At 72.0% G+C, this 55170-nt stretch carries 53 protein-coding genes and 5 tRNA genes (1 of these 58 running past the window's edge); 23 read left to right on the top strand and 35 right to left on the bottom strand.

Features of this window, described 5'->3' with window-relative positions; all coding sequences use genetic code 11:
• Window positions 1-4: 4 nt before the first annotated feature.
• Complete coding sequence (locus ACZ42A_RS30435) at window positions 5-418, top strand: SsgA family sporulation/cell division regulator (RefSeq protein WP_004002642.1); 414 nt, start codon at window positions 5-7, stop codon at window positions 416-418.
• A 416-nt stretch (window positions 419-834) separates the two neighbouring features.
• Window positions 835-1395: a CGNR zinc finger domain-containing protein gene (locus ACZ42A_RS30440; RefSeq protein WP_468530499.1), complete on the top strand. Its 561-nt coding sequence runs from the start codon at window positions 835-837 to the stop codon at window positions 1393-1395.
• 102 nt (window positions 1396-1497) lie between these two features.
• Here the strand turns inward: ACZ42A_RS30440 and ACZ42A_RS30445 are convergent, their stop codons facing one another.
• Both ACZ42A_RS30445 and ACZ42A_RS30450 read right to left on the bottom strand, forming a co-directional pair.
• Window positions 1498-1650 (bottom strand): hypothetical protein, encoded by a 153-nt coding sequence (locus ACZ42A_RS30445; RefSeq protein ID WP_164873000.1) that lies wholly within the window; start codon window positions 1648-1650, stop codon window positions 1498-1500.
• 163 nt (window positions 1651-1813) lie between these two features.
• Window positions 1814-2242, bottom strand: a complete 429-nt coding sequence (locus tag ACZ42A_RS30450; RefSeq protein WP_468530500.1) for a hypothetical protein — start codon at window positions 2240-2242, stop codon at window positions 1814-1816.
• A 187-nt stretch (window positions 2243-2429) separates the two neighbouring features.
• On the opposite strand from ACZ42A_RS30450, the gene ACZ42A_RS30455 reads away from it, so the two are divergent.
• Complete coding sequence (locus ACZ42A_RS30455) at window positions 2430-2951, top strand: DsbA family protein (protein ID WP_468530501.1); 522 nt, start codon at window positions 2430-2432, stop codon at window positions 2949-2951.
• Between the two features lie 3 nt (window positions 2952-2954).
• Here the strand turns inward: ACZ42A_RS30455 and ACZ42A_RS30460 are convergent, their stop codons facing one another.
• The 3 genes from ACZ42A_RS30460 to ACZ42A_RS30470 all read right to left on the bottom strand — a co-directional run bounded on the left by ACZ42A_RS30460 (window position 2955) and on the right by ACZ42A_RS30470 (window position 5797).
• Window positions 2955-3779, bottom strand: a complete 825-nt coding sequence (locus ACZ42A_RS30460) for a GNAT family N-acetyltransferase (RefSeq protein WP_468530502.1) — start codon at window positions 3777-3779, stop codon at window positions 2955-2957.
• A 66-nt stretch (window positions 3780-3845) separates the two neighbouring features.
• Complete coding sequence (locus ACZ42A_RS30465) at window positions 3846-4667, bottom strand: aminotransferase class IV (protein WP_468530503.1); 822 nt, start codon at window positions 4665-4667, stop codon at window positions 3846-3848.
• Window positions 4664-5797 (bottom strand): chorismate-binding protein, encoded by a 1134-nt coding sequence (locus tag ACZ42A_RS30470; protein WP_468530504.1) that lies wholly within the window; start codon window positions 5795-5797, stop codon window positions 4664-4666. The genes ACZ42A_RS30465 and ACZ42A_RS30470 overlap by 4 nt, the downstream gene beginning before the upstream one ends.
• Before the next feature lie 178 nt (window positions 5798-5975).
• On the opposite strand from ACZ42A_RS30470, the gene ACZ42A_RS30475 reads away from it, so the two are divergent.
• The 5 genes from ACZ42A_RS30475 to ACZ42A_RS30495 all read left to right on the top strand — a co-directional run bounded on the left by ACZ42A_RS30475 (window position 5976) and on the right by ACZ42A_RS30495 (window position 6472).
• Window positions 5976-6048 (top strand) — tRNA-Gly (locus ACZ42A_RS30475).
• Window positions 6049-6087: 39 nt separating this feature from the next.
• A tRNA-Cys gene (locus tag ACZ42A_RS30480) sits at window positions 6088-6161 on the top strand.
• Window position 6162: 1 nt separating this feature from the next.
• A tRNA-Val gene (locus ACZ42A_RS30485) sits at window positions 6163-6234 on the top strand.
• 40 nt (window positions 6235-6274) lie between these two features.
• Window positions 6275-6346, top strand: a tRNA-Val gene (locus tag ACZ42A_RS30490).
• Between the two features lie 54 nt (window positions 6347-6400).
• Window positions 6401-6472 (top strand) — tRNA-Val (locus ACZ42A_RS30495).
• A 56-nt stretch (window positions 6473-6528) separates the two neighbouring features.
• Here ACZ42A_RS30495 and ACZ42A_RS30500 read toward each other — a convergent pair.
• Window positions 6529-6834, bottom strand: coding sequence for a TFIIB-type zinc ribbon-containing protein (locus ACZ42A_RS30500; RefSeq protein WP_468530505.1), 306 nt, complete (start codon window positions 6832-6834; stop codon window positions 6529-6531).
• A gap of 80 nt (window positions 6835-6914) precedes the next feature.
• Window positions 6915-7859, bottom strand: a complete 945-nt coding sequence (locus ACZ42A_RS30505; RefSeq protein WP_468530506.1) for a phosphotransferase enzyme family protein — start codon at window positions 7857-7859, stop codon at window positions 6915-6917.
• A 356-nt stretch (window positions 7860-8215) separates the two neighbouring features.
• Here ACZ42A_RS30505 and ACZ42A_RS30510 point away from each other — a divergent pair, with 356 nt between their 5' ends.
• Together ACZ42A_RS30510 and ACZ42A_RS30515 are read left to right on the top strand one after the other, a co-directional pair.
• Entirely contained in the window at window positions 8216-8425 is a 210-nt protein-coding gene (locus ACZ42A_RS30510; protein WP_468530507.1) for a hypothetical protein, read from the top strand.
• Window positions 8426-8938: 513 nt separating this feature from the next.
• Window positions 8939-10486 (top strand): serine/threonine-protein kinase, encoded by a 1548-nt coding sequence (locus tag ACZ42A_RS30515; RefSeq protein WP_468530607.1) that lies wholly within the window; start codon window positions 8939-8941, stop codon window positions 10484-10486.
• Window positions 10487-10552: 66 nt separating this feature from the next.
• Here ACZ42A_RS30515 and ACZ42A_RS30520 read toward each other — a convergent pair whose 3' ends face one another.
• The 9 genes from ACZ42A_RS30520 to ACZ42A_RS30560 all read right to left on the bottom strand — a co-directional run bounded on the left by ACZ42A_RS30520 (window position 10553) and on the right by ACZ42A_RS30560 (window position 23078).
• Window positions 10553-11371 (bottom strand): TrmH family RNA methyltransferase, encoded by an 819-nt coding sequence (locus ACZ42A_RS30520; RefSeq protein WP_468530508.1) that lies wholly within the window; start codon window positions 11369-11371, stop codon window positions 10553-10555.
• A gap of 108 nt (window positions 11372-11479) precedes the next feature.
• Window positions 11480-12712: a uroporphyrinogen-III C-methyltransferase gene (gene cobA, locus ACZ42A_RS30525; protein ID WP_468530509.1), complete on the bottom strand. Its 1233-nt coding sequence runs from the start codon at window positions 12710-12712 to the stop codon at window positions 11480-11482.
• A gap of 139 nt (window positions 12713-12851) precedes the next feature.
• Window positions 12852-17132: a nicotinate-nucleotide--dimethylbenzimidazole phosphoribosyltransferase gene (gene cobT / locus ACZ42A_RS30530; protein WP_468530510.1), complete on the bottom strand. Its 4281-nt coding sequence runs from the start codon at window positions 17130-17132 to the stop codon at window positions 12852-12854.
• 344 nt (window positions 17133-17476) lie between these two features.
• On the bottom strand, window positions 17477-18688 hold the full coding sequence (cbiE, locus tag ACZ42A_RS30535; protein ID WP_468530511.1) for a precorrin-6y C5,15-methyltransferase (decarboxylating) subunit CbiE: 1212 nt from the start codon (window positions 18686-18688) through the stop codon (window positions 17477-17479).
• 100 nt (window positions 18689-18788) lie between these two features.
• Window positions 18789-19427: a GNAT family N-acetyltransferase gene (locus tag ACZ42A_RS30540; protein WP_468530512.1), complete on the bottom strand. Its 639-nt coding sequence runs from the start codon at window positions 19425-19427 to the stop codon at window positions 18789-18791.
• A 127-nt stretch (window positions 19428-19554) separates the two neighbouring features.
• Window positions 19555-20370 carry a MetQ/NlpA family ABC transporter substrate-binding protein gene (locus tag ACZ42A_RS30545; protein ID WP_468530513.1) on the bottom strand — a complete coding sequence of 272 codons (816 nt, stop codon included), beginning with the start codon at window positions 20368-20370 and terminating at the stop codon, window positions 19555-19557.
• Window positions 20371-20391: 21 nt separating this feature from the next.
• The gene (locus tag ACZ42A_RS30550; protein ID WP_468530514.1) at window positions 20392-21222 is read right to left on the bottom strand and encodes a MetQ/NlpA family ABC transporter substrate-binding protein; all 831 of its coding nucleotides are present in this window, start codon (window positions 21220-21222) and stop codon (window positions 20392-20394) included.
• Window positions 21223-21300: 78 nt separating this feature from the next.
• On the bottom strand, window positions 21301-22038 hold the full coding sequence (locus ACZ42A_RS30555) for a methionine ABC transporter permease (protein WP_468530515.1): 738 nt from the start codon (window positions 22036-22038) through the stop codon (window positions 21301-21303).
• Window positions 22035-23078: a methionine ABC transporter ATP-binding protein gene (locus ACZ42A_RS30560; protein WP_468530516.1), complete on the bottom strand. Its 1044-nt coding sequence runs from the start codon at window positions 23076-23078 to the stop codon at window positions 22035-22037. Before ACZ42A_RS30560 ends, ACZ42A_RS30555 begins: the two co-directional genes overlap by 4 nt.
• Window positions 23079-23542: 464 nt before the next feature.
• Between ACZ42A_RS30560 and ACZ42A_RS30565 the strand changes: the two genes are divergently transcribed.
• Both ACZ42A_RS30565 and ACZ42A_RS30570 read left to right on the top strand, forming a co-directional pair.
• Window positions 23543-23902: a hypothetical protein gene (locus tag ACZ42A_RS30565; protein ID WP_468530517.1), complete on the top strand. Its 360-nt coding sequence runs from the start codon at window positions 23543-23545 to the stop codon at window positions 23900-23902.
• 1 nt (window position 23903) lies between these two features.
• On the top strand, window positions 23904-24320 hold the full coding sequence (locus ACZ42A_RS30570; protein WP_468530518.1) for a hypothetical protein: 417 nt from the start codon (window positions 23904-23906) through the stop codon (window positions 24318-24320).
• An 11-nt stretch (window positions 24321-24331) separates the two neighbouring features.
• On the opposite strand, the gene ACZ42A_RS30575 is transcribed toward ACZ42A_RS30570, so the two are convergent.
• The 3 genes from ACZ42A_RS30575 to ACZ42A_RS30585 form a co-directional block, all read right to left on the bottom strand.
• The gene (locus ACZ42A_RS30575) at window positions 24332-24829 is read right to left on the bottom strand and encodes a GNAT family N-acetyltransferase (RefSeq protein ID WP_468530519.1); all 498 of its coding nucleotides are present in this window, start codon (window positions 24827-24829) and stop codon (window positions 24332-24334) included.
• Window positions 24830-24873: 44 nt separating this feature from the next.
• A complete protein-coding gene (locus ACZ42A_RS30580; RefSeq protein WP_468530520.1) occupies window positions 24874-25377 on the bottom strand; it encodes an RNA polymerase sigma factor in 504 nt (167 codons plus the stop codon).
• A gap of 73 nt (window positions 25378-25450) precedes the next feature.
• Window positions 25451-26614, bottom strand: a complete 1164-nt coding sequence (locus ACZ42A_RS30585) for a glycerophosphodiester phosphodiesterase (protein ID WP_468530521.1) — start codon at window positions 26612-26614, stop codon at window positions 25451-25453.
• Window positions 26615-28058: 1444 nt separating this feature from the next.
• Between ACZ42A_RS30585 and ACZ42A_RS30590 the strand changes: the two genes are divergently transcribed.
• A complete protein-coding gene (locus ACZ42A_RS30590; RefSeq protein ID WP_468530522.1) occupies window positions 28059-28730 on the top strand; it encodes a lysophospholipid acyltransferase family protein in 672 nt (223 codons plus the stop codon).
• Between the two features lie 98 nt (window positions 28731-28828).
• Window positions 28829-30469 (top strand): multicopper oxidase family protein, encoded by a 1641-nt coding sequence (locus ACZ42A_RS30595; RefSeq protein WP_468530523.1) that lies wholly within the window; start codon window positions 28829-28831, stop codon window positions 30467-30469.
• Between the two features lie 94 nt (window positions 30470-30563).
• On the opposite strand, the gene ACZ42A_RS30600 is transcribed toward ACZ42A_RS30595, so the two are convergent.
• The 5 genes from ACZ42A_RS30600 to ACZ42A_RS30620 form a co-directional block, all read right to left on the bottom strand.
• Complete coding sequence (locus ACZ42A_RS30600; protein WP_468530524.1) at window positions 30564-32102, bottom strand: MFS transporter; 1539 nt, start codon at window positions 32100-32102, stop codon at window positions 30564-30566.
• Window positions 32099-32650, bottom strand: coding sequence for a TetR/AcrR family transcriptional regulator (locus ACZ42A_RS30605; protein WP_468530525.1), 552 nt, complete (start codon window positions 32648-32650; stop codon window positions 32099-32101). Before ACZ42A_RS30605 ends, ACZ42A_RS30600 begins: the two co-directional genes overlap by 4 nt.
• 95 nt (window positions 32651-32745) lie before the next feature.
• Window positions 32746-33717, bottom strand: a complete 972-nt coding sequence (locus ACZ42A_RS30610; RefSeq protein ID WP_468530526.1) for an aldo/keto reductase — start codon at window positions 33715-33717, stop codon at window positions 32746-32748.
• 56 nt (window positions 33718-33773) lie between these two features.
• Window positions 33774-35201, bottom strand: coding sequence for an argininosuccinate lyase (gene argH / locus ACZ42A_RS30615; RefSeq protein ID WP_468530527.1), 1428 nt, complete (start codon window positions 35199-35201; stop codon window positions 33774-33776).
• A 62-nt stretch (window positions 35202-35263) separates the two neighbouring features.
• Entirely contained in the window at window positions 35264-36460 is a 1197-nt protein-coding gene (locus ACZ42A_RS30620) for an argininosuccinate synthase (RefSeq protein ID WP_468530528.1), read from the bottom strand.
• Between the two features lie 189 nt (window positions 36461-36649).
• On the opposite strand from ACZ42A_RS30620, the gene ACZ42A_RS30625 reads away from it, so the two are divergent.
• The 6 genes from ACZ42A_RS30625 (at window position 36650) to ACZ42A_RS30650 (ending at window position 42003) form a co-directional block, all read left to right on the top strand.
• Window positions 36650-37447, top strand: a complete 798-nt coding sequence (locus ACZ42A_RS30625) for a hypothetical protein (protein ID WP_468530529.1) — start codon at window positions 36650-36652, stop codon at window positions 37445-37447.
• A 114-nt stretch (window positions 37448-37561) separates the two neighbouring features.
• A complete protein-coding gene (locus ACZ42A_RS30630; RefSeq protein WP_468530530.1) occupies window positions 37562-38155 on the top strand; it encodes a pyridoxamine 5'-phosphate oxidase family protein in 594 nt (197 codons plus the stop codon).
• 132 nt (window positions 38156-38287) lie between these two features.
• The gene (locus ACZ42A_RS30635; protein WP_468530531.1) at window positions 38288-38989 is read left to right on the top strand and encodes a L,D-transpeptidase family protein; all 702 of its coding nucleotides are present in this window, start codon (window positions 38288-38290) and stop codon (window positions 38987-38989) included.
• 76 nt (window positions 38990-39065) lie between these two features.
• A complete protein-coding gene (locus ACZ42A_RS30640; RefSeq protein WP_468530532.1) occupies window positions 39066-40448 on the top strand; it encodes a ferredoxin reductase family protein in 1383 nt (460 codons plus the stop codon).
• Between the two features lie 30 nt (window positions 40449-40478).
• Window positions 40479-41222 (top strand): FMN-binding protein, encoded by a 744-nt coding sequence (locus ACZ42A_RS30645; RefSeq protein WP_468530533.1) that lies wholly within the window; start codon window positions 40479-40481, stop codon window positions 41220-41222.
• Window positions 41223-41265: 43 nt separating this feature from the next.
• On the top strand, window positions 41266-42003 hold the full coding sequence (locus tag ACZ42A_RS30650) for an FAD:protein FMN transferase (RefSeq protein ID WP_468530534.1): 738 nt from the start codon (window positions 41266-41268) through the stop codon (window positions 42001-42003).
• Window positions 42004-42096: 93 nt separating this feature from the next.
• Here the strand turns inward: ACZ42A_RS30650 and ACZ42A_RS30655 are convergent, their stop codons facing one another.
• The 7 genes from ACZ42A_RS30655 to ACZ42A_RS30685 all read right to left on the bottom strand — a co-directional run bounded on the left by ACZ42A_RS30655 (window position 42097) and on the right by ACZ42A_RS30685 (window position 48564).
• Complete coding sequence (locus ACZ42A_RS30655) at window positions 42097-42642, bottom strand: arginine repressor (RefSeq protein WP_468530535.1); 546 nt, start codon at window positions 42640-42642, stop codon at window positions 42097-42099.
• A 7-nt stretch (window positions 42643-42649) separates the two neighbouring features.
• Window positions 42650-43849: an acetylornithine transaminase gene (locus tag ACZ42A_RS30660; RefSeq protein ID WP_468530536.1), complete on the bottom strand. Its 1200-nt coding sequence runs from the start codon at window positions 43847-43849 to the stop codon at window positions 42650-42652.
• Window positions 43846-44751, bottom strand: coding sequence for an acetylglutamate kinase (gene argB / locus ACZ42A_RS30665; RefSeq protein WP_468530537.1), 906 nt, complete (start codon window positions 44749-44751; stop codon window positions 43846-43848). Before argB ends, ACZ42A_RS30660 begins: the two co-directional genes overlap by 4 nt.
• Window positions 44748-45899, bottom strand: coding sequence for a bifunctional glutamate N-acetyltransferase/amino-acid acetyltransferase ArgJ (gene argJ / locus ACZ42A_RS30670; protein WP_468530538.1), 1152 nt, complete (start codon window positions 45897-45899; stop codon window positions 44748-44750). Before argJ ends, argB begins: the two co-directional genes overlap by 4 nt.
• Before the next feature lie 88 nt (window positions 45900-45987).
• Window positions 45988-47028, bottom strand: coding sequence for an N-acetyl-gamma-glutamyl-phosphate reductase (gene argC, locus ACZ42A_RS30675; protein WP_468530539.1), 1041 nt, complete (start codon window positions 47026-47028; stop codon window positions 45988-45990).
• Between the two features lie 83 nt (window positions 47029-47111).
• On the bottom strand, window positions 47112-47828 hold the full coding sequence (locus ACZ42A_RS30680) for a DUF4232 domain-containing protein (RefSeq protein ID WP_468530540.1): 717 nt from the start codon (window positions 47826-47828) through the stop codon (window positions 47112-47114).
• A gap of 148 nt (window positions 47829-47976) precedes the next feature.
• Window positions 47977-48564 (bottom strand): ABATE domain-containing protein, encoded by a 588-nt coding sequence (locus tag ACZ42A_RS30685; RefSeq protein WP_468530541.1) that lies wholly within the window; start codon window positions 48562-48564, stop codon window positions 47977-47979.
• A gap of 99 nt (window positions 48565-48663) precedes the next feature.
• Here ACZ42A_RS30685 and ACZ42A_RS30690 point away from each other — a divergent pair, with 99 nt between their 5' ends.
• The gene (locus tag ACZ42A_RS30690; RefSeq protein WP_468530542.1) at window positions 48664-49896 is read left to right on the top strand and encodes a cysteine desulfurase; all 1233 of its coding nucleotides are present in this window, start codon (window positions 48664-48666) and stop codon (window positions 49894-49896) included.
• Between the two features lie 18 nt (window positions 49897-49914).
• On the opposite strand, the gene ACZ42A_RS30695 is transcribed toward ACZ42A_RS30690, so the two are convergent.
• Window positions 49915-52404: an alpha-L-arabinofuranosidase C-terminal domain-containing protein gene (locus tag ACZ42A_RS30695; RefSeq protein WP_468530543.1), complete on the bottom strand. Its 2490-nt coding sequence runs from the start codon at window positions 52402-52404 to the stop codon at window positions 49915-49917.
• Between the two features lie 155 nt (window positions 52405-52559).
• On the opposite strand from ACZ42A_RS30695, the gene ACZ42A_RS30700 reads away from it, so the two are divergent.
• Window positions 52560-53003, top strand: coding sequence for a DUF6314 family protein (locus ACZ42A_RS30700; protein ID WP_468530544.1), 444 nt, complete (start codon window positions 52560-52562; stop codon window positions 53001-53003).
• Here the strand turns inward: ACZ42A_RS30700 and ACZ42A_RS30705 are convergent.
• The gene (locus ACZ42A_RS30705; RefSeq protein ID WP_468530545.1) at window positions 52985-53578 is read right to left on the bottom strand and encodes a histidine phosphatase family protein; all 594 of its coding nucleotides are present in this window, start codon (window positions 53576-53578) and stop codon (window positions 52985-52987) included. The genes ACZ42A_RS30700 and ACZ42A_RS30705 overlap by 19 nt on opposite strands.
• Before the next feature lie 73 nt (window positions 53579-53651).
• Window positions 53652-54092: a GNAT family N-acetyltransferase gene (locus ACZ42A_RS30710; RefSeq protein WP_468530546.1), complete on the bottom strand. Its 441-nt coding sequence runs from the start codon at window positions 54090-54092 to the stop codon at window positions 53652-53654.
• Between the two features lie 90 nt (window positions 54093-54182).
• On the opposite strand from ACZ42A_RS30710, the gene ACZ42A_RS30715 reads away from it, so the two are divergent.
• Entirely contained in the window at window positions 54183-54803 is a 621-nt protein-coding gene (locus ACZ42A_RS30715) for a DUF6461 domain-containing protein (RefSeq protein ID WP_468530547.1), read from the top strand.
• On the opposite strand, the gene ACZ42A_RS30720 is transcribed toward ACZ42A_RS30715, so the two are convergent.
• Window positions 54800-55170, bottom strand: the 3' end of a protein-coding gene (locus ACZ42A_RS30720; RefSeq protein ID WP_468530548.1) for an aminotransferase-like domain-containing protein. 1072 nt of this gene lie beyond the right edge of the window; the window shows 371 of its 1443 coding nt (coding positions 1073-1443); its start codon lies beyond the right edge, outside the window; it ends in the stop codon at window positions 54800-54802. The two genes, ACZ42A_RS30715 and ACZ42A_RS30720, sit on opposite strands and share 4 nt — an antisense overlap.

Consider the following 55170-nt stretch of genomic DNA (forward strand, 5'->3'; position numbering starts at 1 on the left):
GCTTATGAACACCACGGTCAGCTGCGAGCTGCACCTGCGCCTCGTTGTGTCGAGCGAGTCCTCCCTGCCTGTTCCGGCAGGCCTGCGGTACGACACGGCCGACCCCTACGCCGTGCACGCCACCTTCCACACCGGAGCCGAGGAGACCGTCGAGTGGGTGTTCGCCCGCGACCTCCTCGCCGAGGGGCTTCACCGGCCCACAGGTACCGGCGACGTCCGCGTCTGGCCGTCGCGCAGCCATGGTCAGGGCGTGGTGTGCATCGCCCTGAGCTCCCCGGAGGGGGAGGCACTGCTCGAGGCCCCGGCGCGGGCCCTGGAATCGTTCCTGAAGCGGACGGACGCCGCCGTGCCCCCGGGCACGGAGCACCGGCACTTCGATCTGGATCAGGAGCTCTCGCACATCCTGGCGGAGAGCTAGGCGAACCCCACAAGCCGCCCGGCGCCGTCCACTCGGGGAGACGGCTCGGGCCAAGACAACCGCATACGGGACAGCACGGCGCCGCCCTGGCACACATCCTGCGGGGCGGCGCCGATGTGCGTGCGTGGGGGCCCCTGGGCGGTGACGCTGCGTGACACCTGGCGCGACGGGGACCCGGTGTGTGAGTCCGTACTCACACTGCGTGCGCGGCCGATCAACGTGGGTGCGTCTCGCACCGGACTGGCGTCGAGCGTGGCTCAGGCCGTGAAAATCCCGTACTGCCGGGAACACCGCAGGTGGGAGCCCCGTTGTACGGGCAACCGCGGGCAGGGGCAGGCCGGCGGCTGTCGGTGAGCCGTTACCATCGGCCAGCATCGGCGGGCGTCCGCCCGACCCCCCAGGCCAGGGAGCGAATCGTGCTGATCACCCACGACACCCGGTGCGCGCTCGACACCGTGGTGGATCTGGTGAACACCGCACCGGAGGACGACACGTCACCGGACGGGCTGCCGGATGTCGCGGCCCTCGACGAGTTCGTACGCGCGCACAAGATCAGCGATGTCGGGGTGCTCTCGGAGTTCGACCTCTCCGCGGTGCGCAAGGTCCGCGGCCGGTTCGCCGGGATCTTCGCGGCCCCCGACGCCCGGATCGCCGCCAGCATGATCAACGAGCTGGTCGCAGCCGCGGGCACCACCCCCCGCCTCACCGACCACGACGGCTACGACTGGCATGTCCACTACTTCGCCCCCGGCGCCTCCGTTGCCGACCACCTGGCGGCCGACTGCGGGATGGCGCTGGCGTTCTTCGTGGTGGCCGGGGAGCAGGAGCGGCTGCGGCGCTGTGAGGCGCCCGACTGCCGACGCGCCTTCGTCGATCTCTCCCGGAACCGGTCCCGGCGCTACTGCGACAGTCGCACCTGCGGCAACCGCCTGCACGTGGCCGCCTATCGCGCCCGGCGCAAGGAGGCGGCGGGCTGACGTGACGGCCGGGCGGCCGGACACCGCTGCCGTCGGCCGGGCGGCCGGACATCACTGCCGTCGCGGGCCCCGGCGGGTGGCGCCGGGGACCACGGGTACGGCTCACAGCAGCAGCAGATCGTGCAGCGCAGCCGTGAGCAGCAGACACCCGATCACCGCAAGGAAGATCATCAGCGGTGGCTGGGAAAGGGCGAAGAGGCACCCGCGCGGCTCGTCCTGAGGCGGCGCGGCATCGCTCTGTGTCGTGTCCAGCATCTCGCGGCGATGATGGCGCAATCGCACACTTGACACGCCCAGCATGCCCGCCGAATGGGGGACTTCGCCGGATCATGGGAGCCGGTCGACCCGGCGTTCACTAAGCTGCGCGGCCACCGTCGCCGAGGGGCCTCTGGGACGTTTCAGCCCGCCCCGGCGGGACTCATATGCCGTGCTTCTTCAGGATGGCCTCGATGTCGCTGAAGTCGTCCGCGGAGTCGGCCCGGGAGGCGGTGTTCTGGCGGGCCGCCGGGCGGGAGGCCTGGCCCAGGGAGGGCGCCGCCGCCTGCGGGGCCACCGCTTCCGGCCGACCCGCAGCGGCCGCCGCCTTGCGGCCCCGTCGGCGTTCCACGGCGCGCGTGCCGGTGAACAGCAGCCAGGCGCCGCCGAGCACACCGAAGCCCGCCCAGGCCATGGGGCTGAAGGCGGTGCCGGCGAGCCAGTCGACGACTCCGGTCATGACCAGGCCGAGCGGGACGAGGGAGTAGGCGGCGATCCGCGCGGCCATGAGGAAACGCCTGCGGTACGCCGTGACCGCCGCGATGCCCAGGCCCGCCGCGGAGACGGCGGAGCAGACGGTCTCGGCAATCATCCGGTCCTCCAGCTGGGCTCGGTCGTGCGGGAGCGCTTCGTCCCCTTCCATCCTGCACCGCCCGAACCCCGCCAGGCCATGCTCCGGCCGGACATCAGGGACATCTCCGGGTCGGCTCCTCCGCAGGGCCGGGGGGTGTCAGTGGCCCGGTTGGGTGGGGCGGGGGCGGGCTGGGAGACTGGGGCACATGAGCGACACCTCCCCCGCCCGTCCGGCTCCCGTTCTCGACGTCTGGTGCGAACTCCAGTGCCCGGACTGCCGTAGTGCCCTGGACGACCTGCGCGCCCTGCGCGCCCGCTACGGCGACCGGCTGGAGCTGCGGCTGCGGCACTTCCCGCTGGAGAAGCACAAGCACTCCTTCGCCGCCGCCCAGGCCGCCGAGGAGGCACTGGAGCAGGGGAAGGGCTGGCCGTACGTCGAGGCGGTGCTGGGCCGGGTCGAGGAGCTGGACCGTAAGGGTGAGCCCTTCCTGGTCGAGGTCGCCCGTGAACTCGGCCTGGACGCGGAGGAGTTCGACACCGCGCTGATCGACGGCCGGCACATCCTGATCGTGGATGCCGACCAGGCCGAGGGCAAGGCGATCGGGGTGACCGGCACCCCGACGTACGTCATCGGCGGCGAGCGCCTCGACGGCGGCAAGAGCCAGGAGGGCCTGCGCGAGCGTATCGAGGAGATCGCGGACCGGCTGCTCGCCGAGCAGCAGGCCTGACGGCTACAGCAGCGGCTTGTGCAGGACGTGGTGCGTCGTCTCGTAGCCGAGTGACGCGTAGAGCCGCTCGGCCGGGGTGTTCCCGGCGAACACGTTCAGACCGAGGACGCGCCGGCCGGCGGAGACGGCCTGGATCTCCGCCAGGAGCATGAGCGTGCGGCCGTGTCCCCGGCCGCGATGGGCCGGATCGGCCTCCACCTTGAAGACGAACGCGTCGTCCTCGCGCAGGGCCAGCCACAGGACGCCCACCCGGGTGCCCTCGTGTTCCAGGACGCTGAACCGCATGTTCTCGGTGGCCAGGCCCTGCGGCAGCAGCTGCTCCCGGTCGCGCCGTGCCTTGGCGTACGCCGCGGTCTCGGGCACCCCGCGCTCGATCCAGGTGCGCGCGTACCCCTCCCATTCCGCCTCGTTCCACGGCTCGAACTCGGCCTCGGTCATGGCGCGGGCCCGGCTGCCGGCGGGCAGGGCGGGCGGGGTGCCGCCGAGCCGCTTCGTCATGCCGCGGTTGCGGACGACGTAGCCGAGTGTCTGGACGAGCCGCAGGGCCGGCTCGGCGTCGGCGGGGACGGTCGTCTCGATGCGGGTGCAGCCCCAGCCGCGCGCCACCTCCTCCGCGGCGAGCAGGGCGACCGTGCCCCGGCCGCGTCTGCGGTCGGGCTCCTCGATGCGCAGATGGTGCACGCGGGCCACCGAGTCGCCGAAGGCGGGAGAGGTGCCGAGGTGTATGGCGCCGACGGGGCGGCTGTTCACGCACACCTGGTAGTGGCGTGAGCGCGTCCCGTCGGCGTGCTGCCGGAGCGGCCCGGACGGCCGTAGGGTCGTGGTCATCACGGGTGTTCTACCCGCGCCCGGGCCCCGTTTCAGCCGAATATCGCGACCGTCACAGTGCGACCGTCACGGGTCGAGGTCTTCCCCGGAGCGCTCCTCGAAGATCCGCATGGCCTTGGCGGTCACCGGCCCCGCCGCGCCGGGCAGTTCCCGGTCGTCGACGCGGTGCACGGCCTGGACGTCCCGCAGGGTGGAGGTGAGGAAGATCTCCTCGGCGCGCTCCAGGACGTCCAGCGGCAGGTCGGTCTCCTTGGCGCCGGTCCATTCGACCGTCAGCGCGCGCGTGATGCCCGCGAGGCAGCCGGAGGCGAGCGGCGGGGTGTGGATCTCGCCGTCGAGGACGACGAAGACGTTCGACCCGGTGCCCTCGCAGAGCTGCCCGACGGTGTTGCCGAACAGCGCCTCGGAGGCGCCGTGTTCGTGGGCGCGGGCCAGGGCGACGACGTTCTCGGCGTACGAGGTGGTCTTCAGGCCGGTGAGCGCGCCGCGCTCGTTGCGGGTCCACGGCACGGTGATCACGGCCGTGGAGTCGGGCCGGCGGGTGGTCTCGCCGAGGGCGACGACCAGGGTCGGGCCGTGCTCGCCGCGGTCGGAGCCGAGCGGGCCGTGGCCGCCGGTGTAGGTGATGCGCAGCCGGCCCAGCGGCATCGGGTTGGCCTCCAGGACGGCGGCGCAGGCGCGGCGCACCTCGTCGTGGTCGGGGTCGGGCAGTCCGAGGCCGCGGGCGGAGCGGGTCAGCCGGTCGAGGTGGCGGGTGAGCGCGAAGGGCCGGCCGTCCACCGCCTTCACGGTCTCGAAGATGCCGTCGCCCACGGTCAGCCCGTGGTCGAAGACGGAGACACGGGCGGACTCGATGTCCTGCAGCCCGCCGTCGAGCCAAACCTTCACTGGTCTCTACCTCGCAATGTCCTGCCGGGCACTTCGCTTCGGCCGGGGGTCCGGGGGTTGTCCCCCGGGTGAGCACAGCACGTCAGTGCCTCTCCACTCACCTCGTACCTCCCCGACGCTACCGCGAGCAGCCGGGACGCCTTCAGCTCGGTCTCCCGCCACTCCCCCTCGGGGTCCGAACCCCAGGTGATGCCCGCGCCGGTGCCGAACCGCAGCAGGGGTGTGGCTTCGCCGGTCCGGTCGATCCAGAAGGTGCGGATGCCGACGGCCAGCTCGCCCACGCCCCGGTCGGCGTCGACCCAGCCGATGCCGCCGCAGTAGGGGCCGCGCGGGGCCGTCTCCAGGGCGTCGATGATCCGCAGGGCGCTCGACTTGGGGGCGCCGGTGACCGAGCCGGGCGGGAAGGCGGCGGCCAGCAGCTCCGGCCAGCCGGTGCCATCGCGCAGCTCGCCCCGCACGGTCGAGACCAGGTGGACCAGGCCAGGGTGCTTCTCCACGACGCACAGGTCGGGCACGGTGACGCTGCCGGTGGCGCAGACACGCCCGATGTCGTTGCGGACCAGGTCCACGATCATCACGTTCTCGGCGTAGTCCTTCTCCAGGAGGTCCGCCTCGGTGCGGCCGGTGCCCTTGATCGGCCCGGACTCGACGATCCGCCCCTCCCGGCGCAGGAACAGCTCCGGGGAGGCGGTGGCTATCTCCACGCCGTGTCCCGGCAGGCGGATCGTTCCTGCGTACGGCGCCGGGTTGCCGCGGGCGAGCAGCGCCGTGAGGGCGTCCACGTCGGCGCCGGGGTCGACCGGCGCGGAGAGCACCCGGCAGAGGTTCGCCTGGTAGACCTCGCCGGCCTCGATGTGCTCGCGGATCCGCCGTACGCCCGCCGTGTACCCGGCGCGATCGAGGGAGGACGTCCAGTCGCCGGCCGCGGGGCCGCGCCAGGCGCCCGGCACGGGGGCGGGCACCGGCTCCTCGCGTACGTCCGCGAAGCGGGCGCAGGTCAGGCGGCCCTCGAAGTCCGCGGCGACGGCCCAGAAGCCGGTGGAGTCCAGTGCCTCGGGGTCGCCGGTGACGTCGATGAGGCCGGTGGCGACACGGTCGCCGAAGCGGGCGAGAGGAGGGAGGTCGAGCACGCTGTCGAGTCTATGGCGGGCGTCCGGCGGGGTGCCCTGGCCTGCCCTCTGGGGCACCCCGGCCGGGTCGTCCGGTGGGCGCACCGCAGCACGCTGCACAAACGCGTTTTTGTACTGGCCCGGGAATCCGCTAGAGTTCAACACGTCGCCGGGACGCGGAAGCGGACCGAAACGACAAGCGGACGTAGCTCAGTTGGTAGAGCGCAACCTTGCCAAGGTTGAGGTCGCGAGTTCGAGCCTCGTCGTCCGCTCGAAGGAAAACGGGGATCTTCCCGATCCTCTACACTCCTGGTGGAGTGGCCGAGAGGCGAGGCAACGGCCTGCAAAGCCGTCTACACGGGTTCAAATCCCGTCTCCACCTCCAAGGACGATTAGCTCAGCGGGAGAGCGCTTCCCTGACACGGAAGAGGTCACTGGTTCAATCCCAGTATCGTCCACTGGATCTTCGGATCCTGGATCTTCTCGGAGATCCCACCCGCGCGATTAGCTCAGCGGGAGAGCGCTTCCCTGACACGGAAGAGGTCACTGGTTCAATCCCAGTATCGCGCACGCAGTGCCCATGATCGGCTTCACTGGGTGACAGTGAGATGATCGTGGTCCCGAGGACGATTAGCTCAGCGGGAGAGCGCTTCCCTGACACGGAAGAGGTCACTGGTTCAATCCCAGTATCGTCCACAGACCGAAGCCCCCGGCCGTCTCGAACGGCCGGGGGCTTCGTCGTGTGCGGTGACTCAGCTGGAGAAGAGCATGTGACCGAAGCTCTTGTGACGCTTGTGACCGTAGTGGCCGTGGCCGCCGTGCGGGGCTCCCCAGGCGGGGGCGGTCGGGGCCGGCGGGGCCGGGTAGGCCTGCGGGGCGGGCGGGGCCGCCGGAGGGGCCGCGGGCGGGGCCGGCTGGGACCACTGGGATTCCAGGCGGGTCAGGGCCTCCAGCTCGCCGTAGTCGAGGAAGATCCCTCGGCAGTTGCTGCACTGCTCTATCTGGACTCCGTTGCGGTTGTAGGTGTGCATCGCGGCACGGCACTTCGGACACTGCACGGTCGGCTCAACTCCTCGCCGGTCGATCCTGCTTCACGTATCGCCAGCACAGACTCTGTCCGGCTGCGGTCGGTTGCACCCTACTTCGCGAAGTTTTGTGCCAACTCCGGGGGTACGGCGGCCATTCGGTCGCAGGCGTCGACGACGGACTGCTCGACCTCGTCGAGGGGGCGGGCGGCGGCCAGTGCCTTGATGACGGCCTGGGCGGCTGTCTGGACGGTGAGGGCGCGGGCCGGGACGTCCAGGGCGGGCCAGGGGTCGCCGGCGGCGGGCACGGCCGGGCCCTCGGCGGCGCGGTAGGCCGTCAGGAAGCGGCTCCACTCGTCGGGCGGGAGCAGGCCGCAGGCGTACCAGGCGGCGGGGCGGGCGAGGTCCCAGGCCGGGACGCCGACACCGAGGTCGTCGACGTCGATGAGCCGCCACGGGCCGTCCGGGGATCCGTGGCGGACGAGCTGGCCGAGGTGGAGGTCGCCGTGGCAGAGGGTCGTCGTGTCCGGCATGGGGGCCTCGGCGCGGGCCCAGGCGGGGAGGGCTGACCAGGCGCGCAGGACGGTGGGCGTCGCGGGGTGCGGGCCCGCGGCCGTCAGCCGGGCGATCGCGCGGGCGGCCTTCTCGGGGCCGCGCATCGAGGGCAGCGGGGTCGGGGAGGGGGCGCGGTGGAGGCGGGCCAGGAGGGTGGCCGCGGCCTCCCAGGGGGCGGCGTCCGGGTCGTCGGGGTCCACCGGGGTGCCGTAGGGCCAGAGGGTGATCAGACGGCCGTGGAGCGGGGCCGGGGTGGGGCTGAGCGGGGGCAGGAGTACGTCGGAGAGGTGAGAGGCCGTGGTCAGGCGGGCGGTGAGGTGGGCGGGGTCGGTGCCGGGGGCGTGGGCCTTGGCGACGGTGGTCGCGTGGCGGACCACCGTGGCGTCGGCACGGTCGGCGAGGGTGGTGATGGCGGGGGTGCCGCAGGCGCAGGTGTCCTGGTGGGGGTGGGTGGTGGTGCTGGCCTTGGCGGTGAGGGCGGTGAGGAGCGGGGGTGTCTTCACGGGGGTCCCTGGAGGTGGGGTGTTGGGGTGAGGGTACGTGGGGGGACAGCCGGAGTGCTGTGCGCGAGGGTGGTGAGTTTGTTGGGTGGGCGGGTTCGGAAAGAAGGGGCACACCGGGTCACACCGGGTGTCCCCTCCGGGAAGACCCCGAGGTGTAGGACCTCGTCTCCACCCAGGGGAGTACTCCGCAGGTGACGGCTCATCCTCCGGGAGGCCGTCAGATCGGTACGAGGGCATGACGTCCGGCGTCGGCCGCGCGCCTAGATTTGAGGTCAAGCGGCGGGTGCAGTACTCGTCCCCCGAGGTCGGACACCCGCCGCTGCCAACGACAACCGAGCACGGTCAGGAGCGGGACCATGGCCCACACGGCATCGCGGACGCTGATCCGCGAGGAGGGACGCAAGGCGTACGCCGCCGCGTTCCGTCCGCGCCGTCAGGGCCGCCGCCACCCCCTGGTGGCGACGCTGATGGCCCTTCCCCTGGCGGTCCTGCTCCTCCTCGTCTTCGACGGGTGGGAGACAGTGGCCACACAGGCGTCGTCCGTGGGCGAGATGCTGGGGCGCTGAGCGGCGACCCCAGGCCCGGAAGAGCGGTCCGGGCGGGGACATCCACCCATAACCCCGTGGGGACGGGGGTGCGGCGGACGGCAAAAATGCCGGCGCAGCTGGGGAGCTGCGCCGGCATTGCTTTTCCCGCCCTTGCCGGCCGTGTCCCCGGGGCACCGGTGTACGGACGACGCCCCGGTGCGGGTGACTTCGCTCACTTCCACCGCCCTTCGCCGTACCGCCGTCTCCGCCCGGCGGCCCGCCCTGCTCGACACCACCTCGTAGGTACGTTTCGTGTCGCCGGCGTCCATGACCATCTCCACGCGGTCACCCTTCATGGGGCCAATCACCCTTCCGTGACGGATGGTTGGGGGAACGGGGGGAATGAAGTCGTCCTGTATCCCCGCTCCCTGACCATCCTTCAAGTGTCCCTACCGGCACTGACAATCGATCGGGGCGAGAGGGCGCGGCCTCTGCGCGCAGGCGGCCGGGGAAACGTAAGCTGTGGCACGTCACACGGACCGGGCAGCGGGGATGAACATGGCGATGATGCGCCTGAGGCGCGAGGACCCGCGCGTCGTCGGCTCGTTCAAGCTTCACCGACGGCTCGGCGCGGGCGGGATGGGTGTTGTCTACCTGGGCTCCGACAAGAAGGGGCAGCGGGTCGCCCTGAAGGTGATCCGGCCCGATCTGGCGGAGGACCAGGAGTTCCGGTCGCGGTTCGCGCGCGAGGTCTCGGCGGCACGACGGATCCGGGGCGGGTGCACGGCCCGGCTCGTCGCGGCGGACCTGGAGGCGGAGCGGCCGTGGTTCGCCACACAGTACGTGCCCGGCCCGTCCCTGCACGACAAGGTCGCCGACGAGGGGCCGCTCGGTGCGGCCGACGTCGCCGCGATCGGGGCCGCCCTGTCGGAGGGGCTGGTCGCCGTGCACGAGGCCGGGGTCGTACACCGGGATCTCAAGCCGTCCAACATCCTCCTGTCACCCAAGGGTCCGCGGATCATCGACTTCGGGATCGCCTGGTCGACCGGGGCCTCGACGCTGACCCACGTCGGCACCGCGGTCGGCTCCCCCGGCTTCCTCGCCCCCGAGCAGGTGCGCGGCGCCGCCGTCACGCCGGCCACGGACGTGTTCTCGCTGGGCGCCACGCTCGCGTACGCGTCCACCGGTGACTCGCCCTTCGGGCACGGCAGTTCCGAGGTGATGCTGTACCGCGTGGTGCACGAGGAGCCGCTGCTGCACGGCGTCCCGGACGCGCTGGCCCCGCTGGTCCGGGCGTGTCTGGCGAAGGACCCCGAGGAGCGGCCCAGCACCCTGGATCTGTCGCTGCGGCTGAAGGAGATCGCCGCCCGGGAGGCCCAGGGCCTGCTCGACGGGCGGCCGCCCGCGCCGCGCGGCGGTGAGCTGGACCGGCCCACCGGACGGCTCTCGGACACCTACCCCGACCAGCAGCGCGCCCAGCCCGGACGGCGCCCGCAGGGCACGCCGGCACCTCGGCGTGCGGGGGCGGGCGGCTCGGCGCCTGTGCGGGGCGGGACTCCGTCGTCGCCGGGCAGCCGTATCCCCCGGGGCACGGAGCCCTCGTCCCGGTCCGGGGCGCGGTCTACGCCGGTGTCGCGGAACACGCCGGTGCCCAGGAACACCCCCGCGTCGAGAAACACGTCCTCGTCCAGAAGCACGTCTTCGTCCAGAAACACTGCCTCGTCCAGGAACACGCCGGTCCCGCGGAACACGCCTGCCCCGCGCGGCACGACCCGCCCCGGTGGCGGGAAGCGCCCGATGCCGCGTGGTGGGCCCGGGCGGCCGGCGCCCAGGACCGGGACCGGGCGGCGGCCGGCCAATCCGCGGCTGCTGCGTCAGCGGCTGTTCGTGTTCGTCGTGGTGACCCTGCTCGTGGCGCTCGGCATCGCTCTGGTGCAGGGTTGCCAGGGCCCGGCCCGCGGGCTCGGGGGCGAGCCGGGCGGCGGGAGCGGGAACGAGCGCCAGGAGCAGGTGGAGACCGGCTACACCCCGCTCGACGAGAGCGGGTTGATGTCCGAGCGATTCGAGTCGACCCTCGAGATGACCGAGCCGCCCGAGTAGCCGTATCGATGGCCGGGCCGCCGCCCGAGCAGCCGTATCTCTGAGAGCAGGCCGCCCGGGCGAGCGTTACGGCTGCGGGCGGCCCGTCGCCACCGCGTAGAACGCGACCGCCGCGGCGGCGCCCACGTTGAGCGAGTCCACGCCGTGCGCCATGGGGATGCGGACCCATTCGTCGGCGGCGACCAGGGCCTGGGTGGTCAGGCCGTCGCCCTCGGCGCCGAGCATCAGGGCGACCCGGTCCATGCGGTGCGGGGCGGCCTCGTCGAGGGTCTTGGCCTTCTCGTCGGGGGTGAGGGCGAGCAGGGTGAAGCCGGCCTCGCGGACCGACTCGAGGCTCTTGGGCCAGGAGTCGAGGCGGGCGTACGGCACGGAGAAGACCGCGCCCATGGACACCTTCACGCTGCGGCGGTACAGGGGGTCGGCGCAGTCCGGGGAGAGGAGCACCGCGTCCATGCCGAGGGCGGCAGCGGAGCGGAAGATCGCGCCGATGTTGGTGTGGTCGTTGACGCCCTCCATGACCACCACGCGGCGGGCGGTCTGGAGGAGGTCGGCAGCGGTCGGCAGCGGCTTGCGCTGCATGGAGGCCAGCGCGCCGCGGTGCACGTGGTAGCCGGTGACGCGTTCGGCGAGCTCCGGGCTGACCGCGTAGACGGGCGCCGGGAGCTCGTCGATGACGTCGCGCATGACGTCGACCCACTTGGCGGACAGCAGCATCGACCGCATCTCGTACCCGGCGTCCTTGGCCCGCCGGATGACCTTCTCGCCCTCGGCGATGAACAGGCCCTCGGCGGGTTCGCGCTTGCGGCGCAGCTCGACGTCGGTCAGGCCGGTGTAGTCGTGCAGGCGCGGGTCGTCGGGGTCCTCGACGGTGATGAGATCGGCCACAGGGTGATACTGCCTTGCTCTGGGTGTGCTGCCAACGGCTCGGGACGGGTTCTGTTACCCGGGGTTACTCCCGGCTTGCGTCCGGGTCGCGCCCGGCTCGCGTCCACTTCAGTCGGACGTCCGGGGGCCGACGTTGACGACCTCGCCGATGACGATGACCGCCGGCGGCTTGACCTCCTGCGTACGGACCGTCTCGGCGACCGTGGCCAGGGTGGCGTCCACCCGGCGCTGGGCGGCCGTGGTGCCCTCCTGGACCAGGGCGACCGGGGTGTCCGGGGACTTGCCGTGCGCGACCAGGGTCTCGGCGATCTTGCCGATCTTGTCGACGCCCATGAGGATCACCAGCGTGCCGGTGAGCTTGGCGAGCGACGGCCAGTCGACCAGGGAGCGCTCGTCGTTGGGGGCGACATGGCCGCTGACCACGGTGAACTCGTGGGCGACGCCGCGGTGGGTGACCGGGATGCCGGCGGCGCCCGGGACGGAGATCGAGCTGGAGATGCCGGGGACGACCGTGCAGGGGATGCCCGCCTCGGCCAGCGCCTGGAGCTCCTCCATGCCCCGGCCGAAGACGTAGGGGTCGCCGCCCTTCAGCCGTACGACCGACTTGCCCTGCTTCGCGTGCTCGATCAGGGCGTTGTTGATGGCCTCCTGGGCCATGAAACGGCCGTACGGGATCTTCGCCGCGTCGATCACCTCGACGTGCGGGGGCAGCTCCGCGAGGAGGTCGCGCGGGCCGAGGCGGTCGGCGATGACGACGTCCGCCTCCGCGAGGAGGCGGCGCCCGCGGACCGTGATCAGGTCCGGGTCGCCGGGGCCGCCGCCGACCAGGGCGACGCCCGGGGTGCGGGTGCGGTGGTGCGGGGCGACGAGGGTGCCGTCGCGCAGGCCCTCGACGACCGCGTCGCGGATGGCGGCGGTGTGGCGGGGGTCGCGGCCGCGCGCGTCGGTGGTGAGGACCGCCACCGTGACGCCCTCGCTGTGGCCCGTCGCCGGGGTCCAGGCGGTGGCCGCGTCGGCGTCGTCGGAGCGGACGCACCAGACGCGGTGGCGCTCCGCCTCGGCGGAGGCGGCGCGGTTCGCCTCGGCGTCGCTGGTGGCGATCAGGGCGTACCAGGCGTCGGCGAGGTCGCCTTCCTGGTACGGGCGCTTCTGCCAGGTGATCTCGCCCGCGTCCGCCATCGCCTCGACCGAGGGGGTCGCCTCGGGGGATACGAGGAGGACGTCGGCGCCTGCCGCGATGAGGGCGGGGAGGCGGCGCTGGGCCACCTGACCGCCGCCGAGGACGACCACGCGGCGGCCGGTGAGGCGGAGGCCTACGGGGTAGGCGGGGTGTTCGGCCATGAGGGGACGGCTCCTCGTGGGGGCAGGCGGGGGGCGCTTCGGCGTCGGAGCAGCCCTGACGTGCGGATTTTAGAGTGCGGAGGGGGCAGGCGGCAGGGGCGGTCCGATGGCTGAACACCGGACCGCCCCGGGGGCGCGCCTACTTCTCGGTGACGCCCGCCGAGTCGAACGTCGCCACCTCGTGCATCGCCCGGGCCGTGCTCTGGACCATCGGGAGGGCGAGGAGGGCGCCGGTGCCCTCGCCGAGGCGGAGGTCGAGGTCGACCAGGGGGCGCAGGCCCAGCTTGTTGAGGGCGGCGACGTGGCCCGGTTCGGCGCTGCGGTGGCCCGCGATGCAAGCGGCCAGGACCTCGGGCGCGATGGCGCGGGCCACCAGGGCGGCGGCGCCGGCGCTGACGCCGTCCAGGATCACCGGCGTACGCAGGGACGCGCCGCCGAGGAGGAGGCCGACCATGGCGGCGTGTTCCAGGCCGCCGATCGCGGCGAGGACGCCGATGGGGTCGGCCGGGTCCGGCTGGTGGAGTTCGATGGCGCGGCGGACGACCTCGGTCTTGCGGGCCAGGGTCTCGTCGTTGATGCCGGTGCCGCGGCCCGTCACCTCGGCCGGGTCGGTGTCCGTGAAGACGGAGATCAGGGCGGCGGACGCGGTGGTGTTCGCGATGCCCATCTCGCCCGTGAGCAGCGCCTTGTTGCCGGCCGCGACCAGGTCGCGGGCGGTCTCGATGCCGACCTCGATGGCCTGCCTGGCCTCCTCGCGGGTCATCGCCGGACCGGTGGTCATGTCGGCGGTGCCCGGGCGGATCTTGCGCGGCAGCAGGCCCGGGGTGGCCGGGAGGTCGGCGGCGACGCCGACGTCGACGATGCAGACCTCGGCGCCCACCTGGTTGGCGAACGCGTTGCAGACCGCTCCCCCGCCGAGGAAGTTGGCCACCATCTGGGCGGTGACCTCCTGCGGCCAGGGGGTGACGCCCTGGGCGTGCACGCCGTGGTCGCCGGCGAAGATCGCGACGGCCGCGGGCTCCGGGATCGGCGGCGGGCACTGCCGGGACAGGCCGCTGAGCTGCGCGGAGATGATCTCCAGCATGCCGAGCGCGCCGGCCGGCTTGGTCATCCGCTTCTGCCGCTCCCAGGCCTCGCCGAGCGCCTTGGCGTCCAGCGGGCGGATCTGGGCGACGGTCTCGGCGAGCAGGTCGTGCGGCTCCTCGCCGGGCAGGGCGCGACGGCCGTACGTCTCCTCGTGGACCACCCAGGACAGCGGGCGGCGCTTGGACCAGCCGGCCTGCATCAGTTCGGGCTCGTCCGGGAATTCGTCGACGTACCCGACGCAGAGGTACGCGATGACCTCCAGGTGCTCGGGCAGGCCGAGGGCGCGGACCATCTCGCGCTCGTCGAAGAAGCTGACCCAGCCGACGCCGAGGCCCTCCGCGCGGGCGGCGAGCCACAGGTTCTCCACGGCGAGGGCTGCGGAGTACGGGGCCATCTGCGGCTGGGTGTGACGGCCCAGGGTGTGACGGCCGCCGCGGGTCGGGTCGGCGGTGACGACGATGTTCACCGGGGTGTCGAGGATGGCCTCGATCTTCAGTTCCTTGAACTGCTTCGCGCGGCCCTTGGGGAGGGACTTCGCGTACGCCTCGCGCTGGCGCATGGCCAGTTCGTGCATGGTCTGCCGGGTCTCGGCGGAACGGATGACGACGAAGTCCCAGGGCTGGGAGTGGCCCACGGAGGGGGCGGTGTGCGCCGCCTCCAGGACGCGGAGCAGGACCTCGTGCGGGATGGGGTCGCTGCGGAAGCCGTTGCGGATGTCGCGGCGCTCGCGCATGACCTTGAGGACGGCCTCGCGCTCGGCGTCGTCGTAGGCGGGCGCGGCCGGGCCGGTGGACTGACGTGCTTCTGCCACGGGTGCCGTGCCTTCTTCTTCCTGGTCTTCCTGGTCTTCCTGGTCGGCGCCCCGGGTGTCCAGGTCGTCGGCCTGCTGTACGAGTGCCACGTCCGCGTCCGCTTCGGTGGCGGCCGCGGCCGTCGGCTCGGCCTCGCGGGGAGCGGGGACCGTGACGACCGGTTCCGGTTGCTGCGACTGCGGCTGCGGCTGCGGGTCCTGGGCTTCTTGGGCTTCCCGGGCCGACGTGACGCCGTGCGGCGGGGTGGGGGCGAGGTGCGGGGTGGTCGGGATCGAGCCCTCCACCGGGACGAACTGACCGAGCGGCTGCTCCGCCCCGGGCTCGGCGGCCAGGGGCGCGGTGTCCTGCCCGGACGGCGCGGTGGCCTCCGGGGCGGTCTGTGCGTCGGCGGCGACAGCCTCGGGCGCGGCCTCCGGGTGTGCGTCCGGGGTGGGAGTGGCCTCGGGGGTCTGGTCCGCGACCTGCTCCGGGATGACCTGCTCCGCGGTCGGCTGCTGCGGGGCGGCGTCGACCGGCTGCGCGGGCTGCGGAATCGGTGCGGCCTCCGTGGCCTCCGGCACGGCAACGGGCGCGGGAGCAGCCGCTTCCGGGGCCTGCGCCGGGGCGGGGACGACGGCCTCGGGGGTCTGGGGAGCGGTGGGCTCGGGAGCCTGCGGTGCCTGGGCCACGGCGGGCTGGGGGGCCTGGGGCGCGTCGGCCACGGCCGACTCGGGGGCCTGCGGTGCCTCCACCACGACCGCTTCGGGGGTCTGCGGCACCTCGGCCACGACAGACTCCGGAGCCTGCGGCACCTCGGCCACGGCGGGCTCGTGGGCCTGGGGTACCTCGGCCACGACCGCTTCGGGGGTCTGCGGCACCTCGCCCACGACAGCGTCCGGCGCCTGCGGTGCCTGGGCCACGACAGACTCCGGAGCCTGCGGTGCCTCGGCCACGACCGCTTCGGGGCTCTGGGGTGCCTCGGCCACGGCAGCGTCCGGAGCCTGGTGCATCTCGGCCACAGCGGACTCCGGGGCCTGGGGAACCTCGGCCACGACCGCTTCCGGGGTCTGCGGCACCTCGGTCACGACAGCCTCCGGAGCCTGCGGTGCCTCGGCCACGACAGGCTCCGGCGCCTGCGGCACCTCGGCCACAGCGGGTTCGGCGGCCTGCGGTGCCTCCGGAGCCTGGGGCATCTCGGGCGCCATCGCCTCAGCCGTGGGCGGCACGTCGGGCGCGGCCGCGTCCGGGGTCTGCGGAAGCTGGACCGCGACCGGTTCGGGGGTCTGCGGAAGCTGGGCCGCAACCGCCTCAGCCGCCTGCGGCACCTCAGCCACCACCGCCTCAGCGGCCTCCGGCACCTCGCCCGCGACGGGCTCGGCGAGCTGCGGCGCCTCGGGCGCCTGGTCGAGGCCGGGAGCCGTCGCCTCGGGTGCCTGCGGCGTCTCGGGGGCGACCGCGTCGGCGGCCTGCTGCTCGGGGGCCGTCGGCACCTGAGCGACCTGAGCCGCCTCGGGCATGGGGGCCGCCTCCGGGACGACGGGCTGCACCGGTACGGCGACCGGCCCCTGGACGGGTTCGATGTGCTGCGGCTGCTCGGACTCGGCGGGCTGCGGCTCTACGGCAGACTGCGGCTGCACGGTCCCCTCAGCACCGGTCTCATGACCGACCTGCTCGGTCGCCGGAGCGTCTGCGACCTGAGCGGCGTCAGCGGCCGTCTGCTGGGCATCGGCCGCCACCGGCACAGCGGCAGGCACCTCAGCGACGTCACCGGCGACCGGCACAGCGCCAGAGCCCTCACCGGCGTCAGCGGCGACCGCCTGCCCGGTCTCCGCGACCGGCGCGCCGGCCTGCGGCTCTTCAGCCTGAGCCTCAGTACCCGGCGCCTGCTCGCCCTCGGTCTGGCCACCCCCCGCCGTGGACGCCGCCACCGCCTGGTTCGTCAGGCGGGCCACCGCGGCCTGGGCCGCGTCCGCGGGCTCGGGCGCGGTCGGGACAACCGTTTCCGCAGGCGGGACCTCTGTGGCGACCGGCCCCGGGGCCGGAGCAGCGGCACCCCAGGGGGCCGCGCCCTGCGGCGGGACGTCGAGGTACTCGGGGCCGGCGGTCGGCGGGCCCGGCTGGCGGACCGGCGCGCCCGCGGGGCCGCGGTCGGCGAGGGAGCGGACCGGGCTGGCGGAGGCGTCGGGGATCGGCGGGCCGAGGTGCAGCGGCCGGCGCGGGGTGATCGGCGGGATCGGCGTCGTCGGGGCGGTCGGCACCGCCGGGTTCGGCAGGCGGACGCCGCTGAGGTCGACCGAGCCGCTGTCGCGCCCGGCCAGCTCGTGCGGGCCGGGCTCGTGGACCGCCTCGACGACCGGCTCCGGGGCGGGCGGGGCCACCTCGTTGCCCCAGGCGCCCTGGGCGCCGGGCAGCAGCAGGTCTTCGTCCTCGGCGGGCGTCTCGGAGAGGTACGTGTACGCGGCGGGCGCGGGAACGCCCGGCTGCTCCACCGTGCCTGCGTTCTCCGGCAGCCCCTCGCCCGGGACCTGGCCGGTGTCGGTCATGCGTACCCCTCGCCCATCGGTTGATGCTTCTACGACCAGCTCACCCGGAACGGCGCACCGACCGCCCGTAGTGAAGAACGAGCGTGCGTGCCCAGCGGCACGAACGACCGCCCGGAAAAGGCGACAAAGCCATTCAGTGGCATTGTCGCGGTCGTTCCGCCGTCAGGACAGCTCGATCCACGACGGCCCGCTGTGGACTGCGCCACGTTGCGCGTCCTCCGGTTTGTGCCGTACCACACGCACCCCAAGATGGGCGCGTTTACCGGACATTGACCGACGGGGCGCCGGATGTCCGAGTGCGGTGCAGCGATCGGCCAGCCTACCGCGCCGGTACGACAACAGGATCACGGGGCGCGATCCGGGAGAACCCCGCTGAGCAGGAACGCGACGCTCCGCTCCGTCTCCGTCCAGTGCCGGGTGTCGAGTTCCACGGACTGGAGCAGGGCGCACTGGACGCGGTAGCCGTGCTCGGTCAGGTCGCGGCCGATGAGTTCGGCCGCGTCGCGGGTGCCGGCGTGCGTGACGATGCGCTGCGGGCGGCGGTCGGCGACCGCGGAGACCACGGCCGCTCCCCCGCCGCCGATCCGGACGACGTCCGGTTCGGGCAGGTTTTCGAGTACATGCGGGGCGGTGCCCTGGACGGCCTGGAGTTGGACGCCGAAGCGGCGGGCGGCGGCCACGGCGCGGGCGCAGGCGCCGGGGTCGCGGTCGACGGCGATGACGGCGGCTCCGGCCCGTGCGGCCTCGACGGCGAAGGCACCGGAGCCCGAGCCGATGTCCCACACCAGGTCGCCGACGCGGGGGCCGAGGCGGGCGAGTTGGGCGGCGCGCAGCGGTTCGGTCTCGCCTTCGCCGAGTTCGGCGTCGTAGACCTCGGCGGGCAGCGTCCAGCCGCGCGGTCCGGTGGCCGGATCGCGGCCGGCGATCCAGCCGCCGCTCTCCCCCGCGCCGACGGGTCCGCCGATGACGATGACGACGTTCGGGTCGCGCCAGGCGTGGTCGGGGGCCTTGTCGGAGGTGACGACGGTGACCTGTTCGCGCTCGGTGCCGAGTTCCTCGCAGATGACGAAGGTGCGGTGGACGCCGTCCAGCAGAAGGCCGAGTTCGGCGGGGCCGGCGCCGGGCGCGGTGAGCACCGCCACTTTGGTGTGGGCGCGGCATACGTTCACCGCGCGTCGCAGGGTGCGGGGATGTGCGACGACCACCTGTGCGTCGTCCCAGGGCATGCCGGCGCGGGCGAAGGCGGCGGCGACCGAGGAGACCGCGGGCACGACTTCGACCTCCAGGCCGAATTCGGGGGCGCGCAGGGTGCGGACGACGCCGAAGAAGCCGGGGTCGCCGTCGGCCAGCACCACGGCCGTGCCGCGGTGGGCGGCGATGCGGCGGGCGGCGAGGGCGACGCTGCCGAGGCGGACGCGCTCGGCGGTGGGCGGCACCTCGGGGAGGGCGAGGTGGTGGGCGGCACCGGCCACCAGGGTGGCGGCGCCGAGGGCGGCGCGTGCCGCGGCGGTCAGCGGAGAGCCGTCCCAGCCGATCACCGTGACCCGGTCGGCCATCGTCGTCAGTCTCCCGTGGGTTTGCGCAGGTCGTCGGGGGCAGGCTCCGTGAGGGTACCTGGTGCGAGCGGGGGCGCGGCCGGTGGCCTCGCCGGTGGGTTCAGTTCCAGTCCGAGTACGACGTGAAACCTCCGTTGCCGGCCAAGTCGTCGGCGACGTCGGTCAGGTCCTCCGGCAGCAGGCTCCAGACGATGATGTCGGTGCGTACGTCGGTCCACCCCCCGCTCTCGGTGCGGGCGCGCGCTATCCAGGCGCCGCGCAGGACGCCCTCGCTGATGCAGCCGATCTTCTGGGCGACCTGCTGGGAGGCGGTGTTGTCGGCGGCGGTGCGCAGCTCCAGCCGTTCGAACTTCTGGTCGTCGAAGAGCCACCGGGCGGTGGCCAGGGCGGCTTCGGAGGCGTAGCCCTCGCCGCGGGCCCAGGGGGCGATGACGTAGGCGATCTCGCTGGAGCGGACCCGCCAGTCGGTGTTGCGCAGATGGACGATGCCGACCAGGCGCTGGGTCAGGAACTCGGTGACGGCGAAGACGATGCCGCGGCCCTCGGTGCGTTCGGCGGGGGCCTGCTCGGTGATCCAGGTGCGGGCGTCGGCCTCGGTGTAGGGGTGCGGCACGGAGGTCCAGGCGACCACGAGTTCGTCGTTCATCATCTCGGCGAAGGCCTCGATGTCCGGCTCTTCGAAGGGGCGCAGGACCAACCGCTCCGTGCTGATGGAGATGTTGGGGAAGGTGCTCGTCATGGCGCCGCTCCGTAACCTTTTGAACCGTCAGGCCTGCTGAACTGCCCAGCATGCAGCATGAAAGCACCGAACCGCACCACGGGGTCCCCTCCTCGCCGGAGGGGACCCCGTGGTGCGGTCGGACGGGTCAGCCGGAGGTGACCGGCAGGACCGAGCCCTGGTACTTGTCCTCGATGAACTTCCTCACCTCGGGCGAGGTGAGCAGGTCGGCGAGCTTCCTCACCCGCGGGTCGTCCTCGTTGCCGCGCTTGACGGCGAGGAGGTTGGCGTAGGGGTTGTCCTTCGCCGACTCCAGGAGGATGGCCTCCTCGGTGGGGCTGAGGCCCGCGTCCTGGGCGTAGTTGTTGTTGATGACCGCGGCGGCCACGTCGTCGAGCGAGCGGGGCAGCTGGGCGGGCTCCAGCTCCTTGAACGTGAGGTTCTTGGGGTTGGCGGTGATGTCCGCGGGGGACGCGTCCGTACCGGCGTCCTTCTTGAGCGTGATCACGCCCTTGGAGGCGAGCAGCTTCAGGGCGCGGCCCTCGTTGGTGGTGTCGTTGGGCACGGCGACGGTGGCTCCGTCGGCGAGCTCGGTGACGTCGTCGATCTTCTTGGAGTAGACGCCCATGGGCGGCAGGTAGGCGTCCACGACCGGGACCAGGTCGGTGCCCTTGGCCTCGTTGAAGTCGTCCAGGTAGGGCTCGTTCTGGTACAGGTTCGCGTCCAGCGTGCCCTCCTGGAGGGCGGTGTTCGGCAGGACGTAGTCCGTGAACTCCCGGATCTCCAGCTTCAGGCCGGCGTCCTCGGCGAGGTTGTCCCTGATGTACGTCAGGACCTCGCCGGCCGGGACGGCGGTGGCGCCGACGACGAGGGTGTCGTCGTCGCCACCGGAGCCCGAGCCGCAGGCGGTCAGCCCGAGGGCCAGCGCCGCGGCCGCCGCCGTGACGAGAGGGGTCTTGCGCATGATGAGACTCCTCTCGGTGGGTCAGAAGGAGGCGATGACCGAGCCGTCGTACTCGTCCTCGATGAACTTCTTGACCTCGGGGGAGGTCAGCAGCTCGGCGAGCTTCTTGACGCGCGGGTCGTCCTCGCTGCCCTCCTTCACGGCGAGGAAGTTGCCGTACGGGTTGTCCTTGGCGGACTCCAGCACGAGCGCTTCCTCGGCGGGATTGAGGTCGGCCTCGATGGCGTAGTTGCCGTTGACCACGGCGGCGTCCACGTCGTCCAGGGAGCGCGGGGTCTGGGCCGCCTCCAGCTCCTTGAACTTGAGGTTCTTGGGGTTCTTGGTGATGTCCGCGGGGGTCGCCTCGTTGCCCACGCCGTCCTTGAGGGTGATCAGCCCGTTGTCGGCGAGCAGCTTGAGGGCGCGCGCCTCGTTCACGGTGTCGTTGGGGACGGCGACGGTGGCACCGCTCTTGAGGTCGTCGGCGCTCTTGACCTTGTTCGAGTACAGGCCGAGCGGCTCCAGGTGGACCGTGACGACGGGCACGATGTGGGTGCCGTTCTTCTTGTTGAAGTCGTCGAGGTACGGCTGGTTCTGGAAGTAGTTGGCGCCGACGGAGCCGTCCTCCGTGGCCGTGTTCGGCGTCACGTAGTCGGTGAACTCCTTGACCTCCAGCTCGAGGCCCGCGTCCTTGGCGAGGTTGTCCCGGACGTAGTTCAGGATCTCGGCGTGCGGGGTGGGGCTGGCGGCGACGACCAGGGGGCCGTTCGCGTCGGAGCCGGAGTCGCTGTCGGAGGAGCCGCAGGCGGTGAGCCCGAAGGTGAGGGCTCCGGCGGCGAGGACGGCGGTGGTGATCTTGGCGGTGTTACGCACGAAAAGTGCCTTTCCTTATGGGTGGTGCGACCCCGTCGTGGGTGGACGGGGAGTCTGTGGGGGCGGTCGCTTACGCGACTACGCGACCTTGCCGACGTCGGCCGCCGCCGGCTCCTCCGCCTTGAGCAGGCGGAGCTTGGGGGCGGGGCCGGAGCGGGCGCCGCGGCGGTGCAGGGAGCGGGCCGCGTAGTCTCCGGCGAACTGGATGACGGAGATGACCACGGCGAGGATCGCCACGGTGATCCACATCAGTCCGGTCTCGAAGCGCTGGTAGCCGTAGCGGACGGCGAGGTCGCCGAGGCCGCCGCCGCCGACCGTGCCGGCCATGGCGGAGTAGCCGATGAGGGCGATGATCGTGGTGGTGGTGCTGGCGATGAGGGAGGGCAGGGCCTCGGGGACCAGGACCTTGCGGACGATGGTCCAGGTGTTGCCGCCCATCGACTGGACGGCCTCGACCAGACCGTGGTCCACCTCGCGGACGGCCGTCTCGACGAGCCGGGCGAAGAACGGGATGCCGCCGATGGCGAGCGGCACGATCGCCGCCTCGCTGCCGATGGTGGTGCCGGTGACCCAGCGGGTGAAGTTCATCAGCGCGACCATCAGGATGATGAACGGCATCGAGCGGCCGACGTTCACGATCTGCCCGATGACCTTGTTCACGACGGTGTTCTGCAGCAGTCCGCCCTTGTCGGTGAGGACCAGCAGGACACCGATCGGCAGGCCGAGGACGACCGCGATCAGGGTGGACCAGCCGACCATGATCAGCGTCTCGGTACAGGCCTGCTCCAGCAGGGGCTGCATCTCGGACCAGGTCACTTGGCACCTTCCTTCACCAGCGCGGGCGCGTTGTCGGTGGGGCCGACGACATCGATCTGGAGGCCCTGTTCGCGCAGGAAGCCGATGGGCACGACGTTGTCCTCGTAGCGGCCGGGCAGTTCGATGCGCATCCGGCCGACCTGCAGGCCGCCGACGGTGTCGATGGCGGCGCCGAGGATCGAGATGTCGATGTTGTAGGTGCGGGCCAGCTGGGAGATGACCGGCTGGGTGGCGGCCTCGCCGTGGAAGGTGACGTCGAGGACGGTGCGGTCGTCGGCGGAGGCCTCGCCGCCGACGGGGAAGAGCGCGGAGGCGAGCTGGGAGCCGGGGGTGGCGAGCAGTTCGCTGACCGTGCCGGACTCGACGACGCGCCCCTTCTCCATCAGCGCGGCCGAGTCGCAGATGGACTTCACGACGTCCATCTCGTGCGTGATGAGCAGGACGGTCAGGCCGAGCTGCTGGTTGAGGTCGCGCAGCAGCTGGAGGATCGAGCGGGTGGTCTCCGGGTCGAGGGCGCTGGTGGCCTCGTCGGAGAGCAGCACCTTGGGGTCGCCGGCCAGGGCGCGGGCGATACCGACGCGCTGCTTCTGGCCGCCGGAGAGCTGGGCGGGGTAGGCCTTGGCCTTGTCGGCGAGACCGACGAGGTCGAGGAGTTCGAGCGCCTTGCGGGAACGTTCCTTCCCGGACGTGCCGAGGATTTCCAGCGGCAGCTCGACGTTGTCCTGCACGGTCCGCGAGGACAGCAGGTTGAAGTGCTGGAAGACCATGCCGATCCGGCTGCGCGCCTGCCGCAGCTCCCTGCCGGCGCGCGGGCCGCGGCCGGCGAGGGCGGTGAGGTCCTGCCCGTCGACGGTCACGGTCCCGGAGGTGGGGCGCTCCAGGAGGTTGACGCAGCGGATGAGCGAGGACTTGCCGGCGCCGGACTGGCCGATGACGCCGTACACCTCGCCTTCGCGGACGTGCAGGTCGACGCCGTCCAGGGCGGTGACCTCGCGGCCGCGTGAGCGGTAGACCTTGGTCAGGCCCGATGTGGTGATCACTGGGGGTTTCCGTCACTGTCGAGTACGCGGGCGTGGGTGTGCCCGGGCACGGGTGCATTCGGTCGGGAACGCGGCACGGCTCTCGCGGTGCGCTGGAACCAGGAGAGAACATGTGCGCGGGGCGGCTCGGTGCCGTAGGTCAGGGGCTACGGCGGACACGAGCGGGCTCTCGCTTCGGGGCGCGAGGCTCAGATGGTGCGGGGGCCCTCTAGAAGGCGCACATTCGGCACGGACACATACAACGAGCACCGGGCGTCAGGGTCGCCTCGGTCGCAAGGATGCGGCTGCTCGTCGTGGTCATGCGATCAGTAAAGCAGACATACGCTGCTGACCGGTCACCGCTGTCCGCATAGTGGAACAACGGGGGCGAGTTGTGGCCAAGGCCACGGTGGCCGTTCGGTGCGTCGCCGCGGAGGGCCAGGGGCGGGGGCTGGGTGTCCGTTGCGTCGTAATAAGGTCGCTGCATGCTTGATGCCCTGACGCTGGTGACCGGGGTCGCCGCGCTGCTGCTCGCCGCGTGGTGCGGCTGGGCGGCGTACCGAGACCAGCCGACGAAGGACTGGCACTTCATCGGGATGGCCGTGGTGACGCTGCTGGCCCTGGTCCAGCTGGTCGTCGGCATCGTGCAGCTGGCGCGGGGCGAGGAGCCGGACCAGGGCACGACGATCTTCGTGGCGTATCTGCTGGGCGCGTTCGCGTGCGTGCCGGCCGCCGGCTTCATGTCGCTGGCCGAGCGCACGAAGTGGGGTTCGGTGACGGTCGCCGCGGGCGGCGTGGTGCTGGCCGTGCTCGAAGTGCGGCTCTACGACATCTGGGGAGGCTGAGATGACCGCGGTCGAGGAGAGGCGGCGGCTGACCAGCGGGCCCGGGACGCTTCTTGTGTGGCTGTACGGCGTGATGGTCGTCGGCGCGGTGTCGCGTTCCGCGTATCAGATCGCCACCGAGTTCGACCGGGCGCCGCTCGCGTACGCGCTCTCGGCGGTGGCCGGGGTGGTGTACGGATTCATCACGTACACGCTGGTGCGGGGCGGGGAGACGGCCCGCAGGGCGGCGCTGGTGTGCTGCGCCGCCGAGCTGGTGGGTGTGGTGGCCGTCGGTGTCTGGACGCTGGTGGAGCCGTCGGCGTTTCCCGATGCGACCGTGTGGTCGGACTTCGGGATGGGTTATCTGTTCATTCCGGTGATTTTGCCGGTTTCCGCGTTGGTGTGGTTGCGCAAGGCGCGGAGCGCTCCGCGCCCCTGAGGGCGTTTCACTCACGCCGTTTGAACGTACGCCCCGGCCTGCTTTTCGAGGATGACCATGGGGACGCCGTCCGAGCCCTCGGCCGTGCCTACGGCCTCGTAGCCCACCTTGCGGTACAGGCGCAGGCTGCTCTCGCTGCGGTGGCCGGTGTGGAGGCGGAACTTCCTGGCGCCGCGCTGCTCGGCGAGGGCGGACTCGGCGGCGCGCAGGAGGCGGGCGCCGATGCCGTGGCCCTGGAGGCGGGGGTGGACGCAGAGTTTGCCGATGGCGGCGGCGCCGTCCTCGGTGACCGTGCCGCGGACCGAGCCGACCACCTCGTCGCCGAGCCGGGCGACGAAGACGCAGTCGTCGGCGACCTCTTGGCGGACCGAGTCGAGGGTCTGAACGAGCGGAGCGATGCGGTAGTTGCCGTACAGCGCGGCCTCGCTCTGGAAGCACAGGTACTGCAGCTTGAAGATCTGCTCGGCGTCCTGTTCGGTCGCCTCGGAGATGATCACGCTCATGCCCATGTGTGCACGCCTCCCGCTCACCTGTTGCCTGTCGTCCCTCACTCCTATCCCCGCGCTCTTCGGGCCGCAACCTCCGGTGCGAGCAATCGACGCAGACATCCCAGGCATCTGGAACGTTCCGGGCCGAGACTGCCCTGTGAGATACCCAACTCCCCCGCGATCTCCCGGTATGTCAGGTCCTTCGGGGAGAGGAGGGCCTCCAGCAGGGACGGGCAGCGTCCGGGGAGGCGGCGGACCGCGTCGCGCAGGGCGCGGCGATGGGCCGCGGCGAGGGCGAGCTGTTCGGGGGTACGGTCGCCGTCGTCGGCTGGTTCGCTTTCGTAGGGCCGTTCGTGACGGGTCGTACGACGGGAGCGGCGCGCCTCCGAGCGGACGGCCCGGCGCAGCCAGCGTTCGGGGTCGGGCGGCGGGCCGTCGCTGTCGAGGCGCTCCAGGAGGCGGAGCCAGACCGCCTGTTCCAGATCCCCGGGTTCGGTGCCGGCGTGCGCCTCGGCGGAGGCCTCGGCGGCGAGCAGCGGGCGCAACGTGGTGAGCAGGTCGTGCGTCATATGCGGCACGACGCGCCGCCCGGGCCGGAAGTTGCCCGGGCGGCCGTAGTCACCCCGAACGGGGTGTGGCGGTTCAACCGTTGACGAAGTCCTCGCGGGCGAGCAGGCCGGTGTCGGGGTGGTCGGTGAAGACGCCGTCGATGCCCGTCGCGAAGTACGCCTGGTACGCGCCGAAGACGTCGCCGTAGGCGTCGGGGTCCGTGCCCTTGCGGAAGTTCGCGGGCAGGAACGGGTTCTCGTTGCGCAGCGTGTAGGGATGCAGGATCAGCCCCACCTTGTGGGCGTCGGCGACCAGGGTGGTCGGCTTGGTGAGGTTGCCGGCCGCGTCCTTCGGGATGATCAGGTCGAGGGTGGGGCCGATGCCCTGGGCGTAGGAGGCGATCTCGCGCAGGCCGGCCGGCTTGATGAGGTCGGCGACGGTGCGCGGGTCTCCGGTCTCGACGAAGTCCCAGGGGCGGGTGTTGGCGCCGGACAGCAGGACCACGAGCGGGTTGTCGACCAGCTTGTTCAGCCGCTGGATGCTGGTCGGCTCGAAGGACTGGAGGATGACCGGGGAGTTCCACTTGTGCTTGCCGTACTTGCGCAGCACCTTGGCGACCCGCTCCTCCAGGCCGAGGCCCAGCTTGCGGAAGTAGGTGGGGTGCTTCAGCTCCGGGTAGATCCAGACCTGCTTGCCGCGCCGCTTGGTCTGCTCGTCCTGCCAGCGCAGCACCTCTTCGAAGCTGGGTATCTCCCAGCGGCCGTTGTAGAGGGTGTTGTGCGGGCGGTTGGCGGGGATCCGCTCCTTGGCCCGCAGGGTCTTCAGCTCGGCGAGCGTGAAGTCCTCGGTGAACCAGCCGGTGGTGGGCACGCCGTCCAGGGTCTTGGTGGTCTTGCGGTCGGCGAACTCGGGGTGGTCGGCGACGTCCGTGGTGCCGCCGATCTCCGGCTCGTGGCGGCAGACGAGGTGGCCGTCCTTGGTGGGGACGAGGTCGCCGGCCTCGATGATGTCCGCGCCCATGTCGAGGGCGAGCTGGTAGGCGGCGAGGGTGTGCTCGGGGCGGTAGCCGCTGGCGCCGCGGTGGCCGATGATCGTCGGCACGGGCAGGCTCTTCAAGCCGCGACCCTCCTTGCTCGCGTCGGCTCTCGCCGTACCGCCCAGCCCGAGGACCGCTCCGCTCGCGCCGAGCACGGCGGCGCCGAGCAGCGCCCGTCGTCCGGTGCGGTGGGCGTTCTCGTTCGCATCCTGCGTTCCCATCGGCGCCTCCCGGCAATCGGCTCGGCCGCTTCTCGGCCACGTGCGCGCTGATCGTAGGGGCGCGGACATGACCGGCGGGAGGCCTCGGGTCGAACACATGGATGACGACGGATGGCGTACACAAGGCGCAAAGTGACGGGCCGTCGGCTTGGCGGTGAGGGAGCGGGGAAGCCGGACGGGGAGGACGCGGTGCCGTGCCCGTCCCGCAGCCCGTGGGCCGGGCACGGCACGGCTGCCGCAGGCGTGGCGCGGCTGCGGGCCTGGGCGTGACACGGCTGCTGCAGGCGTGGCGCGGCTGCTGGTCCAGGCGCAGCGCGGCTTCGACAAGCGCGGCGCGGCTGCTGGCCCGGGCACGGCACGGCTGCCACAGGCGTGCCGCGGCTGCTGGTCCAGGCGCGGCACGGCTTCGACAAGCGTGGCGCGGCTGCTGGCCCGCGCACGGCACGGCTGCCGCAGGCGTGCCGCGGCTGCTGGTCCAGGCGCAGCGCGGCTTCGGCAGGTGTGGCGCGGCTGCTGGCTCGGGCGCGGCGCTGCGGGCCGCCGGACGGGCCGGACCGGACAGGAAATCGGCGCGGTTGCGGGGGCCGGGGTGGGGCCCCGGCTCGGCCCCGGCGCGTGCGCCCGGCATGCCGGGCGCGCAGCGGTCGGCGCGGGGGCGGCCAGGCGGATCGGCGTGCGCGGAGGGCACGTCGAGCGCGGGCGCACAGCGCCCTGGCGCGGGCGCCGGGCATGTCGGTTCAGCGCTCCTGGGCGCAGGCGCCAGGCATTCTCGGCGCAGCCGTCCGGGCGCGGGCGCCAGGCACGTCGGCGCCAACCGGGCACGAGTGCCGGACACGTCGGCGGAACGCTCCTGGCACGGGCGCGGCCACGGCGGCGTAGGCCACCGGGCGCGAGCACCGGAGACAACGGTGCAGCGCTCCCGGCTCAGGCGCCAGGCACGTCGGGCGCAGCGCTCCGGGCGTGGGCCAGGCACGTCGGCGCAGTACCGAGCGCAGGCGCGGCCACGGCGGCGTAGGCCTCCAGGCACGAGCACCGGAGACAACGGTGCAGCTCGCGGCGCAGGCGCCAGGCACGTCGGCGCAGTACCGAGCGCAGGCGCGCCCACGTCGGCGTAGACCTCCGCGTACAGGCGCCAGGCGCATCGGTGCGGTGCCCGGGCGCGGGCGCGTCGGCGTGGCCATCCGGGCGGCGGGGCCGGATATGGCGGCGTAGCGCCCGGGCGGCGGGGCCGGGCCGTTGGTGTGGTGCTCCGGGTGGTGGTGTGGCGACTTGTGTCACATCGTCGCGGGGGCGTTACGCGCCGTCCACGGCGCGGTGTCGCAGGTAAACGTGCGTCAACAGTACGTAAGACCTCCGTGAACCCGATGTGCGCCACCCCCGGGACCGCGAGTATCGTCCTCACCTGCACAGACTCATGACGATTCGCTCACACCGGAGGACCCCGTTGTCCCGCTTCGCGCTCATCAAGGCAGTGCTCGGTCCGGTCATGCGCCTGATGTTCCGCCCCCGGGTGGAGGGTGTGGAGCACATCCCGGGCGAAGGCCCGGTCATCCTGGCGGGCAACCACCTGACCTTCATCGACTCGATGATCCTGCCGCTGGTCTGCGACCGTCAGGTCTTCTTCATCGGCAAGGACGAGTACGTCACCGGCAAGGGCCTCAAGGGCCGGCTGATGGCCTGGTTCTTCACGGGCGTCGGCATGATCCCGGTCGACCGGGACGGCGGCAAGGGCGGCGTGGCCGCGCTGATGACCGGTCGCCGGATCCTGGAGGAGGGCAAGGTCTTCGGCATCTACCCGGAGGGCACGCGCTCGCCCGACGGCCGGCTGTACCGGGGCCGCACCGGTATCGCGCGGCTCACGCTGATGACCGGTGCGCCGGTCGTGCCGTTCGCCATGATCGGCACGGACAAGATCCAGCCGGGCGGGGCGGGCATTCCGCGGCCGAGCCGGGTGACCGTGCGGTTCGGTGAGGCGATGGAGTTCTCCCGGTACGAGGGGATGGACCGGGACCGGTATGTGCTGCGGGCCGTGACCGACTCCGTCATGGCCGAGGTGATGCGCCTGTCGGGCCAGGAGTACGTGGACATGTACGCCACAAAGGCCAAGGCCGCTTAGCGGCTCGCGTCCGCCTGCCGGTGGAATCTGTCACCGACACATCGGGCGTTCGGCCGAATCACCCGACCATGTGATCACGCGACATGTCTGATTTAGACATGTTCAAACCTTCTCGGCGCACCCTCCTCCGCACCCCGATCGCCGCCGGCGCGGGCCTGCTCGCAGCCTGCACCAGCTCCGGTTCCGGGCCCAGCTCCGGTTCCGGGCCCACCCCCGGTCCCCAAGGAACAGGCGATCAGGCGAAGTTCGTCCCGGCCGGCCCCCGGGGGTACGTCAACCCGTCCGACCCGGAGGTTCTCGCCGCCGAGCGAAAGCGCGGGTCCGGCCCCGTACGCAAGTACCGGATCACAGCAGGCGTGGCCACTCTGGACCTGGGCGGGCGGTCCTTCCGGAGCTGGGCGTACGACGAGGCGCTCCCCGGCCCGCTGGTGCGCGTCACCGCCGGCGACATCCTCGACCTCACCCTCGCCAACCGGCTGCCCGCCACGACCACGCTGCACTCCCACGGGCTGCGACTGCGCTGCGACATGGACGGCACCCCGGGACTGACCCAGAAGGCCGTCGCCTCGGGGGCCGACTTCGTCTATCGCTTCGCCGTCCCCCACCCGGGCACGTACCTGTTCCACTCCCACGTCGGCATGCAGCCCGACCGTGCCCTGTACGCGCCGTTCATCGTCGACGATCCCAAAGAGCCCCTCGCCTACGACAAGGAATGGATCGTCGTCCTGGACGACTGGGTGGACGGCGTGGACGGTTCCACGCCCGACGCGGTGCTGAGCCAGCTGCTGCCCGAGGGGACCACCACGACGGGACACATGGGGATGGGTCCCGGACGCAGCAGCCCGAGTCCCCGCCGGTCGGCGAGCGCGCACGCGTCGCCGTCCAAGGCGACCACCGGCCCCTCGCGGGTGCTGCACAAGTCCCACAGCCGCATGCTCCACGGGGAGGGCGGCAACGTCGCCTACCCCTACTACCTGGTCAACGGGCGGCTGCCCGGCAATCCTTCGGTGTTCCGCTGCCGTCCCGGCGACCGTGTCCGGTTGCGCATCATCAACGCCGGTTCCGACACCGCCTTCCGTGTCGCGCTGGGTGATCACAAGATGACCGTCACGCACACCGACGGCTATCCCGTGAAGCACCAGAAGACCGATGCCCTCCTCGTCGGCATGGCGGAGCGGTACGACGTCCTGATCACCGCCCGGGACGGCGTCTTCCCCCTGGTCGCCCTGCCCGAGGGCAAGAAGGGCGAGGCCCTCGCCGTCCTGCGCACCGACAAGGGAAAGAAGCTTCCCTCGCCCACTGTGCGCCCGGACGAACTCGACGGGCAGACGGTTCCCGCGCGCCGCCTCGTGCCGGACGACTCCGTGGCCCTCGACGACCGCGAGCCCGACCGCGAGATGCGCATCCGGCTCACCGGCGGCATGCGGAACTACGACTGGGGATTCGACCACCAGCCCTACTCCGTGAGCCGGCGTCACCCGGTCCGCGCCGGCGAACGGGTGCGGATCTCCCTCATCAACGCCACGGACATGTGGCATCCGCTGCACCTGCACGGGCACACCTTCGCGCTGACCGGCATCGACGCGGCCGGCGCCCGCAAGGACACCGCCGTGGTGCTGCCGCACCGGAAGCTGGTCATCGACTTCGATGCCGACAATCCGGGGCTGTGGATGCTGCACTGCCACAACCAGTACCACTCGGAGAGCGGGATGATGACGGTGCTCGGGTACCGTCGGTGAGGACCCGGGGGGCGGGGCAGCGGGGCGGGTGCGGCACCGTCGTGGCTGGTCGCGCCCACGCGGCGGAGCCGCATATCGGCACAGCCCCGCGCCCCTAGGGGTGATCCGGTTGCCCGGAGCTTTCGAGGCGCTGGCCCCTCAGCATGAACCAGGCCGCCACCGCCGTCACCAGCAGGACCACCGCGCCCGCGCCCGCCGCGATGGCGAGGCCGTCGACGAAGGACTCGCGGGCCGCGTCCAGCAGGGCCCCCGCCTGGCCCGCCGGCAGGGCGTGGGCGGCCTCGACCGCTCCGCCCAGCGACTCGTGCGCGCCCTCGGGGGTGCCCGCCGGGGACGGGAAGCCCCGGTAGACGCCGGTGACGATGGAGCCGAGGAGGGCGATGCCGAGAGCGGCACCGAGTTCGTACGCCGTCTCGGAGACCGCGGAGGCGGCGCCCGCCTGCTCCTTGGGTACGGAGGCGAGGATGACGTCGGCGGTCACGGTGAAGGAGAAGCCCGCGCCGATACCCACGACCAGCAGGGCCGCGCCGAGCAACGGGTAGCCGGTGGACTGGTCGAGGAGCGTCAGCGAGGCCAGGGCGAGGCCGACCGCGGCGAGGCCGCCGGCGACGACCGAGCGCACCGAGAAGCGGCGGGCCGCCGCACCGGCGATCAGACCGGCCGTCACCGCGCCGATCGCGGCGGGCAGTTCGGCCAGGCCCGCCTCGAACGGCCGCCTGCCCTGCACCAGCTGGAGGTACTGGGAGAGGAAGAACACCAGTCCGGACAGACCCAGGATGGTCAGCAGGTCGGCCAGGACCGCGCCGCTGAAGCCGCGGTTGCGGAACAGTCGCATGTCCAGCAACGGCGCCGGCAGGGTCAGCTGGCGGCGTACGAAGCCGTACAGCGCGGCCGCGCCCAGGACACCCGCGGCGAGCGTCGCCCACGCGAAGCCGTGCGTGGCGGCCTCCTTCACGGCGTAGACCACACCGATCATGCCGAGGAGCGAGAGCAGCACGCTGGGCAGGTCCCACGGGCCCGGGTTCGGGTTGCGGGACTCGGGGAGCAGCTTGATGCCGACGAGGACCAGGACCGCCATCACGGGCAGGTTGATCAGGAAGACCGAGCCCCACCAGAAGTGCTCCAGCAGGAAGCCGCCCACGATCGGGCCGACCGCCGTACCGGCCGAGGCGGTGGCGCCCCAGATGCCGATGGCGAGGCTGCGCTCGCGCGGGTCGTGGAAGAGATTGCGGATCAGCGCGAGGGTGGCCGGCATCAGGGTCGCGCCGGCGACACCGAGGAGGGCCCGCGCGAGGATCATCAGCTCGGGGGTGGTGGCGTACGCGTTGAGCACGGACACCGCGCCGAACGCCGTGGCGCCGATCAGCAGGATCCGCTTGCGTCCGATGCGGTCGCCGAGGCTGCCCATGGTGACGAGCAGACCGGCGATGACGAAGGAGTAGACGTCGCCGATCCACAGCAGCTGGGTGCCGGACGGGGCGAGGTCTTCGCTGATGTACGGGGTCGCGAGGCCGAGGACGGTGGCGTCGACGGCCACCAGCAGCACGGCGAGCACGAGGACGGACAGCGCGAGCCAGCGGCCCGGGCGCTTCACCGCCTCCGTCGCGTTTGCCGGCTGCAGGGTGCTGGTCATGATTCCTCTCTCCGTAGCGCGCCGCCGAGCAGCAGCTCAGCGATCATGGACTGGAAGTCGTTGCGGGCGACCTTGCCGTCGAGCACCGACCAGGCGCCCGCGGCGAGCAGGCCGTAGAGCGCCTCGGTGAGCCAGGCGGGCGAGAGGTCGATACGGAACTCGCCGCTGTCCTGGCCGCGGCGGAAGAGCGCCGAGATCCTGGCGTCGATCCGGGCCCAGCCCGCGTTCACTCCGTCGCCCTCGAACAGCTGGTTCTCGCTGTACAGGAAGGCGAGCAGCCCGGCGGCGGGCTCGATCTCGCGGATCAGCCGGCGTACGGCCTCCCCTGCCGGGCCCTCGTCCAGCCGGGCCCGGTCCAGCGCGGCCTCGCACTCGGCGATGCCCAGCGCCTCCAGCGCCCGGACGAGCGCGTCCCGCCCGGCGAAGTGCCGGTGCAGGGTGGCCCGGCTGATCCCGGCGGCCTTGGCGACCTCGTCCATGGTCGCGGTGGACTTGCGGGTCAGCAGGGCGGCTGCGCTGCGCAGTACGTGCTCACGATCGACGGCCATGAGACAACCATAGCCCATGTGAGACATCCCTGTCTCACCATGGGCATGCGCGACTCAGCCATGACATCAGAGTCGCTGGTCAGCCGGGGTGTCCGTCAGTGCCAGGGCAGCTGTCCGCGCCGCTCCCAGTACGTCCGCGGGTCCTCCACGAGGGCGGCGAGCCGTTCCAGCTGGTTCTCGTCCAGGTCCACGACCGGGGCGTGCAGGTTGGAGGTCAGCTGGGCGACGGTCGCGGCGCCGGAGAGCACGACGCCCGCCCACGGCTGCCGCAGGATGAGGGCGAGGGCCACGGCGTCACAGCCCAGCCCGGTCTCCCGGGCCACGGCCTTCAGCTCCTCCGGCGCGTGTGGCTCGGCCAGCCGGCCGTTGGCCATGCCCTCCTTGACGATCACCGTCAGCCCGGCGTCATGGGCCTCGGCGAGGGCGGGAGCGGCGGAGGTCTCCAGCACGTTGTACGTCGACTGCACGGTACGGAACAGCGGCTCGCCCTCGACCGTCACGGCGAGCGCGGCCCGGATCGCGTCGGCCTGGGCGGGGCCGCTGGTGGAGAAGCCGACGGTGACGCCCCGCGCGGCGGCCTCGGCGAGGCGGGCGTGCAGGTTCTTGTCGGTGAGCGCGGGGCTGTCCGGGGTGACCGAGTGGATCTGGTAGAGGTCGAGCCGGTCGCCGAGCAGGGCGTCGGTCTCGGCGCGCTGCCGCTCGTACGCCTCGACGCTGTGGTCCTTGACCTCGTGCCGCTCGGCGTCGGTGGTCCAGTCGGCGGTGTAGGTGTAGCCCCACTTGCTGCCGATGACGACGTCGTTCACGCCGGGGTTCGCGTGCAGCCAGGCGGCGAGGAACTCCTCGGAGCGGCCGTAGGAGCGGGCCGCGTCGAAGTAGCGGACGCCCTGGGCGTAGGCGGCGTCGAGGAGTTCGTGGGTGCGTTCTTTCAGCGCCTCGACCGTGCGGTTCTCGGGGAGGTCGTCCTCCCGGCCGAGGTTGATGTAGCCCGGGCGGCCCACGGCGGCGAGGCCCAGGCCGATGTGGCAGGTGGGCGTGGTGGCCTTGGCGAGACGGGCGAAGGGCATCGCGGGCTCCGTTCGGTCGGCTGACTGCGACCAACGTAACCCGCGATGCCCTCACGTCACTTCTTGGCGTTCGCCCACTCGTGCTGCGCCGCCACGTCCGCCTTCACCTCGGCCAGCTGGACGGCGACCGCGCTGGGCGCCGTACCGCCACGGCCGTTGCGGGAGGCGAGGGCGCCCGGCACGTTGAGGACCGAGCGGACCTCCGGCGTGAGGTGCTCGGAGATCTTCACGAACTGCTCGTCCGTGAGGTCGTCCAATTCCTTGCCCTCGGCCTCGGCGACCTTCACGCACTCACCGGCGACCTCGTGCGCGACGCGGAACGGCACGCCCTGCTTGACCAGCCACTCGGCGATGTCCGTGGCGAGGGAGAACCCGGCCGGGGCCAGTTCCTCCATGCGCTCGCGGTGCACGGTGAGGGTGGCCATCATGCCGGTGAAGGCGGGGAGCAGGATCTCCAGCTGGTCGATGGAGTCGAAGACCGGCTCCTTGTCCTCCTGGAGGTCGCGGTTGTAGGCGAGCGGGAGGGCCTTCAGGGTGGCCATGAGGCCGGTCAGGTTGCCGATGAGGCGGCCCGACTTGCCGCGCGCCAGCTCCGCGATGTCCGGGTTCTTCTTCTGCGGCATGATCGACGAGCCGGTGGAGAAGGCGTCGTGCAGGGTCACGAAGGAGAACTCCTTCGTGTTCCAGATGATGACCTCCTCGGCGATCCGGGAGAGGTTCACGCCGATCATCGCGGTGATGAAGGCGAACTCGGCGACGAAGTCGCGGGAGGCCGTGCCGTCGATGGAGTTGCCCGCGCTGCCGTGCTCGAAGCCGAGGTCCTTCGCGACCGCCTCGGGGTCCAGCCCGAGGGAGGAGCCGGCCAGGGCGCCGGAGCCGTACGGGGAGACGGCGGTCCGCTCGTCCCACTGGCGCAGCCGCTCGGCGTCCCGGGACAGCGCCTGCACGTGGGCGAGGACGTGGTGGGCGAAGAGCACCGGCTGGGCGTGCTGGAGGTGGGTGCGGCCGGGCATGGCCACGTCCGGGTGGGCCTCGGCGAGGCCGATCAGGGCGTCCTGGAGCTCGGCGATCAGACCGCCGATGACGCGGGCGTGGTCGCGCAGGTACATCCGGAAGAGCGTCGCCACCTGGTCGTTGCGGGACCGGCCGGCGCGCAGCTTGCCGCCGAGGTCGGGGCCGAGGCGCTCCAGCAGGCCGCGCTCGAGGGCGGTGTGGACGTCCTCGTCGGCGATGGTGCCCACGAAGGAGCCGTCCGCGACATCCGCCTCCAGCTGGTCGAGCCCGGCGATCATGCGCTGGAGCTCGTCCTCCGTCAGGAGCCCCGCCTTGTGCAGCACACGCGCGTGCGCGCGCGAACCGGCGATGTCGTACGGCGCGAGCCGCCAGTCGAAGTGGACGGACGCGGACAGCTTCGCCAGGGCCTCGGCGGGACCGTCGGCGAAACGGCCGCCCCAGAGCCGTACGTCACCGCTGTTGCTGCTCACTTGCGCTGCTCCTAGAGAGGTGTGGATGTGTGCGAACCCTACTTATGCCAGGTCCCGTCGGGCTATGCCCGCAATTGACGCTGCGCCGCGATCTTCGACGACAGGCTGTAGATGTCGATGAAGCCCTTGGCCGCGGACTGGTCGAAGGTGTCGCCCGTGTCGTAGGTCGCGAGGTTGAAGTCGTAGAGGGACTGCTCGGAGCGCCGGCCGGTGACGACCGCGCGGCCGCCGTGCAGGGTCATCCGGATGTCGCCGGAGACATACGCGTTGGCCTCGTCGACGAAGCCGTCGAGGGCCCGCTTGAGCGGGGAGAACCACTGGCCGTCGTAGACGAGTTCGCCCCAGCGCTGCTCGACCTGCCGCTTGTAGCGGGCGAGTTCGCGCTCGACCGTGACGTTCTCCAGCTCCTGGTGGGCGGTGATCAGGGCGATCGCGCCGGGGGCCTCGTAGACCTCGCGGGACTTGATGCCGACGAGCCGGTCCTCGACCATGTCGATCCGGCCGACGCCCTGGGCACCGGCGCGGTCGTTGAGCTGCTGGATCGCCTGGAGGACGGTGACGGGCTCGCCGTCGATCGCGACCGGGACGCCCGCCTCGAAGGAGATGATCACCTCGTCGGGCTCGCGCGGGACGGCCGGGTTGGCGGTGTACTCGTAGACGTCCTCGATCGGGGCGTTCCAGATGTCCTCCAGGAAGCCGGTCTCGACGGCCCGTCCGAAGACGTTCTGGTCGATGGAGTACGGCGACTTCCTGGTGGTCGCGATCGGCAGGCCCTTCTCCTCGCAGAAGGCGATGGCCTTGTCGCGGGTCATGGCGTAGTCGCGGACCGGGGCGATGCACTTCAGGCCGGGGGCGAGGGCGACGATGCCGGCCTCGAAGCGGACCTGGTCGTTGCCCTTGCCGGTGCAGCCGTGGGCGACGGTGGTGGCGCCGTGCTTCTTCGCGGCGGCGACGAGGTGCTTGACGATCGCCGGCCGGGAGAGCGCGGAGACCAGCGGATAGCGGTCCATGTAGAGGGCGTTGGCCTTGATCGCCGGGAGGCAGTACTCCTCGGCGAACTCGTCCCTGGCGTCGGCGACCTCGGCCTCGACGGCACCGCAGGCGAGCGCGCGCTTGCGGATGACCTCCAGGTCCTCGCCGCCCTGGCCGACGTCCACCGCGACCGCGATGACCTCGGCGCCCGTCTCCTCGGCGATCCAGCCGATGGCGACGGAGGTGTCCAGACCGCCTGAGTAGGCGAGTACGACGCGCTCGGTCACGGGCCTGCTCCTCACACTTGCGTTGCCATGCATGAGTATGCAGAGGTCTGCATGATTCGTCAATCTCGGGTGGCTTTGAACGCGGGAAACCGCTTTCCCGTACTGCTCACCGGACACCGGCGCCGCAGTACCCGTCCTCAGCACCTCTCGACCCGACTCGACCCGACTCGACCCAAGTGAGGCTTCCGCATGTCCAGGGCTCTTCCGAAGTACAACAAGCGCCGCGTGGCGACGATCGGCGGTGCCGCCGCCGTGGTGCTCTCCGGTGCGCTGATCGCCGGTTCCGCCCTCGCCGGGGAGACGTCCGGAAACGGCGGGAACGCCCGGACCCTGGCGACCCCCGGCACGATCAGCTGCCCGGACGTGGCGTCGAGGCTCCCCGCGATCCCCGCCTCCGCGAAGGCCGAGGTCGACCGCAACCTCGCCCTCCTCCAGACCCAGATCGGCGAAGCCAACAAGCGCCTCGCCGAGACAGTCGGCCAAGGCGGACCCAACTTCGTCCAGAACGCCATCCTCGGCCCCCTCAAGTCCAAGCGCACCGCCGCCATCGACCGCATCGCCATCTCCATCGGCCGCACCACCGCCAAGCCCCAGGGACTGGAGTCACTGGCCACCTGCACACTCGGCACGGGAGGCGGCGGAGCCGGTACGGCCGCGCCGAGCCCGGCGGCGACGAAGCCCTCCGGCGCCACCGCGACGGGCACCATCTCCTGCCCGGACGTGGCGTCGAGGCTCCCCGCGATCCCCGCCTCCGCCAAGGCCGAGGTCGACCGCAACCTCGCCCTCCTCCAGACCCAGATCGGCGAAGCCAACAAGCGCCTCGCCGAGACAGTCGGCCAAGGCGGACCCAACTTCGTCCAGAACGCCATCCTCGGCCCCCTCAAGTCCAAGCGCACCGCCGCCATCGACCGCATCGCCATCTCCATCGGCCGCACCACCGCCAAGCCCCAGGGACTGGAGTCACTGGCCACCTGCACACTCCGGTAGGAGAGCGGCAGGTGCGTGGCCGCCCCGTGGGATCGCCGGCCGGGGCGGCCACCGAGCCGGCAAACCGCCCCACCCTTCGGACAAATGAGCGATACACATGAATAATCCTTAGACATGGGAAAGACTTACGAGCGCATCGACGGCAGGCTCCGGACGTTCATCGAGGAGCAGCCGATCTTCTTCACCGCGACCGCCCCGCTGGCGGGCGACGGCACGGTCAATCTCTCCCCCAAGGGCCTCAAGGGCTCCTTCGTGGTGCTCGACGAGCACACCGTGGCCTACCTCGACTTCGCGGGCTCCACCGCGGAGACCGTCGCGCACCTGCGCGAGAACGGCCGGATCACCCTGATGTGGTGCGCCTTCCAGGGCCCGCCGAACATCGTGCGGGTGCACGGCCGCGGGGAGCCGGTGTTCCGTGACGACCCGCGGTTCCCCGGCCTGCTCGCCCGCTTCCCGGACATCGACGAGACCCGGCACGGCCTGCGCGCGATCATCGTGGTGACGGCCGAACTCGTCCGCGACAGCTGCGGATACGCGGTGCCCTTCATGTCGTACGAAGAGGACCGCGATCTGCACGGCAGGCGTTTCGCGCGCGAGGACGACGCCTCGCTGAGCGCCTACTTCGAGAAGAAGGACCACATCGCGGCGAGCCTCGACGGCCTGCCGGGGCTGCCGCTGCCCCTGCCGCCGCTCGCCCAGGAGGCGTGAAGCCGAGAGGCTGAGCCCGAGAAGGCGCAGCCCGAGGAGACTCACCCCGAGGAGGCCTGAACCCAAGGAGGCCTGAACCCGAACGGGTCAACGGCACTGGCGACGGCCCGACGCGCCGCTAGCGTCGAAGACATGCGTCCCGCTGTCGCCGCCGCCGTGTCCCTGGCCATCTGCGTGTGCCTCACCGCCTTCGCCCCGCCCGGCGGGAGCGCGCTGCCCGACCGGATGGCCGACACCGGCGGCGGCCGTCAGCTGATCACCGCGGTGGCGCCCCGGACCGGGGCCACCACCGGCACGGTGACGTGGTGGGAGCGGCGGGACCGGCGGTGGGTGAAGGAGGGCTCCGCACCGGCGCGGTTCGGGGCGAACGGGCTCGTCGAGGGGACCGCGCGTCGGCAGGGCACCAACACCACCCCGACCGGCCTGTACGACCTGCCGTTCGCCTTCGGCATCAAGGCGGCCCCGCGCGGCACCACGTACCCCTACCGCCCGGTCCGGCAGAACTCCTGGTGGTGCCAGGACAACGACTCGCGCGCGTACAACCGCTGGACCGAGCCACGCCCGGCCGACTGCCGCGCGGCCGAGGCCGAGCATCTGGTCTCCTACGGCACGCAGTACGCCCACGCGCTCGTCATCGGCTTCAACTACGCCAAGCCCGTGCGGGGCCGCGGCGCCGGGATCTTCCTCCACGTCAACGGGCGCGGGCCCACCGCCGGTTGTGTCTCCCTGCCGGCGGACGCGATGCGGCGCGTCCTCGCCTGGGCCGAGCCCGGGAAGCGGCCGCACATCGCCATCGGCACGGAGAGCGGGCGCACGGCCGTCACCCGGTACTGAACACCGGCCCCCTCCCCCACGTATCTCTGGGCCAAGGGACTACGACACACCCGTTGCCCCCGTCCCCGGAGGAACCGTGACCACCACGCTCGCAGGCGGCCGTGCCGCCCGGCGCCAGACGATGCGCCGCATCCGCCCGCGCCGCTCCCCCGCCGTGCCGCTGCTGCTGGCCCTGTGGGCCGGGGCGGGCGCGGTGCTGTGGCTGTGGTGGCGGACCACCCCGTCGATCGCGGACGAGACCGGGCGGATCCTGGGCGCGGGGCGGATCACCGGGCTGCTCGCGGGCTATCTGATGGCCCTGGTGGTGCTGCAGATGGCCCGGGTGCCCGCGCTGGAGCGGCGGGTGGGCTCCGACCGGGTCGCCCGCTGGCACGCGATGACCGGCCGCTACACGCTCTGCCTGGTCGCCGCGCACATCTTCCTGATCATGTGGGGCTACGCGCTCCAGGCGGGGCGGACCCTGGGCGACATCGTCCAGCAGACCGTCGACTCGGTGAACCAGCTGCCCGACATGGGCAAGGCCGCGATCGGCACGGGTCTGCTGCTGCTGATCGGGCTGGTCTCGATCGGCGGCGTCCGCCGCAGAATGCCGTACGACACCTGGTACCACGTGCATCTGATGACGTACGCGGCGGTGTATCTGACGTTCTGGCACCAGATCAGCGCCGGCAACGACTTCGCCGTCGAGCCCGTCGCGAAGACCTTCTGGTACGGGCTGTACGGCACGGTCACCGCGCTGGTCGTCTGGTACCGGATCCTCACCCCGGTCCGCCTCAACCTGAAGCACCGGATGCGGGTCGAGGCGGTGATCGAGGAGACGCCGGGGATCGTGTCGGTGCTGATCGCCGGGCGGAAGCTGCACCGGATGGGCGCCGAGGCCGGGCAGTTCTTCCGCTGGCGGTTCCTGGCGCCGGGCATGCGGTTCAGCTCGCATCCGTACTCGCTGTCGGCGGCGCCCCGCCCCGGCATGCTGCGGATCACCGTGAAGGCGATCGGCGACCACAGCGCCCGGCTGCGCGAACTCACCCCCGGCACCCGGGTGTGGGCCGAGGGCCCCTACGGGGCGCTGACCGCCCAGCGCCGCAGCCGCGGCAAGGTGCTGCTGGTGGCCGGCGGGGTCGGCATCACCCCGATGCGGGCCCTGTTCGAGACGCTGCCGGGCGCGGCCGGTGACATCACCCTCCTCTACCGGGCCAACAGCACCCAGGACCTGGCCCTGTGGGGCGAACTGGCCGCCATCGCCGACGAGCGGGGCGCCCGGCTGATGTACGCGGTGAACAGCCCGGACGGGGCGCGCCCGGACATCTCGGCGGAGCGGCTGCGGGAGAAGGTGCCCGACATCGACAAGCACGACGTCTTCCTGTGCGGACCGCCCGGCTTCGCGCAGTCCGTGTACGAGGCGCTGCGCGGCGCGGGGGTTCCCGCCCGCCGTATCCACCACGAGTCGTTCGAAATGTGAGCCACGGTCACTTCAGGAGCTTGCGGAGCCATGAGGAAGAGTCACCCGATCCGGCGTGCCCTGCTCGCCACCGCCGCCACGGCGTCCGGCATCGTGCTGCTGCTGTCGCTGAAGCCGGCGTCCGACCCGGCCTCCGCCTCGGCGGCGGGCGGCGCGGCACCGCAGCAGACGGCCGCCGGCCAGTCACCCCAGGGCGGCGCCCAGGCCGCGGGCACCACCACGGTCACCGGCGAGGCGGTCCGCACCCAGTACGGCCCCGTCCAGGTCCGCCTGACCGTGAGCGACGGCCGTATCACCAAGGCGGAAGCCGTCCAGGCACCCAGCGGAGGCCGCAGCAGCCAGATCACCGCCACCGCCGTCCCCCGCCTCAACCAGGCCGCCGTCGCCGCGCAGAGCGCCGAGATCGACGCGGTGTCGGGTGCCACGTACACGAGCACCGGCTACCAACAGTCCCTCCAGTCCGCCCTGGACCAGGCGGGACCGGCGGAAGCCGCACCCCAGGCCCGTACGGTCACCGGTGAGGCCGCCCGGACCCAGTACGGCCCGGTCCAGGTCCGGATCACCGTCGACGGCGGCCGTATCACCAAGGCGGAGGCCGTGCAGGCACCCAGCGGAGGCCGCAGCAGCCAGATCACCGCCACCGCCGTCCCCCGCCTCAACCAGGCCGCCGTCGCGACGGGCGGCGCGGACATCGACGCGGTGTCCGGGGCGACGTACACGAGCACCGGCTACCAGCAGTCCCTCCAGTCGGCCCTGGACCAGATCGGTGGGTGAGGCCGCACAAGCTCCCGTCGCGGTACGCCGGACGGAGGAGGCGATGGGGACCGTCTTCTCCTTCGACGTCCGCGGCGGGGACCCCCGTACCGTCCGCGCGGCCCTCGACGAGGCGGTCGACGGGCTGCACCGGGCCGACGCGGTGTTCAGCACCTACCGCGAGGACAGCCAGCTCTCCCGGCTGGCGCGCGGCGAGCTGACCGTCGCGGAGTGCGACCCGGAGGTCGCCGAGGTCCTGGAGCTGGGCGCGGAGGCGGAGCGGACCACCGACGGCTGGTTCAGCACCACGTACCAGGGCCGCCTGGATCCGACCGGCATCGTCAAGGGCTGGGCGGTCGAACGGGCGGCCCGCACACTGGCGGCGGCCGGGGCGAGCGGGGTCAGCGTCAACGGGGGCGGCGACGTCCAGCTGCTGGGCGCGCCGGGGGCGGAACGGCCGTGGCGGGTCGGGATCGCGGATCCGCTGCGGCCGGGTGGACTGGCCGCGGTGATCACCGCGGCCGGCACGACCGAGCTGGCCGTCGCCACTTCCGGCACGGCAGAACGCGGCGCCCACATCGTCGACCCCCGCACGGGCAGACCGGCCGTCACCGATCTGCTCGCGGTGACCGTAGTGGCCCCCCACCTCACCTGGGCCGACTGCTGGGCGACGGCCGCGTTCGCGATGGGCGCGAGGGAGGGCCTGGCCTGGCTGGAGAGCCTCCCGGAGGTGGAGGCCCTCCTGATCACAGCGGGCGATGAGGTGCGATGCACAAGGGGCCTGGCATCTCGACTCGGGTGAGTGGTCTTACCCAGGGGCGCGGGGCTGCATCGATTTGCGGCTCCGCCGCGTGGGCGCGACCAGCCCCCCACAACCCGCACCCGACCGACGACCTCAATGCCCGTTCTGAGCCAGCCGCAGCAAGTGATCGGCGAGCGCCTGTCCTCCATCCGGCCGCCGAGAAATCAGCAGCAACGTATCGTCACCGGCAATCGTCCCGAGAATGTCATGCAGCTCGGCCTGGTCGATCGCCGAGGCCAGGAACTGCGCCGCCCCCGGCGGGGTACGCAGAACCACGAGATTCGCGGAGGCCTCGGCAGAGATCAGCAGCTCCTGCGAGAGCCGCCGCATCCGCTCCTCCTTCGCCGACTCCCCCAGCGGGGCCCGGGGCGTCCGGAAACCCCCTTCGCTCGGCACCGCGTAGATCAGCTCGCCGTCCGTGTTGCGGATCTTCACCGCGTTCAGCTCGTCGAGGTCCCGGGAGAGCGTCGCCTGCGTGACGCTCAGCCCGTCGTCCGCGAGGAGCTTGGCCAACTGGCTCTGACTGCGCACCGGCTGCCGGTTGAGGATGTCCACGATCCGGCGGTGCCGTGCGGTGCGGGTCTGCGGCACGGCAGGCCCGGCGGCCCCGTTCTGCTCGTGATCCTGCGCCTGGCTCATCGTCGTCTCATTCTCCGGATCGTCCGTCCCCGTTCACTGCGTCGAGGATGCCGGGCAGCGCCTGGAGCAGTGCCGCCACGTCGTCGTCACCGAGGTTCAGCGGCGGCATCAGCCGTACGACATCGGGGGCGGGCGCGTTCACCAGGAAACCGGCGTCCTGAGCCGCCTGCTGCACCTGTGCCGCAAGCGGTTCGGTGAGCACGATACCCAGGAGCAGGCCCGCACCCCGGACATGGGAGACCAGCGGGTGGCCGAGACCCTCGATTCCGCTGCGCAGCTGCTCGCTCTGGTGCTTGACGTTCTCCAGCAGTCCCTCGGCCGCGATGGTGTCGAGGACGGCGAGTCCGGCGGCGCAGGCGACGGGGTTGCCGCCGAAGGTGGTGCCGTGCTGTCCGGGCTTCAGCAGGTCGGCGGCGCGGCCGAAGGCGACGGTGGCGCCGAGCGGCAGTCCGCCGCCGAGGCCCTTGGCGAGGGTGACGACGTCGGGCAGGACGCCCTCGTGCGCCTGGTACTCGAACCAGTGCCCGGTCCGGCCGACGCCGGTCTGCACCTCGTCGAGCACGAGCAGCGAGCCGGTGGCGGCGGTGATCGCGCGGGCCGCCTTGAGGTAGCCGGCGGGCGGGACGACGACGCCCTTCTCGCCCTGGATCGGCTCGATGATGACCAGCGCGGTCTCCTCGGTGACCGCGGCGGCCAGCGCCTGCGCGTCGCCGTAGGGGACGTGGGTGACGTCGCCGGGCAGCGGGTGGAAGCCGTCCTGCTTGCCGGCCTGGCCGGTGAGGGCGAGGGCGCCCATGGTGCGGCCGTGGAAACCGCCCTGGGTGGCGACCATGTGGGTGCGCCCGGTCAGCCGGCCGATCTTGAAGGCGCCCTCGTTGGCCTCGGCGCCGGAGTTGCAGAAGTAGACCTTGCCGTCCCGGCCGAAGAGCTGGAGGAGCCGTTCGGCGAGGGCGACGGGCGGTTCGGCGACGAAGAGGTTGGAGACGTGGCCGAGGGAGGCGATCTGCTTGCTCACGGCCTCGACGATCGCCGGGTGGGCGTGGCCGAGCGCGTTGACGGCGATACCGCCGACGAAGTCGAGGTACTCCTTGCCGTCGGCGTCCCACAGCCGGGTGGCCGCGCCGCGGACGAGGGGCAGGCGCGGGGTGCCGTAGTTGTTCATGAGCGCGCCCTGCCACCGCTGGGTCAGCTCCAGATTGCCCGTCATTTCGCGTCCCCCTCGTGCTCGTCGGGCACGACCATCGTGCCGATGCCCTCGTCGGTGAAGATCTCCAGCAGGATCGAGTGCTGGACCCGGCCGTCGATGACCCGGGCGGTGGTGACGCCGTTGCGCACGGCGTGCAGGCAGCCCTCCATCTTCGGCACCATGCCGGAGGACAGCTCGGGGAGCAGTTTCTCCAGCTGGGAGGCGGTGAGGCGGCTGATCACCTCGTCGCTGTTCGGCCAGTCCTCGTAGAGTCCCTCGACGTCCGTGAGGACCATCAGGGTCTCGGCGCCCAGCGCGGCGGCGAGGGCCGCGGCCGCCGTGTCGGCGTTGACGTTGTAGACGTGTCCGTCGTCCTGGGACCGGGCGATCGACGAGACGACCGGGATGCGGCCGTCGGCGAGCAGCGCCTCGATGACGCCCGTGTCGATGTCGGTGATCTCGCCGACCCGGCCGATGTCGACCAGTTCGCCGTCGATCTCCGGCTGGTGCTTGGTGGCGGTGATGGTGTGCGCGTCCTCGCCGGTGAGGCCGACGGCGAGCGGGCCGTGCTGGTTGAGGAGCCCGACCAGCTCGCGCTGCACCTGCCCGGCGAGCACCATGCGTACGACGTCCATGGCGTCCTCGGTGGTGACGCGCAGGCCCGCCTTGAACTCGCTGACGATGCCGTGCTTGTCGAGGGCGGCGCTGATCTGCGGGCCGCCGCCGTGCACGACGACGGGCTTGAGGCCGGCGTGGTGCAGGAACATCACGTCCTGGGCGAAGGCGGCCTTCAGCTCCTCGTCGATCATGGCGTTGCCGCCGAACTTGATCACGACGGTCTTGCCGTTGTGCCGGACCAGCCAGGGCAGCGCCTCGATGAGGATCTGGGCCTTGGGCAGAGCGGTGTGTTTACGAGTGCTCATGAGGAGTAGGCGCTGTTCTCGTGGACGTAGTCGGCGGTGAGGTCGTTGGTCCAGATGGTGGCGGTCTCGGCACCGGCGGCAAGGTCGGCGACGATGTGCACCTCGCGGTAGCGCATGTCGACCTTCTCGCGGTCCTCGCCGACGGAGCCGTTCTTGCAGACCCAGACACCGTTGATGGCGACGTTCAGCCGGTCCGGCTCGAAGGCGGCCTTGGTGGTGCCGATGGCGGAGAGCACGCGGCCCCAGTTGGGGTCCTCGCCGTGGATGGCGCACTTGAGGAGGTTGTTGCGGGCGATGGAGCGGCCCACCTCGACGGCGTCCTCCTCGGTCGCGGCGTTGATCACCTCGACCTTGATGTCCTTGCTGGCACCCTCGGCGTCCCGGATCAGCTGCTGACCGAGGTCGTCGCAGACGGCCCGGACGGCCTCGGCGAACTCGGCGTACTCGGGGGTGATCCCGGAGGCGCCGGAGGCCAGCAGCAGCACGGTGTCGTTGGTGGACATGCAGCCGTCGGAGTCGACCCGGTCGAAGGTGACCTTGGTGGCGGCGCGCAGCGCCTGGTCCAGGGTCGCGCTGTCGAGGTCGGCGTCGGTGGTGAGCACGACCAGCATGGTGGCGAGGCCCGGCGCGAGCATGCCGGCGCCCTTGGCCATGCCGCCGACGGTCCAGCCGTCCTGGGTGACGACGGACGTCTTGTGGACGGTGTCGGTGGTCTTGATGGCGATGGCGGCCTTCTCGCCGCCGTGCTCGGACAGCTGGGCGGCGGCCGTCTCGACGCCGGGCAGCAGCTTGTCCATGGGCAGCAGCACGCCGATGAGACCGGTGGAGCAGACGGCGACCTCGCCGGCGCCGATGTCCAGCACCTCCGCCACCTTCTCGGCCGTCGCGTGGGTGTCCTGGAATCCCTTGGGGCCGGTGCAGGCGTTGGCGCCACCGGAGTTGAGGACGACGGCCGTCAGCTGACCGCTCTTGAGCACCTGCTCGGACCACAGCACCGGCGCGGCCTTCACACGGTTGGAGGTGAAGACGCCCGCGGCGGCGCGGCGCGGCCCGGTGTTGACCACGAGGGCCAGGTCCGGGTTGCCGTTCTCCTTGATCCCGGCGGCGATGCCCGCCGCCGTGAACCCTTTGGCTGCCGTGACGCTCACTGCATCTCCTCGTTCGCTTCTCCGCCCGTGCAGCGCAGCGGTGCGGCCATCGTCGTCATCTGCAGCCCGGTGGCTGCACGTGCGTCGCTCACGGAGCGACTCCGATCGTGGAAAGCCCAGTGGTCTCATCGAGACCCAGTGCGATGTTCATGCTCTGGACGGCACCGCCGGCGGTGCCCTTGGTCAGGTTGTCGATGGCGCTGATCGCGATGATCCGGCCCGCGGCCTCGTCGTACGCGACCTGCACCTGAACGGCGTTGGAAGCCTGGACGGACGCCGTGGCGGGCCACTGCCCCTCGGGGAGCAGATGGACGAACGGCTCGTCGGCGAAGGCCTTCTCGTAGGCGGCGCGCACGGAGTCGGCGGTGACGCCCGGCTTGGCCTTCGCGCTGCACGTGGCGAGGATGCCGCGAGGCATCGGCGCGAGGGTCGGGGTGAAGGAGACGGAGACCCGCTCACCGGCCGCCGCGCTGAGGTTCTGGATCATCTCGGGCGTGTGCCGGTGGCCGCCGCCGACGCCGTACGGCGACATGGAGCCCATGACCTCGCTGCCCAGCAGGTGCGGCTTGGGCGCCTTGCCCGCGCCGGAGGTGCCGGACGCGGCGACGATCACCGCCTCGGCCTCGGCCAGTCCGGCGGCGTAGGCCGGGAAGAGGGCGAGGGAGACGGCCGTGGGGTAGCAACCGGGCACCGCGATGCGCTTGGACCCCTCCAGCGCGGCGCGGGCACCCGGAAGTTCGGGGAGGCCGTAGGGCCAGGTCCCGGCGTGCGGGGAGCCGTAGAACTTCTCCCAGTCGGCGGCGTCCTTCAGCCGGAAGTCGGCGCCCATGTCGACGACGAGGACGTCCGGGCCGAGCTGCTCGGCGACGGCGGCGGACTGCCCGTGCGGCAGGGCGAGGAAGACCACGTCATGCCGTCGGCCCTGCCCGGCGAGCACCTCGGCGGTGGTCTCCTGGAGCACCCGGTCGGCCAGCGGCAGCAGATGCGGCTGCAGCGCGCCGAGCCGCTGTCCGGCGTTGGAGTTGCCCGTCAGGGCGCCGATCTCGACCTCGGGGTGCGTCAGGAGCAGACGCAGCAGCTCTCCGCCCGCGTATCCGCTCGCTCCGGCCACTGCCGCACGTACCGTCATGGAACCTCCTCCTGGATGGCATGACTATACGTATCGCTGCACGTTTATGCAACGCTATGCCGGCCCAGGAGGAGAAGGTCAGGTCACTTCGACGTGATGAAGTCCAGGGCGAGGCCGGACGCGGTCGTCCAGTAGGTGACGAGCTGGCCGTCGTCCGCGTACAGCCGGTCGACGGGCAGCGGAACGTCGACCGGCTCGCTCACCTCGGTGCCCGCTGTGCGGCCCTGCAGGCCGAGCGTGACGCCGTCCGCCTCGTACTCGTCCCGGGCACCGCCGCTGACCAGCAGCGCGGCGTACGCCTCCTCGCCCGGGGCGATGGTGACGGGCTGCCCCGGGTCCGGCGCGCTGTCCTCGATCACGGGGGTCACGGACTGGGCCTCACCGATACGGACGTACGGGTAGCGGTAAAGGGCGCACGTCGCGTCGCCGACGTTCTGGACGGTGAGGAGCAGGCGCCGGGCGTCCTTACTGTCGGCGGGTTCCTTCTCGGCGGAGACCGCGAGGACGTCGCCGGTGCAGGCGGCGACGGTCTCCGTGCCGCTGTCGCTGCTTCCGCCGTCGCCACCCGGGGTTCCGGAAGCCGTCGGGCTCGGCTTCACCGAAGGGGTGGCGCTCGGTTCGGCCGAGGCCGTCGTGCTCGTCGGGGCCGACGGCTTGGACTCGTCGGGGCCGTCACCCCCGCTCGACTCGCAGGCGGCGGTCGCGAGCAGCGCGGCGACCACCGCGGCCCCCACGACGTAAGGGTTGCGGCGCCTGGGACGGCTGGAGCGGTGGCGGTTCTCGCGGGCAGGAGTGTTCAAGGTGGTTCCCCCGTGGTCGGTCGTACGCGGCCGCTGTCGCACGTCGGCCGCACGCAGAGTGTGCCCGAGGCCCGCCCTCGGACGGCGTGCCCTCGCCGCTCTGTTACCGATCACGTACAGGGAAGCCGTGATTCCGCCACGGGTGACGTCAGCGCGCCCGGCGCGCCGCGTACGCCCGTGCCGCCCGCACCCGGTTGCCGCACTTCGTGGTGCACCAGCGGCGGGCGGCGTGGGAGCGCAGGAACCAGCGGGCGCAGCCCTGGGCGGCACACTCGGCGAGCTGGCCTGCCTCGGGGCCGGTGAGCAGGTCGGCGGCGTCCTCGGCGAGCAGCGAGAGCGCGGCGCCGGCCGGGTTGTCCGCGTCGGGGGTGTGGGCGCGGCGCGGGCCGTCGGCCGTCCAGTCGAGGCGGGGGGTCGGCGGGGCGGCCGCGAGCGCGGAGTTGAGCACGGCGAGGCTGTCGGCGGGGGGTGCGCCCTGGGTGCCGTACGCCGTGAAGAGGGCGCGCAGCGCCTCGCGCAGGCCGAGGAGTCTGCCGAACTGCCGGCCGTTCAGCGCGGTCCGGTCGGGCAGCAGCTCGTGCCGGACCAGCCACAGGTGGGCGGCCTCGGCGTCGTCGAGCAGGTCGACCCGGCCGTGGCTGAGGGTGAAGCGGGTGTTGACCAGGGCGAGGGAGACATAGCGCTCCTCGCCGGGGACCGGGAGCTGATGCAGGTAGACGGGGGATTCATGATCCACGTTCTCATGGTAATACTTGCGATTCTCCGTGAGGAGACCTAGCGTGCCTCACGGTAAACAGTCACAGACCCCGTGAGAAAACGTGAGAGGTGAGGCGTCGTGGCCTTCGACGTGGACGCGCTGCGGAAGGACTTCCCGATCCTGGAGCGGACCCTGGACAGCGGCGCCCGCCTCGTCTACCTCGACTCCGGCGCCACCACCCAGAAACCGCTCCAGGTCCTCGACGCCGAGCGGGACTTCCTGCTCCACCACAACGCGGCCGTGCACCGCGGCGCCCACCAGCTCGCCGGTGAGGCGACGGAGGCGTACGAGAACGCGCGGCACACCGTCGCGGCGTTCGTCGGCGCGGCGGACGACGAGATCGTGTTCACCCGGAACACCACCGAGGGCATCAACCTCGTCGCCTACGCGCTGGGCAACGCCCGCCGGATCGGCCCCGGCGACCGGATCGTGGTGACGGAGATGGAGCACCACGCCAATCTGGTGCCCTGGCAGCAGCTCGCCGAGCGGACCGGCGCCACGCTGGACTGGTTCGGGCTGACGGACGACGGCCGCCTCGACCTCTCCCGGATCGACGAGCTGCTCGACGAGCGGACCAAGGTCGTCGCCGTCACCCACCAGTCGAACGTCCTCGGCACGGTCAACCCGGTGCGGCTGCTGGCCGACCGCGCCCACGCGGTGGGTGCGCTGGTGGTGGTCGACGGCGCCCAGTCGGTGCCGCACCGGCCGGTGGACGTCACCGAGCTGGGCGCGGACTTCCTGGCCTTCTCCGGGCACAAGATGCTCGGCCCGTACGGCGTCGGCGTGCTGTGGGGGCGGCGCGACCTGCTCGACTCGCTGCCGCCGTTCCTGACCGGCGGGTCGATGGTCGAGATCGTGGAGATGGAGCGGACGACCTTCCTGCCGCCGCCCCAGCGTTTCGAGGCGGGTGTGCCGATGACCTCCCAGGCGGTGGGCCTGGCGGCGGCGGTGGACTATCTCCGGGCGCTGGGCATGGCCGAGGTGGCGGCGCACGAGGACCGGCTCACCGCGCGGGCCCTGGAGCTGCTGGGCGAGATCCCGGGTGTCCGGATCGTCGGCCCGCGCGACCTGGCCGACCGGGGCGGCGCCGTCTCCTTCACGGTCGACGGCGTCCACCCGCACGACGTCGGCCAGGTCCTGGACGAGCGCGGGATCGCCGTCCGGGTCGGCCATCACTGCGCCCGCCCGATCGTGCGGCGGTACGGGATTCCGGCGACGACCCGGGCGAGCTTCCACGTCTACAACACGCCGGCGGAAGTCGACGCGCTGGCGGAGGGGGTGCGGGCGGCCCAGGCCTATTTCGGCGTCTGAGCCGCCCGCGCCGCCTCCTTACCGCTGGGCGATCCTGAGGAAGGTGACGGAGTTCGCCGGGAAGGTGTACGTGAACTTCCCGGCCACGCCGGTGAACGTGGACCTCACCGGGGTGACCGGCGTGTCCATCTCGGTGTTCACGTCCTCCGGGTCGGCGGCCAGGGTGGTCACCCGGGCCCGCGAGGAGACCTTGGCGCCGCCCAGGTCGATCGCCGTACGGGCCGCCGTGGCCTGTGCGTTGACGACCTTGACGATCAGGTCACCGGTGCGCTCGTCCTCGGTGACGACCTGGCGGAACGGCTCGGCCGGCTTGTCGTCGGTGAAGCTGCCCCACAGCTGTCCGTCCAGGTAGAGGCTGACCTGGCGGCCCCGTACCTTGATGTCGATGTCGTAGGCGCGGCCCGTCTCGATCGAGTGCGGCTTGGAGATCAGCGTCGACTTGCCGCCGTCCGAGGCCTGCTCGACGGCGGAGCTGGTGTTGTTCCAGCCGCCGAGGTTCCACCAGTAGTAGTTGCCGGTGTCCTTGACGCCGAAGGCGACGAGGAAGCCCTCCTTGCCGGACTTCTTGGTGGCCTTCACATGCAGGTCGTAGTCCTTCCAGGCCGGGTCGCCCGCGGTGACCAGGGTGTTCTCGGCGGCGGCGTCGGTCTGGACGTAGGCGCCGTCCTGGATGCTCCAGCTGCCGGCGCCGGAGTGGGTCCACTTCGAGGCGTCACCGGAGAAGTCGTCGCTCAGCAGGGTGGTGCCGTCGGCGGAGGTGACCTTCACGTCGTCGTACGCGGCGCTGGTCGCCCAGGTGGACAGGCCGATCGCGCCGGTGATCGGGCCGCTGACGTTCGGGGTGCCGGTCGCGGTGGAGGGGATCACCCGGTCGCCGACGTTGTTCATGAACAGCTTCTGGACCTCGTAGTTCGCCGAGTTCCAGGAGGCGTGGTTGTTGAACCAGATCATGTCCGGGCGCCACTGCACGTAGTCCTCGTTGGCGAGCAGCGGGGCGTACGAGGCGAGCTTGACGACGTCCGCGTTGCGCTCCAGGCCGGTCATGAACGCGGCCTCGGCGAGGGCGTTCTTGAAGGCGTTGCCCTGGGAGGCGTACTCGCCGAGGAAGACCTTCGGGCCGCTGCGGTCGTAGCTGTCGTAGCGGTCGTTGTTCTGCAGGAACCACTGCGGGCTGTTGTAGTAGTGCTCGTCGACCATGTCGACCTTGCCCTCGCGGTTCAGCTTCCACGCGGTGTCGAAGGTGGTTCCCGCGTCGTCCGGGCCGGAGTTGGAGATGACCGTGATGTCCGGGTACTTCGCCTCGATCGCGGCGCGGAACTTCTGGAAGCGGGCGAAGAACTCGTTGGGCAGGTTCTCCTCGTTGCCGACGCCGATGTGGGTCAGGCCGAAGGGCTTCGGGTGGCCCATCTCGGCGCGCACCCTGCCCCACTTCGAGGTCGCCGGGCCATTGGCGAACTCGATCAGGTCGAGGGTGTCCTGGATGTGCCGCTGGAGCAGCGCCTCGTCGTCGGTGGCGCGGTTCTGGCCGCAGCCGGTCACCAGGGCGGGGACGACGGGCAGCGGCATCGCGCCGATGTCCTCGGCGAAGCGGAAGTACTCGTAGTAGCCGAGGCCGTAGCTCTGGTTGTAGCCCCAGAAGTTGGCGTTGGTGGCGCGCTGCTCGACCGGGCCGATGGTGTCCTTCCACTGGTAGCTGCGCTTGCGCTGCCAGCCGGAGGCCTCGCTGTAGTCCTGCATGGAGCCGGTGTTGACCAGGCAGCCGCCGGGGAAGCGGACGAAGGCCGGGTCGAGCGCCTCGATCTTCTCGGCGAGGTCCTTGCGCAGGCCGTTGGGCTGGTTCTTGTAGGTGTCGCGCGGGAACAGCGAGACCATGTCGAGCGCGGCGGCACCGGAGGAGGCGACCGCGAGGCGGCCGCGGCTGCTGGTGCGGGTCGCGGTGAAGGTGGCGGTGTACTTGGCCCAGCCGCCCTTGACGGCCACCTGGCGGGCGGTGGCCAGCTCACCGGCGGCGTCCTTCAGGGACACGGTGAGGGTGGTTCCGGCGGCGGCGCGGGCCCAGACGGAGAAGTCGTACTTCTTGCCCTGCTCGACCCGGATCCCGGTGTTGTAACCGGCGTTGGCGACCGCCGAACCGGCGCCCAGGGAGAGGTAGTTGCGGTTGCGCTCGTTGAGCCTGCCGTCGTCGTTCACGACCTGCGCGGTGCCGTCGACCGCCCAGGAGGTCAGCGGGGTGTACGAGCCGTTGTCGGCGGTGGAGTACTCGAAGGACCGGTTCTGCACGAGCTCGGCGTAGAGACCGCCGTCGGCCGCGCGGTTGATGTCCTCGAAGAAGACGCCGTACATCGTGTCGTCGATCTTCGCGCCGGTGGCGGACGGGTCGACGGTGATGGCGTAGTCGGTGACGGCCTCGGCGTGCGCGGGCGCAGGCGCGAGCACCGAGGAGACGGCCAGCGCGGCGGTGGCGGTCAGGCCGAGTCTCCAGCGGGTGGTGCGGGTGGTGCGTGACATGGATACTCCGCGGCTCTGCTCCGGGAAGGAGCTGTCAGAAACTGAGTGGTTCGAAATATCGGACATTGGTCAGCACTTCGAACGGCAAGATAGGGAGAGGGCGGGTACGCGTCAATGGGTCGTGCAGCAACGGACGGGACGGAGAGCGAGAAGCGATGGGCGAGTTCTGGCCAGTTGCCGACGTGCTGGCCTATCTGGCCGGGAGCTGGCGGGTCGAGCGCACCGTGCGGGATCTCGCGAGCGGGGACGGAGGGGAGTTCTCCGGTACGACGGTTTTCAGCCCGTTGGCAGAGGGCGGGCTGGTGCACCGTGAATCCGGCATCTTCACCTGGGGAGGCGTCGCCCGGCCCGCCGAGCGGACGCTGCGCTTCCTGCCAGGGGACCGTCCCGGAGCCGCGGACGTGCGCTTCGCCGACGGGCGGCCCTTCCACGACCTGGACCTGGCCTCGGGGCGGCACATCGCCGACCATCCGTGCTCGGCCGACCTCTACCGGGGCGAGTTCACCGTCCGGGACGAGGACCACTGGCGGACGGTGTGGCGGGTGCGCGGCCCGGCGAAGGACCTCGTCCTCACCACCGACTACGCACGCGAGGGCTGAGCCTGCGCCCCGTCGAAGCGGAGGTTCCAGCGTCCCGCCCGGCCGGTCACGGTGGTCGTCGACAGGGGGCGTACGTCGATGTTCCAGTAGGTGGAGGGCGGCGCCTTCAGCGCGTACACCAGCGCCGCGCGGATCACCGACGGCTCGGCCACCGCGACGATCCGGCAGCCGTCCTCCGGCGGCCGGGTGTCCAGCCAGCCGCCGACCCGGCCGATGAAGGCGAGCAGCGACTCACCGCCGTGCGGAGTGCCGCGCGGGTCGGCGAGCCAGGCGTCCACCGCCTCCGGCTCGCGGGCCATCGCCTCCCCGAGGGTCAGCCCGCGCCAGCGGCCCATGTCGCAGTCCCGCAGGGCGAGTTGCACCAGCGGCGCGTAGCCGAGGGCGTCGCCGGTCGCGCGGCTGCGGGGCGTGGGCGAGCAGTAGCGCAGCTCGGCCGCCGCGAGCGGCAGCAGCTCGCCGGCGACGCGCTGCACCTCGTCCCAGCCCGCCTGGTCCAGCGGCCGGTCGTCCTCGAAGCGCTCCGCGAGCAGCGGGGAGCTGCGGGCGGCGGCGACGAACGTGACCCGAAGTGCCATGCGGGGATGGTGAGCCGCGCGAGTACGCAGGTCAAGAGGTGTTACCTATGGGTTACCGAAGGTGCCCCCCGTCTCACTGGCCGAAGTGCAGCGCCATCCACTGGTCCGGCCGCTCCAGCGGCGCGAACCCCAGCTTCTCGTACACCCCGTGGGCGTCGTGCGTGGCGAGCAGGATGCGCCGCAGCCCGTCCGGCCGCAGTTCCTCCCGTACGGCCGCCACCAGCGCCGTGCCGACGCCCTTGCCGCGCACCGACGGGTCCACGTACACATCGCACAGCCAGGCGAAGGTCGTCCGGTCGGTGACGACCCGGGCATAGGCCACCTGCTCCCCCGAAACCGTGTCGTACACCCCGAAGTTGAGCGACCCCGCGATCGCCCGGTCCTGCTTCTCGCGTGGCCGCCCGATCGCCCAGTACGCGTCCGTGGACAGCCATCGGTGCACGCGCTCGGCGTCGACGCGGGCGGGGTCGGTGGAGATCTCGTAGCCGTCGGGGAGGCTGAAGGTGTCGGTCATGCCGGGAGGTTGGCAGGTCCGCAGCGCCGAGGTCGAGCGGTTTTCGCAGGTCGGGACGGGTTGTCAGTGGCGGGTGCGATGCTGCGGTGCATGAACGGGCTCACGACTGCCGCGGACTACGCGTGGCTGGAGGAGCGGTACGAGGACCTCATGGAGGCGTACTGCGTCACGCTGGTGCGCGGACTCGCCCCCAAGGCGCTGCTGCGGGAGCTGCGGGCCGAGCCCGCGCCCGCGCTCATCGGCGTGGACGCGCTGCGCGAGCCGAGCTGCGACGCCTGGCACCGCTGCTCGGGAGAAAGGCTGCTGGCCGGCGTCACCGCCGTCGGCGACTGGTCGCTCATGGTGGAGCACAACGGCTACGTGGGCACGCTGGACGAAGTGATGCTGCCCCTGTCACGCGGGCGCACGGTGGTGTCGCACTACCGCAACATCAACGCGGTGGACCACTTCAACTGGTTCGAGGACGGCACCCTGCGCCTGCACTTCGAACCGCTCTTCGCCTACGACCGCGACGGCAGCCACCCCGACGAACTCCTCACCGAGATGCGCGAGGCGGGCTTCGACCTCAGCGACGCCGAGGACTGCGACTACGACCGGCACACCGAGGCCGCCTTCGCCCTCGCCCACCGCCTCACCGGTATACGCCTGACCCCGGAGCTGTTCGAGACCGCCGAGTTCACCTGCGGTCTCGTCCCGCTGCCGCCCGCCTAGAACACCTCCTCGCACGCCGTCCGCAGCCGCCGCACCCCCTCCGTGATCTCCGCCGTGCCCGCGACCGCCGCGAAGCTCAGCCGGAGATGGGCGGCGGGCGGTTCGGCGCTGAAGTAGGGGCGGCCGGGGGTGACGGCCACGCCCGCGCGCAGGGCCGCCGCCGTCAGGGCGGTCTCGTCCGTGCCCTCGGGCAGCCGCGGCCAGAGGTGGTAGCCGCCGCTCGGGATATGCGGCAGCGCCACCTCGGGCAGGTGCAGCCGCAGCGCGGCGGTCATGGCGTCGCGCCGGGCCTTCAGCTCCGCGGAGACGGCCCGCAGATGACGCGGCCAGGCCGGCGAGCCGACCAGCTCCAGCGCCGCCTCCTGGA

It is taken from the genome of Streptomyces sp. NPDC030838, from assembly GCF_055572035.1.

Bases quoted from the DNA above. Each gene is read 5' to 3' on its own strand.
- cobT (WP_468530510.1), bottom strand. From the start codon at position 17,132: ATGACCGACACCGGCCAGGTCCCGGGCGAGGGGCTGCCGGAGAACGCA.
- ACZ42A_RS30660 (WP_468530536.1), bottom strand. From the start codon at position 43,849: ATGACGGGCAATCTGGAGCTGACCCAGCGGTGGCAGGGCGCGCTCATG.
- ACZ42A_RS30625 (WP_468530529.1), top strand. From the start codon at position 36,650: ATGTCCAGGGCTCTTCCGAAGTACAACAAGCGCCGCGTGGCGACGATC.
- ACZ42A_RS30460 (WP_468530502.1), bottom strand. From the start codon at position 3,779: ATGACCACGACCCTACGGCCGTCCGGGCCGCTCCGGCAGCACGCCGAC.
- cobA (WP_468530509.1), bottom strand. From the start codon at position 12,712: ATGGCCGAACACCCCGCCTACCCCGTAGGCCTCCGCCTCACCGGCCGC.
- ACZ42A_RS30580 (WP_468530520.1), bottom strand. From the start codon at position 25,377: ATGACGCACGACCTGCTCACCACGTTGCGCCCGCTGCTCGCCGCCGAG.
- ACZ42A_RS30510 (WP_468530507.1), top strand. From the start codon at position 8,216: ATGGCCCACACGGCATCGCGGACGCTGATCCGCGAGGAGGGACGCAAG.
- ACZ42A_RS30435 (WP_004002642.1), top strand. From the start codon at position 5: ATGAACACCACGGTCAGCTGCGAGCTGCACCTGCGCCTCGTTGTGTCG.
- ACZ42A_RS30600 (WP_468530524.1), bottom strand. From the start codon at position 32,102: ATGACCAGCACCCTGCAGCCGGCAAACGCGACGGAGGCGGTGAAGCGC.
- ACZ42A_RS30710 (WP_468530546.1), bottom strand. From the start codon at position 54,092: ATGACCGACACCTTCAGCCTCCCCGACGGCTACGAGATCTCCACCGAC.
- ACZ42A_RS30650 (WP_468530534.1), top strand. From the start codon at position 41,266: ATGGGGACCGTCTTCTCCTTCGACGTCCGCGGCGGGGACCCCCGTACC.
- ACZ42A_RS30545 (WP_468530513.1), bottom strand. From the start codon at position 20,370: ATGCGCAAGACCCCTCTCGTCACGGCGGCGGCCGCGGCGCTGGCCCTC.
- ACZ42A_RS30570 (WP_468530518.1), top strand. From the start codon at position 23,904: ATGACCGCGGTCGAGGAGAGGCGGCGGCTGACCAGCGGGCCCGGGACG.
- ACZ42A_RS30515 (WP_468530607.1), top strand. From the start codon at position 8,939: ATGAACATGGCGATGATGCGCCTGAGGCGCGAGGACCCGCGCGTCGTC.
- ACZ42A_RS30635 (WP_468530531.1), top strand. From the start codon at position 38,288: ATGCGTCCCGCTGTCGCCGCCGCCGTGTCCCTGGCCATCTGCGTGTGC.
- ACZ42A_RS30695 (WP_468530543.1), bottom strand. From the start codon at position 52,404: ATGTCACGCACCACCCGCACCACCCGCTGGAGACTCGGCCTGACCGCC.
- ACZ42A_RS30705 (WP_468530545.1), bottom strand. From the start codon at position 53,578: ATGGCACTTCGGGTCACGTTCGTCGCCGCCGCCCGCAGCTCCCCGCTG.
- ACZ42A_RS30585 (WP_468530521.1), bottom strand. From the start codon at position 26,614: ATGGGAACGCAGGATGCGAACGAGAACGCCCACCGCACCGGACGACGG.
- ACZ42A_RS30565 (WP_468530517.1), top strand. From the start codon at position 23,543: ATGCTTGATGCCCTGACGCTGGTGACCGGGGTCGCCGCGCTGCTGCTC.
- ACZ42A_RS30455 (WP_468530501.1), top strand. From the start codon at position 2,430: ATGAGCGACACCTCCCCCGCCCGTCCGGCTCCCGTTCTCGACGTCTGG.
- ACZ42A_RS30715 (WP_468530547.1), top strand. From the start codon at position 54,183: ATGAACGGGCTCACGACTGCCGCGGACTACGCGTGGCTGGAGGAGCGG.
- ACZ42A_RS30700 (WP_468530544.1), top strand. From the start codon at position 52,560: ATGGGCGAGTTCTGGCCAGTTGCCGACGTGCTGGCCTATCTGGCCGGG.
- ACZ42A_RS30595 (WP_468530523.1), top strand. From the start codon at position 28,829: ATGTTCAAACCTTCTCGGCGCACCCTCCTCCGCACCCCGATCGCCGCC.
- ACZ42A_RS30450 (WP_468530500.1), bottom strand. From the start codon at position 2,242: ATGATTGCCGAGACCGTCTGCTCCGCCGTCTCCGCGGCGGGCCTGGGC.
- ACZ42A_RS30605 (WP_468530525.1), bottom strand. From the start codon at position 32,650: ATGGCCGTCGATCGTGAGCACGTACTGCGCAGCGCAGCCGCCCTGCTG.
- ACZ42A_RS30445 (WP_164873000.1), bottom strand. From the start codon at position 1,650: ATGCTGGACACGACACAGAGCGATGCCGCGCCGCCTCAGGACGAGCCG.
- ACZ42A_RS30630 (WP_468530530.1), top strand. From the start codon at position 37,562: ATGGGAAAGACTTACGAGCGCATCGACGGCAGGCTCCGGACGTTCATC.
- argB (WP_468530537.1), bottom strand. From the start codon at position 44,751: ATGAGCACTCGTAAACACACCGCTCTGCCCAAGGCCCAGATCCTCATC.
- argC (WP_468530539.1), bottom strand. From the start codon at position 47,028: ATGACGGTACGTGCGGCAGTGGCCGGAGCGAGCGGATACGCGGGCGGA.
- ACZ42A_RS30575 (WP_468530519.1), bottom strand. From the start codon at position 24,829: ATGGGCATGAGCGTGATCATCTCCGAGGCGACCGAACAGGACGCCGAG.
- cbiE (WP_468530511.1), bottom strand. From the start codon at position 18,688: ATGGCCGACCGGGTCACGGTGATCGGCTGGGACGGCTCTCCGCTGACC.
- ACZ42A_RS30645 (WP_468530533.1), top strand. From the start codon at position 40,479: ATGAGGAAGAGTCACCCGATCCGGCGTGCCCTGCTCGCCACCGCCGCC.
- ACZ42A_RS30610 (WP_468530526.1), bottom strand. From the start codon at position 33,717: ATGCCCTTCGCCCGTCTCGCCAAGGCCACCACGCCCACCTGCCACATC.
- ACZ42A_RS30540 (WP_468530512.1), bottom strand. From the start codon at position 19,427: ATGACGAGCACCTTCCCCAACATCTCCATCAGCACGGAGCGGTTGGTC.
- ACZ42A_RS30655 (WP_468530535.1), bottom strand. From the start codon at position 42,642: ATGAGCCAGGCGCAGGATCACGAGCAGAACGGGGCCGCCGGGCCTGCC.